The sequence below is a fragment of the Streptomyces sp. NBC_01384 genome, assembly GCF_045040035.1.
GTDB lineage: Bacteria > Actinomycetota > Actinomycetes > Streptomycetales > Streptomycetaceae > Streptomyces.
In genome coordinates this window covers 6,761,423-6,817,957 of record NZ_CP109559.1, presented here as the reverse complement: position 1 = coordinate 6,817,957, position 56,535 = coordinate 6,761,423, and the positions used below count along the sequence as shown (strand labels likewise).

At 69.6% G+C, this 56,535-nt stretch carries 50 protein-coding genes and 5 tRNA genes; 17 read left to right on the top strand and 38 right to left on the bottom strand.

The features are described 5' to 3' along the window. Positions 1-162: 162 nt before the first annotated feature. Both leuD and leuC read right to left on the bottom strand, forming a co-directional pair. The gene (leuD, locus tag OG747_RS31320) at positions 163-756 is read right to left on the bottom strand and encodes a 3-isopropylmalate dehydratase small subunit (RefSeq protein ID WP_405882724.1); all 594 of its coding nucleotides are present in this window, start codon (positions 754-756) and stop codon (positions 163-165) included. 6 nt (positions 757-762) lie between these two features. Next, a complete protein-coding gene (leuC, locus tag OG747_RS31315; RefSeq protein WP_405882723.1) occupies positions 763-2,196 on the bottom strand; it encodes a 3-isopropylmalate dehydratase large subunit in 1,434 nt (477 codons plus the stop codon). Positions 2,197-2,388: 192 nt separating this feature from the next. Between leuC and ndgR the strand changes: the two genes are divergently transcribed. Next, positions 2,389-3,105, top strand: a complete 717-nt coding sequence (ndgR, locus tag OG747_RS31310) for an IclR family transcriptional regulator NdgR (RefSeq protein ID WP_007384919.1) — start codon at positions 2,389-2,391, stop codon at positions 3,103-3,105. Positions 3,106-3,725: 620 nt separating this feature from the next. Here ndgR and OG747_RS31305 read toward each other — a convergent pair. The 9 genes from OG747_RS31305 to OG747_RS31265 all read right to left on the bottom strand — a co-directional run bounded on the left by OG747_RS31305 (position 3,726) and on the right by OG747_RS31265 (position 7,881). Beyond that, positions 3,726-3,798: transfer RNA gene (locus tag OG747_RS31305), tRNA-Glu, on the bottom strand. A gap of 20 nt (positions 3,799-3,818) precedes the next feature. Continuing rightward, positions 3,819-3,890: transfer RNA gene (locus OG747_RS31300), tRNA-Gln, on the bottom strand. Between the two features lie 21 nt (positions 3,891-3,911). Next, positions 3,912-3,984, bottom strand: a tRNA-Glu gene (locus OG747_RS31295). Positions 3,985-4,046: 62 nt separating this feature from the next. After that, positions 4,047-4,119, bottom strand: a tRNA-Glu gene (locus tag OG747_RS31290). A 42-nt stretch (positions 4,120-4,161) separates the two neighbouring features. Next, positions 4,162-4,233 (bottom strand) — tRNA-Gln (locus OG747_RS31285). Positions 4,234-4,324: 91 nt separating this feature from the next. Further along, the gene (locus tag OG747_RS31280; RefSeq protein WP_405882722.1) at positions 4,325-5,056 is read right to left on the bottom strand and encodes an HAD family hydrolase; all 732 of its coding nucleotides are present in this window, start codon (positions 5,054-5,056) and stop codon (positions 4,325-4,327) included. A gap of 254 nt (positions 5,057-5,310) precedes the next feature. Further along, entirely contained in the window at positions 5,311-6,780 is a 1,470-nt protein-coding gene (gltX, locus tag OG747_RS31275) for a glutamate--tRNA ligase (protein ID WP_405882721.1), read from the bottom strand. Then, a complete protein-coding gene (locus tag OG747_RS31270; RefSeq protein ID WP_405882720.1) occupies positions 6,773-7,561 on the bottom strand; it encodes a fumarylacetoacetate hydrolase family protein in 789 nt (262 codons plus the stop codon). Before OG747_RS31270 ends, gltX begins: the two co-directional genes overlap by 8 nt. 131 nt (positions 7,562-7,692) lie before the next feature. Further along, positions 7,693-7,881 (bottom strand): hypothetical protein, encoded by a 189-nt coding sequence (locus OG747_RS31265; protein WP_405882719.1) that lies wholly within the window; start codon positions 7,879-7,881, stop codon positions 7,693-7,695. Positions 7,882-8,478: 597 nt separating this feature from the next. Between OG747_RS31265 and OG747_RS31260 the strand changes: the two genes are divergently transcribed. The 8 genes from OG747_RS31260 (at position 8,479) to OG747_RS31225 (ending at position 19,050) form a co-directional block, all read left to right on the top strand. Continuing rightward, complete coding sequence (locus OG747_RS31260) at positions 8,479-12,303, top strand: nitrate- and nitrite sensing domain-containing protein (RefSeq protein WP_405882718.1); 3,825 nt, start codon at positions 8,479-8,481, stop codon at positions 12,301-12,303. Positions 12,304-12,312: 9 nt separating this feature from the next. Then, positions 12,313-12,726 carry a roadblock/LC7 domain-containing protein gene (locus OG747_RS31255; RefSeq protein ID WP_010984127.1) on the top strand — a complete coding sequence of 138 codons (414 nt, stop codon included), beginning with the start codon at positions 12,313-12,315 and terminating at the stop codon, positions 12,724-12,726. 111 nt (positions 12,727-12,837) lie between these two features. Then, positions 12,838-13,236 carry a DUF742 domain-containing protein gene (locus OG747_RS31250; RefSeq protein WP_010984128.1) on the top strand — a complete coding sequence of 133 codons (399 nt, stop codon included), beginning with the start codon at positions 12,838-12,840 and terminating at the stop codon, positions 13,234-13,236. Then, positions 13,217-13,792, top strand: a complete 576-nt coding sequence (locus OG747_RS31245) for an ATP/GTP-binding protein (RefSeq protein ID WP_028802395.1) — start codon at positions 13,217-13,219, stop codon at positions 13,790-13,792. Before OG747_RS31250 ends, OG747_RS31245 begins: the two co-directional genes overlap by 20 nt. 377 nt (positions 13,793-14,169) lie before the next feature. Then, the gene (locus OG747_RS31240; protein ID WP_405882716.1) at positions 14,170-17,388 is read left to right on the top strand and encodes a nitrate- and nitrite sensing domain-containing protein; all 3,219 of its coding nucleotides are present in this window, start codon (positions 14,170-14,172) and stop codon (positions 17,386-17,388) included. A 10-nt stretch (positions 17,389-17,398) separates the two neighbouring features. Next, positions 17,399-17,812 carry a roadblock/LC7 domain-containing protein gene (locus OG747_RS31235; protein WP_030948713.1) on the top strand — a complete coding sequence of 138 codons (414 nt, stop codon included), beginning with the start codon at positions 17,399-17,401 and terminating at the stop codon, positions 17,810-17,812. A 91-nt stretch (positions 17,813-17,903) separates the two neighbouring features. Further along, complete coding sequence (locus OG747_RS31230; RefSeq protein WP_405882715.1) at positions 17,904-18,488, top strand: DUF742 domain-containing protein; 585 nt, start codon at positions 17,904-17,906, stop codon at positions 18,486-18,488. Next, positions 18,469-19,050, top strand: coding sequence for an ATP/GTP-binding protein (locus tag OG747_RS31225; RefSeq protein ID WP_030793786.1), 582 nt, complete (start codon positions 18,469-18,471; stop codon positions 19,048-19,050). Before OG747_RS31230 ends, OG747_RS31225 begins: the two co-directional genes overlap by 20 nt. Positions 19,051-19,189: 139 nt before the next feature. Here OG747_RS31225 and OG747_RS31220 read toward each other — a convergent pair whose 3' ends face one another. The 3 genes from OG747_RS31220 to OG747_RS31210 all read right to left on the bottom strand — a co-directional run bounded on the left by OG747_RS31220 (position 19,190) and on the right by OG747_RS31210 (position 21,456). Beyond that, positions 19,190-19,384 (bottom strand): acyl-CoA carboxylase subunit epsilon, encoded by a 195-nt coding sequence (locus OG747_RS31220; RefSeq protein WP_405882714.1) that lies wholly within the window; start codon positions 19,382-19,384, stop codon positions 19,190-19,192. Positions 19,385-19,441: 57 nt separating this feature from the next. After that, positions 19,442-21,031, bottom strand: coding sequence for an acyl-CoA carboxylase subunit beta (locus OG747_RS31215; RefSeq protein ID WP_405882713.1), 1,590 nt, complete (start codon positions 21,029-21,031; stop codon positions 19,442-19,444). Between the two features lie 227 nt (positions 21,032-21,258). Then, a complete protein-coding gene (locus OG747_RS31210) occupies positions 21,259-21,456 on the bottom strand; it encodes a hypothetical protein (protein ID WP_405882712.1) in 198 nt (65 codons plus the stop codon). Positions 21,457-21,609: 153 nt separating this feature from the next. Here OG747_RS31210 and OG747_RS31205 point away from each other — a divergent pair, with 153 nt between their 5' ends. Next, positions 21,610-22,224: a YceI family protein gene (locus OG747_RS31205; RefSeq protein WP_405882711.1), complete on the top strand. Its 615-nt coding sequence runs from the start codon at positions 21,610-21,612 to the stop codon at positions 22,222-22,224. A 108-nt stretch (positions 22,225-22,332) separates the two neighbouring features. On the opposite strand, the gene OG747_RS31200 is transcribed toward OG747_RS31205, so the two are convergent. The 3 genes from OG747_RS31200 to OG747_RS31190 all read right to left on the bottom strand — a co-directional run bounded on the left by OG747_RS31200 (position 22,333) and on the right by OG747_RS31190 (position 23,583). After that, complete coding sequence (locus OG747_RS31200; protein ID WP_405882710.1) at positions 22,333-22,482, bottom strand: hypothetical protein; 150 nt, start codon at positions 22,480-22,482, stop codon at positions 22,333-22,335. A 110-nt stretch (positions 22,483-22,592) separates the two neighbouring features. After that, on the bottom strand, positions 22,593-23,042 hold the full coding sequence (locus OG747_RS31195) for a hypothetical protein (RefSeq protein ID WP_405882709.1): 450 nt from the start codon (positions 23,040-23,042) through the stop codon (positions 22,593-22,595). 136 nt (positions 23,043-23,178) lie between these two features. Next, entirely contained in the window at positions 23,179-23,583 is a 405-nt protein-coding gene (locus tag OG747_RS31190) for an ATP-binding protein (RefSeq protein WP_405882708.1), read from the bottom strand. 112 nt (positions 23,584-23,695) lie between these two features. Here OG747_RS31190 and OG747_RS31185 point away from each other — a divergent pair, with 112 nt between their 5' ends. Both OG747_RS31185 and OG747_RS31180 read left to right on the top strand, forming a co-directional pair. Then, entirely contained in the window at positions 23,696-24,517 is an 822-nt protein-coding gene (locus tag OG747_RS31185; protein WP_405882706.1) for a Scr1 family TA system antitoxin-like transcriptional regulator, read from the top strand. Beyond that, positions 24,514-24,780 carry a DUF397 domain-containing protein gene (locus OG747_RS31180; protein WP_405882705.1) on the top strand — a complete coding sequence of 89 codons (267 nt, stop codon included), beginning with the start codon at positions 24,514-24,516 and terminating at the stop codon, positions 24,778-24,780. The genes OG747_RS31185 and OG747_RS31180 overlap by 4 nt, the downstream gene beginning before the upstream one ends. Positions 24,781-25,124: 344 nt before the next feature. Here OG747_RS31180 and OG747_RS31175 read toward each other — a convergent pair whose 3' ends face one another. From OG747_RS31175 to OG747_RS31165, 3 genes are all read right to left on the bottom strand, one after another. Beyond that, entirely contained in the window at positions 25,125-25,268 is a 144-nt protein-coding gene (locus OG747_RS31175) for a hypothetical protein (protein WP_405882704.1), read from the bottom strand. A gap of 131 nt (positions 25,269-25,399) precedes the next feature. Continuing rightward, positions 25,400-26,752 carry a hypothetical protein gene (locus tag OG747_RS31170; protein WP_405882703.1) on the bottom strand — a complete coding sequence of 451 codons (1,353 nt, stop codon included), beginning with the start codon at positions 26,750-26,752 and terminating at the stop codon, positions 25,400-25,402. Between the two features lie 137 nt (positions 26,753-26,889). Next, complete coding sequence (locus OG747_RS31165) at positions 26,890-29,907, bottom strand: glycoside hydrolase family 3 protein (protein WP_405882702.1); 3,018 nt, start codon at positions 29,905-29,907, stop codon at positions 26,890-26,892. Positions 29,908-30,144: 237 nt separating this feature from the next. On the opposite strand from OG747_RS31165, the gene OG747_RS31160 reads away from it, so the two are divergent. Then, the gene (locus tag OG747_RS31160) at positions 30,145-32,007 is read left to right on the top strand and encodes a lectin (RefSeq protein ID WP_405882701.1); all 1,863 of its coding nucleotides are present in this window, start codon (positions 30,145-30,147) and stop codon (positions 32,005-32,007) included. 314 nt (positions 32,008-32,321) lie between these two features. On the opposite strand, the gene cimA is transcribed toward OG747_RS31160, so the two are convergent. The 11 genes from cimA to OG747_RS31105 all read right to left on the bottom strand — a co-directional run bounded on the left by cimA (position 32,322) and on the right by OG747_RS31105 (position 44,531). Then, on the bottom strand, positions 32,322-33,926 hold the full coding sequence (gene cimA / locus OG747_RS31155; RefSeq protein WP_405882700.1) for a citramalate synthase: 1,605 nt from the start codon (positions 33,924-33,926) through the stop codon (positions 32,322-32,324). Between the two features lie 190 nt (positions 33,927-34,116). Then, the gene (locus tag OG747_RS31150) at positions 34,117-34,500 is read right to left on the bottom strand and encodes a hypothetical protein (RefSeq protein ID WP_405882699.1); all 384 of its coding nucleotides are present in this window, start codon (positions 34,498-34,500) and stop codon (positions 34,117-34,119) included. Positions 34,501-34,568: 68 nt separating this feature from the next. Continuing rightward, complete coding sequence (locus OG747_RS31145) at positions 34,569-35,105, bottom strand: TetR/AcrR family transcriptional regulator (protein WP_405885774.1); 537 nt, start codon at positions 35,103-35,105, stop codon at positions 34,569-34,571. 50 nt (positions 35,106-35,155) lie between these two features. After that, positions 35,156-35,680: a hypothetical protein gene (locus OG747_RS31140; protein ID WP_405882697.1), complete on the bottom strand. Its 525-nt coding sequence runs from the start codon at positions 35,678-35,680 to the stop codon at positions 35,156-35,158. 55 nt (positions 35,681-35,735) lie between these two features. Next, complete coding sequence (locus tag OG747_RS31135) at positions 35,736-36,773, bottom strand: agmatine/peptidylarginine deiminase (RefSeq protein ID WP_405882696.1); 1,038 nt, start codon at positions 36,771-36,773, stop codon at positions 35,736-35,738. A gap of 42 nt (positions 36,774-36,815) precedes the next feature. Further along, positions 36,816-38,492 carry an urease subunit alpha gene (locus OG747_RS31130; RefSeq protein WP_405882695.1) on the bottom strand — a complete coding sequence of 559 codons (1,677 nt, stop codon included), beginning with the start codon at positions 38,490-38,492 and terminating at the stop codon, positions 36,816-36,818. After that, complete coding sequence (gene ureA / locus OG747_RS31125; RefSeq protein WP_405882694.1) at positions 38,479-39,237, bottom strand: urease subunit gamma; 759 nt, start codon at positions 39,235-39,237, stop codon at positions 38,479-38,481. Before ureA ends, OG747_RS31130 begins: the two co-directional genes overlap by 14 nt. Positions 39,238-39,515: 278 nt before the next feature. Continuing rightward, positions 39,516-40,856, bottom strand: coding sequence for a KamA family radical SAM protein (locus OG747_RS31120; RefSeq protein ID WP_405882693.1), 1,341 nt, complete (start codon positions 40,854-40,856; stop codon positions 39,516-39,518). Positions 40,857-40,870: 14 nt separating this feature from the next. Then, entirely contained in the window at positions 40,871-41,941 is a 1,071-nt protein-coding gene (locus OG747_RS31115; RefSeq protein ID WP_405882692.1) for a hypothetical protein, read from the bottom strand. A 195-nt stretch (positions 41,942-42,136) separates the two neighbouring features. Further along, complete coding sequence (locus OG747_RS31110) at positions 42,137-43,225, bottom strand: branched-chain amino acid aminotransferase (protein WP_405882690.1); 1,089 nt, start codon at positions 43,223-43,225, stop codon at positions 42,137-42,139. A 262-nt stretch (positions 43,226-43,487) separates the two neighbouring features. Then, positions 43,488-44,531: a 3-isopropylmalate dehydrogenase gene (locus OG747_RS31105; RefSeq protein WP_405882688.1), complete on the bottom strand. Its 1,044-nt coding sequence runs from the start codon at positions 44,529-44,531 to the stop codon at positions 43,488-43,490. 213 nt (positions 44,532-44,744) lie between these two features. Here OG747_RS31105 and OG747_RS31100 point away from each other — a divergent pair, with 213 nt between their 5' ends. After that, positions 44,745-46,325: a purple acid phosphatase family protein gene (locus tag OG747_RS31100; protein WP_405882687.1), complete on the top strand. Its 1,581-nt coding sequence runs from the start codon at positions 44,745-44,747 to the stop codon at positions 46,323-46,325. Positions 46,326-46,398: 73 nt separating this feature from the next. Here OG747_RS31100 and OG747_RS31095 read toward each other — a convergent pair whose 3' ends face one another. The 3 genes from OG747_RS31095 to OG747_RS31085 form a co-directional block, all read right to left on the bottom strand. Beyond that, complete coding sequence (locus tag OG747_RS31095) at positions 46,399-46,527, bottom strand: hypothetical protein (protein WP_405882686.1); 129 nt, start codon at positions 46,525-46,527, stop codon at positions 46,399-46,401. A gap of 478 nt (positions 46,528-47,005) precedes the next feature. Further along, positions 47,006-47,359 (bottom strand): VOC family protein, encoded by a 354-nt coding sequence (locus OG747_RS31090; protein ID WP_405882685.1) that lies wholly within the window; start codon positions 47,357-47,359, stop codon positions 47,006-47,008. 452 nt (positions 47,360-47,811) lie between these two features. Beyond that, a complete protein-coding gene (locus tag OG747_RS31085) occupies positions 47,812-48,054 on the bottom strand; it encodes a hypothetical protein (RefSeq protein WP_405882683.1) in 243 nt (80 codons plus the stop codon). A 56-nt stretch (positions 48,055-48,110) separates the two neighbouring features. Between OG747_RS31085 and OG747_RS31080 the strand changes: the two genes are divergently transcribed. Further along, positions 48,111-48,317, top strand: a complete 207-nt coding sequence (locus OG747_RS31080) for a DUF5988 family protein (protein ID WP_405882682.1) — start codon at positions 48,111-48,113, stop codon at positions 48,315-48,317. A gap of 36 nt (positions 48,318-48,353) precedes the next feature. On the opposite strand, the gene OG747_RS31075 is transcribed toward OG747_RS31080, so the two are convergent. The 3 genes from OG747_RS31075 to OG747_RS31065 all read right to left on the bottom strand — a co-directional run bounded on the left by OG747_RS31075 (position 48,354) and on the right by OG747_RS31065 (position 52,092). Further along, positions 48,354-49,211, bottom strand: a complete 858-nt coding sequence (locus tag OG747_RS31075) for an alpha/beta fold hydrolase (protein ID WP_405882681.1) — start codon at positions 49,209-49,211, stop codon at positions 48,354-48,356. Between the two features lie 75 nt (positions 49,212-49,286). After that, complete coding sequence (pruA, locus tag OG747_RS31070; RefSeq protein WP_405882680.1) at positions 49,287-50,927, bottom strand: L-glutamate gamma-semialdehyde dehydrogenase; 1,641 nt, start codon at positions 50,925-50,927, stop codon at positions 49,287-49,289. 238 nt (positions 50,928-51,165) lie between these two features. After that, positions 51,166-52,092, bottom strand: coding sequence for a proline dehydrogenase family protein (locus OG747_RS31065; RefSeq protein ID WP_405882679.1), 927 nt, complete (start codon positions 52,090-52,092; stop codon positions 51,166-51,168). 163 nt (positions 52,093-52,255) lie between these two features. Here OG747_RS31065 and OG747_RS31060 point away from each other — a divergent pair, with 163 nt between their 5' ends. Further along, positions 52,256-53,590 carry a PucR family transcriptional regulator gene (locus OG747_RS31060; protein WP_405882678.1) on the top strand — a complete coding sequence of 445 codons (1,335 nt, stop codon included), beginning with the start codon at positions 52,256-52,258 and terminating at the stop codon, positions 53,588-53,590. A gap of 237 nt (positions 53,591-53,827) precedes the next feature. Here OG747_RS31060 and OG747_RS31055 read toward each other — a convergent pair whose 3' ends face one another. Next, complete coding sequence (locus OG747_RS31055; RefSeq protein WP_405882677.1) at positions 53,828-54,415, bottom strand: TetR/AcrR family transcriptional regulator; 588 nt, start codon at positions 54,413-54,415, stop codon at positions 53,828-53,830. A 110-nt stretch (positions 54,416-54,525) separates the two neighbouring features. Between OG747_RS31055 and OG747_RS31050 the strand changes: the two genes are divergently transcribed. Then, on the top strand, positions 54,526-56,091 hold the full coding sequence (locus OG747_RS31050; protein ID WP_405882676.1) for an MFS transporter: 1,566 nt from the start codon (positions 54,526-54,528) through the stop codon (positions 56,089-56,091). Positions 56,092-56,535: the final 444 nt, after the last annotated feature.

The window sequence follows — 56,535 nt, the reverse complement described above, 5'->3', positions numbered from 1 at the left end:
AATCTCCTTTGTAACTAAGGGAGTTGGAGCCCTTCAAAGGGGCGCGCCGGGGCCGTCGGGGGGCAGACACAGCTGTACCCCCAACCGTCCACGATTGGGGGTACAGAGGGGTGTTGCGGTGGCTGAAATCAGCCGTACCTGAGCCGCGATGCGGCCCGGGCGTCAGACCTGGAGCGTCTTCGGCTTGTACGACGGCCGCTTGGCCTCGTACGCCGCGATGTCGCCCTCGTTCTGGAGGGTGATGGAGATGTCGTCCAGGCCGTTCAGCAGCCGCCAGCGGGCGTTCTCGTCGAGCTCGAAGGCGGCGGTGATGCCCTCGGCGCGCACCTCGCGGGCCTCCAGATCGACCGTGATCTCGGTCTGCGGGTCCTTCTCGGTCAGCTCCTGCAGCGCGTCCACGATCTTCTGCTCCAGAACCACCGTGAGCAGGCCGTTCTTGAGCGAGTTGCCGCGGAAGATGTCCGCGAACCGGGACGAGATGACGGCCTTGAAGCCGTAGTTCTGCAGCGCCCAGACGGCGTGCTCGCGCGAGGAGCCGGTGCCGAAGTCGGGGCCCGCGACCAGGACCGTGGCGCCCTTGCGCTCGGGCTGGTTGAGGATGAAGGACGAGTCCTTGCGCCAGGCCTCGAACAGCCCGTCCTCGAAGCCGTCCCTGGTCACCTTCTTGAGCCAGTGGGCGGGGATGATCTGGTCGGTGTCGACGTTGCTGCGGCGCAGCGGGACGGCCCGACCGGTGTGCGTGGTGAATGCTTCCATGGCTTCTCAGACTCCAGCGGGCGTACGGGCGGCAGACGCGTCGGACAGATCGGCCGGGGAGGCCAGGTGGCCGAGTACGGCGGTGGCGGCGGCGACCTGCGGCGACACCAGGTGCGTACGGCCGCCCTTGCCCTGCCTGCCCTCGAAGTTGCGGTTGGAGGTGGACGCGGAGCGCTCACCAGGTGCCAGCTGGTCGGGGTTCATGCCCAGACACATCGAGCAGCCCGCGTGCCGCCATTCGGCGCCGGCCTCCTTGAAGACCACGTCCAGGCCCTCGGAGACGGCCTGCAGACCGACCCGCGCAGAACCGGGGACCACCAGCATCCGCACGCCGTCGGCGACTTTGCGGCCCTCGACGATCGCGGCGGCGGCGCGCAGGTCCTCGATGCGGCCGTTGGTGCACGAACCTACGAAGACGGTGTCGACCTTGATGTCGCGCAGCGGCTGCCCGGCGGCCAACCCCATGTATTCCAGGGCCTTTTCGGCGGCCAGGCGCTCCGAAGCGTCTTCGTACGAAGCCGGGTCGGGGACAGCCGCCGAAAGCGGCGCCCCCTGGCCGGGGTTGGTGCCCCAGGTGACGAACGGCGACAGGGCGGCGGCGTCGATGACGACCTCCGCGTCGAATTCCGCGTCCTCGTCCGACTTCAGGGTCTTCCAGTACGCGACCGCGGCGTCCCAGTCCTCGCCCTCGGGGGCGTGCGCACGGCCCTTGAGGTACTCGAAGGTGGTCTCGTCGGGGGCGATCATGCCCGCGCGGGCGCCGGCCTCGATCGACATGTTGCAGATGGTCATCCGGGCCTCCATCGAGAGCTTCTCGATGGAGGAGCCGCGGTATTCCAGGATGTAGCCCTGGCCGCCACCCGTACCGATCCTGGCGATGATCGCCAGGATCAGGTCCTTGGCGGTGACGCCCTCGGGCAGTTCGCCGTCGACCGTGATGGCCATGGTCTTGGGGCGGGCCAGCGGCAGCGTCTGGGTGGCCAGCACATGCTCGACCTGCGAGGTGCCGATGCCGAACGCCAGCGCGCCGAAGGCGCCGTGCGTGGAGGTGTGGGAGTCGCCACAGACCACGGTGGTGCCCGGCTGGGTCAGGCCCAGCTGCGGTCCCACCACGTGGACGACACCCTGCTCGACGTCACCCAGCGAGTGCAGCCGTACACCGAAGTCGGCGCAGTTCTTGCGCAGCGTCTCCAGCTGGGCCCGGGAGACCGGGTCCGCGATGGGCTTGTCGATGTCGAGGGTCGGGGTGTTGTGATCCTCGGTGGCGATGGTGAGGTCGAGGCGGCGCACCGGGCGCCCCGCCTGACGAAGACCGTCGAAGGCCTGCGGGCTGGTCACCTCGTGCAGCAGGTGCAGATCGATGAAGAGGAGGTCGGGCTCGCCCTCGGCGCGCCGGACGACATGGTCGTCCCAGACCTTCTCCGCGAGTGTCCTACCCATCGCTTTCCCTCCGGCCGGCCTGTGTGGCGCCGGCCCAACTAGAGATTTCCGGGGCGGCAAACGTTCGTACCCCTCGTATCGGACGTCGTCCGCCGGGCCCGTTTGGTCCGCGGGCCGCTGTGTCTACAAGGGTGGCGCGTTCCACCGAAAATTGAACTTGCGTTTCACAGAGTGAGACGCGAGTATCGTTGCATGGACAACAGTAGCGGCGTCGGCGTACTGGACAAGGCAGCCCTTGTCCTGAGCGCTCTGGAGTCCGGTCCGGCCACCCTCGCGGGACTGGTCGCGGCGACCGGACTGGCACGACCCACGGCACATCGCCTCGCCGTGGCACTTGAACACCACCGCATGGTGGCGCGCGACATGCAGGGCCGCTTCATTCTCGGCCCCCGCCTCGCCGAGCTGGCCGCGGCCGCGGGCGAGGACCGCCTTCTCGCGACGGCGGGCCCGGTGCTCACGCATCTGCGCGACATCACGGGCGAGAGCGCGCAGCTCTACCGCCGCCAGGGCGACATGCGCATCTGCGTCGCCGCGGCCGAGCGTCTGTCCGGCCTTCGGGACACGGTCCCGGTCGGCTCCACGCTCACGATGAAGGCGGGTTCGTCCGCACAGATCCTGATGGCCTGGGAGGAGCCGGAGCGCCTGCACCGCGGTCTCCAGGGAGCCCGCTTCACGGCGACGGCCCTGTCGGGCGTACGACGCCGGGGCTGGGCCCAGTCCATCGGCGAGCGCGAGCCGGGCGTCGCGTCGGTTTCCGCGCCCGTACGTGGCCCCTCGAACCGCGTGGTGGCCGCCGTCTCGGTCTCCGGCCCGATCGAGCGACTGACCCGCCACCCGGGCCGTATGCACGCCCAGGCGGTCATCGACGCCGCCGCCCGCCTCTCCGAGGCCCTCCGCCGCACGGGCTGACCCCGCGCCGAGTGCGTCACGGAAACGGGCCGGCCTCAACGCCGCGGCAGGCTCGTCCGGGACACCGACCCCCGCAAGGGGTGCGGGGCAGCGACATCACGCGGCTCCACCGCGCGGGCCCGAGCAACCACGGGCACCCCGCACAGCCCGATCAACGCGCCACTCCCCCGGCCTCCGCATCGGGCGACCGGCAAGCGAACCGGTCCGACGCCCGCCGCCCCCGCTTCCCCACGGGCAACGCCCCCTGTGCGGCCACCGGCCCGACGACGGCCGCGCACGACGAAAATCATCTACGGCGGCTGCGCCGCGCCTCGTGCGCGCGCTGATCCAGGTGGGCGGACGATCCGGCTCGGCGCGGCGCTGTGGGCGTTGCCACAGGAGCCCGCACCCGAGGAGGAGGATCCGGCGACGGTGGCCGCGAGGTGGACCGGCCGAACTCCTGGCACCGTCCGCGGAGTTGATGCACCAGGTGGCGATGCGGGACCTGGACTACCTGGAGACCCATGCGTCCGACACGGAGCGGGCGAGACGGCGGCGGGTCGAGACGGCGGCCGTACGGGTCCCGGAGCGGGCCAAAAACGCCGATGGCCTCCACCGAAGTGGAGGCCATCGGACTCACGTACCCCCGACCGGATTCGAACCGGCGCTACCGCCTTGAGAGGGCGGCGTGCTAGGCCGCTACACAACGGGGGCAAGGATCACAACTGATCCAGCTGGGCTACCAGGACTCGAACCTAGAACAACGGAACCAGAAACCGTCGTGTTGCCAATTACACCATAGCCCAAAGGTGGTCTAGACCACCGAGTACCCCCGACCGGATTCGAACCGGCGCTACCGCCTTGAGAGGGCGGCGTGCTAGGCCGCTACACAACGGGGGCCCTAGCGATCCTGCATGAGAGGCAGCGGGTGCGACCCTGACTGCCTTCCTGGGAAGGATCTGTACCCCCGACCGGATTCGAACCGGCGCTACTGCCGTGAGAGGGCAGCGTGCTAGGCCGCTACACAACGGGGGCGTTGCGGAGTTGACCTCCGCGTTTGCAGATGAGCTCTGCGAGCTGGCCTACCAGGACTCGAACCTAGACTAACGGAACCAGAAACCGTCGTGCTGCCAATTACACCATAGGCCACTGAAACTCAATCCCCTGCGGGGATCTTGTTTTAGCTTGCGCCTCCGGTTCCGGACCTTTCGGCCCGCTCTCCGGCGGCGCAGGAAGAACATTACCTGAAGGTGGACGGCGCTCCAAAACGGGTATCGGCGCCGACGATGGCTGGGAGTTCGGCCAGCGAGGCGATCCGGTGCGGGACGCCGGGCGTGTCGACGACGGTCCGGCCGCCGTCGCGGTCGAGCCAGACCGACAGCAGACCTGCGTCGGCGGCTCCCCGTGCGTCGATCTCCGGGTGGTCGCCGACGTACGCGACCTGCCGCGGGGCGAGTTCCAGGGCCTCACAGGCCGCGTGGAAGGCCTGGGCGTCCGGCTTGGAGACGCCGAGCTCGGCGGCGCACAGGACGGCCTCGAAGCGGTCGCGCACGCCGAGGACGCGCAGCTTACGGTCCTGGACGGTGAGGCTGGAGTTCGACAGCACCCCGTGCCGATGGCTGGCGGCGAGGGCGTCCAGGACGGGCAGGACGTCCGGGAAGAGAGCCCAGGCGGCCTCGTAGTGCGTGAGGTACCGCTGGAACCAGGCGTCGGCCTCGGCATCCGTCAGCTCCTCGCCCAGGAAGACCCGGACACGGTCCCGGCGCTGCCCCTCGAAGTCGGTCTCCCCCGCCGAGAAGCGCGCCCACTGCTGGTCGGTGATCTCCCGCCAGTGCGCGAGGGCCTGCTCGGCGGACTCGTACCCGTCGAGAAGACCCTCGGCCGCCAGGTGACCGTGCATGCCGGTGCGGTCGGCGGTGGTGTAGTCGAAGAGGGTGTCGTCCACGTCCCAGATCACGGCCCTGATGGTCATGGTTCGACGGTAACCCGGAGTGTGGTTCCCGTGTCGGTCGGTTGACGCTTGTCGCGCCGGTGACGGGGGAACACGCGATCGGCGCGGGCCGGGCGCCGCCGCAGAAGCCCGGGCTGCCGATCATCGGCCGGCCGTCGGCGACGGCCTCGAACACCGCTCCCACGGGCGGGAGTCGGGCCGGGCGTGGCGCCCCGGCACACCACGAGGGGGCGGCGTCCGAACCGGACGCCGCCCCCTCGTCGTACGACGTGTGGCTACAGCTTCGCCAGTGCCGCGTCGATGCGGGCCAGCGTCTTCTCCTGGCCCAGGATCTGCAGGGACTCGAAGAGCGGCAGGCCGACCGTGCGGCCGGTGACGGCGACGCGGACGGGGGCCTGGGCCTTGCCGAGCTTGAGGCCGTGCGCCTCACCGGCGGCCAGGACGGCCTCCTTGAGGGACTCGGCCGAGGACCAGTCGGCGGCGTCCAGCTTCTCGCGGGCCGTGCGCAGCAGGGCGTCCGAGCCCTCCTTCATGGCCTTGGCCCAGGACGCCTCGTCGAAGGCCGGCTCCGGCAGGAACAGGAAGTCGACGTTGTCCGTGATCTCGGAGAGGACCTTCAGGCGGGACTGCGCGTGCGGGGCGATCGCCTGCCACTTCGCCTCGTCGAAGTCCTCCGGCACCCAGGGGGCGAAGGGGGCCCGCAGCCAGGGGGCGCAGCGCTCGGTGAAGTCCTTCACGTCGATCAGGCGGATGTGGTCGCCGTTGATCGACTCGGCCTTCTTGAGGTCGAAGCGGGCCGGGTTCGGGTTCACGTCCGCGATGTCGAAGGCGGCGACCATCTCCTCGATGGTGAAGATGTCGCGGTCCGCCGCGAGCGACCAGCCGAGCAGGGAGAGGTAGTTCAGCAGGCCCTCGGGGAGGAAACCCCGCTCCCTGTAGAGGTTGAGCGAGGACTCGGGGTCGCGCTTGGAGAGCTTCTTGTTGCCCTCGCCCATGACGTACGGGAGGTGGCCGAAAGCGGGGGTCTCCTTGGCGATGCCCAGCTCGATCAGCGCCTTGTAGAGGGCGATCTGGCGCGGGGTCGAGGAGAGCAGGTCCTCGCCGCGCAGGACGTGGGTGATCTCCATCAGAGCGTCGTCGACCGGGTTGACCAGGGTGTAGAGCGGCGCGCCGTTCGCCCGGACGATGCCGTAGTCCGGGACGTTCTCCGGGAGGTAGGTGATGTCGCCGCGGACCAGGTCCGTGAAGGTGATCGTCTCGTCGGGCATCCGGAAGCGGACGATGGGCGTGCGGCCCTCGGCCACGTAGGCGGCCTTCTGCTCGTCGGTGAGGTCGCGGCAGTGGCCGTCGTAGCCGGAGGGCTTGCCGGCGGCGCGGGCGGCGTCGCGGCGGGCGTCCAGCTCCTCCGTCGAGCAGTAGCAGTAGTACGCGTGACCGGCGTCCAGGAGCTTCTGCGCGACGTCCTTGTAGATGTCCATCCGCTGCGACTGGCGGTACGGCGCGTGCGGACCGCCGACCTCTGGGCCCTCGTCCCAGTCGAAGCCCAGCCAGCGCATCGAGTCGAGCAGCTGGTTGTACGACTCCTCGGAGTCGCGGGCCGCGTCGGTGTCCTCGATGCGGAAGACCAGAGTGCCTTCGTGGTGCCGGGCGAACGCCCAGTTGAACAGGGCGGTGCGGACCAGGCCCACGTGGGGGTTGCCGGTCGGGGACGGACAGAAACGTACGCGGACGTTCGCGTTAGCCACGCTTGATCACCTTGTTGGTGAGAGTGCCGATGCCTTCGATGGTGACGGCGACCTCGTCGCCGACGTTCAGGGGGCCGACCCCAGCCGGGGTGCCGGTGAGGATCACGTCGCCGGGGAGCAGCGTCATGGCCTCGGTGATGTTGACGATCAGGTCCTCGATGGAGTGGATCATCTCGCTGGTGCGGCCGAGCTGGCGCTGTTGGCCGTTGACCGTGCACTGGATGGTGATGCCCTCGGCGATCGTGGCGAGGTCGAGGTCCGTCTCCACCCAGGGGCCGAGCGGGCAGGAGCTGTCGAAGCCCTTGGCCCGGGCCCACTGCTTCTCGCGCTTCTGGACGTCGCGGGCGGTGACGTCGTTGGCGCAGGTGTAGCCGAGGATGACGTCCTTGACGCGCTCGCGCGGGACCTCACGGCACATGCGGCCGATGACCACCGCCAGCTCGGCCTCGTGGTGCAGCTCGCTGGAGAAGGAGGGGTACTGGATCTCGTCGCCGGGGCCGATCACCGAGGTCGACGGCTTGAAGAAGGCGAACGGGGCGTCGGGCACCTCGTTGCCGAGTTCCTTCGCGTGCTCCGCGTAGTTACGGCCGAAGGCCACGACCTTGTTCGGGAGCACCGGCGGCAGCAGCCGCACCTTGCTCAGCGGGACCTTCGTACCGGAGAGCTCGAAGTCCGCGAACGGGATGCCCTTGATGATGTCGAGGACGAGCTCGTCCGGCTTGTCGCCCTCGACCGCGCCGAAAGCGACGTTGCCGTCGATGGAGAACCTGGCGATGCGCACGGGATCCTTGCGCCCCTCACTGAGCTGGCTGAAGTCTGACGCTCCAGGCTAACGCGGGGAGGGGTGCGAGCTTCGCGTATATGCGCCGGCCGGGCGTCGGCGCGGTGAGCGCGGGGCGGTCCGCGTCCGTACTACTCGGCGGCGGAGGTCGTGGCCGGGGCTTCCATCAGGATGGTCCGGCGGGGGTTGGCGGTCTGGGTGGGGAGGTCGACCGAGTGTTCCGGCTGCTGCGGCGTCTGCAGGGCGTCGGCGTCCTTGAGGTGCGCCAGCGTGGTGCGTCGCGGGTTGGCTATGTTGCGGAACATCATCGTCGTCTTCACTGTTGTACTCGACCTCGTCATGGTGGGCGCCGGGCGGGCTCAAAGGCCTCCGTATCGGCGCAGGTTGTCGGATTTGCCATCCCTGTAAAGCGTCAGGCTAAACATGCAATTCCCGGTCGAAGCCGTGAAGACCCCGTGATCGCCATGTGAGTTTGCTCACTTACTAGCAGGCAAACCGGTCAATTCAGGCCGCCAACTCACCCCGGCGAAACGGACATTGCTTCACTGAACCCGACATTCCGCTCCTGATCATCGCGACTGGGACACCCCTCGTGCACCGACAGCTCGTAGGCATACGCCCGTTATGTACGAGATCACTTTCTACGTCTCGTAACGCGGCCCTCACAAGCTGTCACGGAGGTCACAGCCTGGTACTCGGGCCTTGTTGGAGATCCTGCACTGTGCTGGAATTCCACGGACCGCCGCGGGATCGAACCGGCGCACAGGGGCGCGACTCAGCGCCGAGTGGCGGTGGGAAGGTGAAGCAGCGCCGGTCACTCACGACCACACCGGGGGGCGCATCTGCGCCCCTGAACGACGCCGACACCGTCCCGCCGCTTTCGCGGAGGGGCGCCTGGTCCAGAGGTTGCGACGCTAGTGCAGGGACGTTTCAAGAGGGATGGCAGCGCTTCGGCGGAGCCGGAGCCGCGCGGCGGGACCGACCGCGGTTCCTCGCCCCAGCACGCCCAGAACCCGGGACAATCAGAGCTCGGCGGCGGCGGTGAGCGCTCCGCGCGCTCCGGCGCGACGGCTCCCGACACACCACCCGCGAAGCCGAAGAGCCCCCCGGGCCCCGGCTCCCGAGTAGCGCTGCGCAACTGGCGCATCTCCACGCGTCTGGTGTCGCTGCTCGCGCTCCCCGTGGTCGCCGCGACCACGCTGGGCGGCCTGCGTATCAACCAGTCCCTGGACAGCATCCAGCAGCTCGACAACATGAAGCTGCTGACCGACATGACCAAGCAGGCGACCGAGCTCGCCGCCGCGCTCCAGAAGGAGCGCGACGAGTCGGCCGGGCCGCTCTCGCACAACGCGAAGCCCACCGACATCACGGTCAAGGGAGTCCGCGACGCGACGGACGTCGCCAAGAAGCAGTTCCTCACGGGCACCCAGGAAGTCGACGACGCCAGCGCGAACGGACAGCTCACCGGCGTCCGCGACAGCCTCGTGGCCATCGCGGCCGAGCTGAACAAGCTCGGCACCATCCGCAGCACGGCCTACACCGACTCCCAGAACGCCTCGCAGACGGTCGACGGGTACCACCGCCTCATCACCGAACTGATCAACCTCTCGCAGGACATGGCGGAGGCGACCAGCAACCCGGAGATGATCCAGCGCACCCGCGCCCTGTCGGCCTTCTCGTCCGCCAAGGAGTACGCCTCCGTCCAGCGCGCGGTCATCGCCGCCTCGCTGCCCGCGAACAACACCACCTTCGGCAAGCTGGACGACAACGACCGGCTGTACGCGAGCTCGGCGGAGGACAGCGAGACCTCCGAGCGCACCAGCTTCGCCAGCATCTACGGGTCCGGGGCCGAAGACCTCACCAAGCCGATCGACCAGGGCAACCCGACCATTCAGGCGGCCGACCAGTACGCCAAGCGCGTGCTCGACTCGGCGACCGGTCTGCAGACCCAGGACAAGCGCTCGTACAGGGACTGGGTCGACGACGACACCGCCAAGATCGAGCAGATGTCGAAGATCGAGCTGACACTGCTCAACCAGATGGAGCAGAAGGCCCGTGAGCTGAAGAACGCCTCCCAGCAGGAGGCGATCATCTCCGGTGCGCTGATCGTCCTCGTCCTCGGCGTCTCGCTCGTCGGCGCCTTCGTCGTGGCCCGTTCCATGATCCGCTCGCTGCGCCGGCTGCAGGACACCGCGACCAAGGTCGCCCAGGACCGTCTGCCCGAGCTCGTCAAGCAGCTCTCCGAGTCCGACCCGCAGGACGTCGACACCTCCGTCGAGTCCGTCGGTGTGCACTCCCGGGACGAGATCGGCCAGGTGGCCGCGGCCTTCGACGACGTGCACCGCGAGGCCGTCCGACTCGCCGCCGAGCAGGCCCTTCTGCGAGGCAACGTCAACGCGATGTTCACCAACCTCTCGCGCCGCTCCCAGGGCCTCATCCAGCGTCAGCTCTCGCTCATCTCCGAACTGGAGTCCCGCGAGGCCGACCCGGACCAGCTGTCCTCCCTGTTCAAGCTCGACCACCTCGCGACCCGCATGCGCCGTAACGGTGAGAACCTCCTCGTCCTCGCCGGTGAAGAGCCCGGCCGCCGCTGGACCCGTCCGGTCCCGCTGGTCGACGTGCTCCGCGCCGCCGCCTCCGAGGTGGAGCAGTACGAGCGCATCGAGCTGGCCTCGGTCCCGACGACCCAGGTCGCGGGCCGGGTCGTCAACGACCTCGTGCACCTGCTCGCCGAGCTCCTCGAGAACGCCACCTCGTTCTCCTCCCCGCAGACCAAGGTCAAGGTCACCGGTCACGCGCTGCCCGACGGCCGTGTGCTGATCGAGATCCACGACACCGGTATCGGCCTCTCCCCCGAGGACCTGGCCGCGATCAACGAGCGGCTCGCCTCGCCGCCCACCGTGGACGTCTCCGTCTCCCGCCGCATGGGTCTGTTCGTGGTCGGCCGGCTGTCGCAGCGCCACGGCATCCGCATCCAGCTGCGCCCGTCCGATTCCGGTGGCACCACCGCGCTCGTCATGCTGCCCGTCGATGTCGCCCAGGGCAACAAGAAGCCCGCTCCGGGCAAGCCGGGCCAGGGTGCGCCCATGTCTGGTGGTCCGGCCGCCGCACAGGCCTCGGCCGGTGTCGCCGCGGCCCGCCGCGGTGGCGGCCAGGGTGGCGGTCCGTCCCTCGGGGCGGGTGCGCCCGCCGGCGGTGGCGGTCTCCTCGGTGCCCCGCCGCAGCGCGGACAGGTCGGCGCCGGTCAGGGCCCGCGGGCCGCACTGCCCGGCAGCAACCAGGGCGGTCGCCCGGGTGGAGCGCGTGGACCCCAGGGTCCGGGCAACCCGCAGCAGGGCAGGCCGGCCCCGGCCGGTGCCGGCGCGGGTGCCTTCGGGCAGAGCGCGCCGGGTACCCCGCAGGGCCTGCAGGCCGCCGGAACCGGTGCGCCCCAGGGCTTCGCCGACGGACCCGGTACCCGACAGGGCTTCGACTTCGGTGACAACAGCGGCCCCGCGGCCGCGCCCCCGCAGCAGCAGCCCTCGGGCAACAAGGGCGGCGGCCGCCGCAGGCCGCAGCTCCCGGGGCGCCGCGGTGGTCCGCGTGCCGAGCTGCCGGGCGGCAGCCCGCAGCAGTCCAGGCCCAGCTGGAGCGACGACAACGCGCAGCCGCCGGTGTCACGCGCGTCCCTCGACACCCCGCGCGGTCACGAGGAGCCCGACGCCACCTCGCGCATGCCGCGGATCGACGACCGGCAGGGCCCGGCCGCGACCTCGGAGATGCCGCGGATCGACGACCGCCAGGGTCCCGCCGTCACCTCGGAGTTCGCCCGCCCCGACTTCGACGCCCCGCGCCCCGGCGCGAACGCGCCGCAGCACAACGGGCAGTACAACGGGCAGAACACCGGTCAGTTCGTCCGGCCGGACGTGTACGGTCCTTCGGGCACGGCTCCGGCCGCTCAGGACCCGTCGTCCACCGGTCAGTTCGCCGCCCCGGGTTACGGCAACGCCCAGGACCCCTCGTCCACGGGCCAGTTCGCGACGCCCGTCTACGGCAACACCTCCCAGGACCCGTCGTCCACCGGCCAGTTCGCCCGGCCGGGGTACGCCAACGGCCAGGACCCGTCGTCCACCGGCCAGTTCGCGACGCCCGGCTACGGCAACCGCCAGGACCCCTCGTCCACCGGTCAGTTCGAGCGGCCGCAGCACCCGCAGCAGCGGCCCGCGCGTCCGCAGGAGCCCGAGGCGCTGCCGCCGGCGACGAGCCCCGGTGACGGACGTACGCCGTTGTACGACACGCTGGAGACCAACTGGTTCCACGGTCAGGCGAACGGCACCCAGAACGGCTCCCAGAACGGAGCTCACAACGGCGTCCACAACGGCGCCCGCACCAACGGCTCGCAGCCTTCGCAGCAGCAGCCGGGGACCCCCACGGCCCCACCGCAACGGCCGGCCGCCGCACCGGCCACCGGCAACTGGCGCACCTCGCCGAACGACGACCTCGTCCGGCAGGCAGAACGCGTCCGTCAACCGTCGGCGGGCGGGGTCACCACCTCAGGCCTGCCGCGCCGCGTCCCGCGAGCCAACCTCGTCGCGGGCACGGCACAGCAGCAACAGCACCAAACCGGTCCGCAGGTCTCCCGTGCGCCTGATGACGTACGCGGCCGACTGACCAATCTCCGTAGGGGCATTCAGCAGGGTCGACAGGCCGGTACCGGCCAGACCGGCAGCTTCCCCAGCCCCACTCACCAGCAGGAGCGTTAGTTGAGCCCGATGAGCCAGGCGGCACAGAACCTCAACTGGTTGATCACCAACTTCGTGGACAACACCCCCGGGGTGTCCCACACCGTCGTCGTGTCCGCCGACGGGCTCCTTCTGGCAATGTCCGAAGGATTCCCACGCGACCGCGCCGACCAGCTCGCGGCCGTCGCCTCCGGGCTGACCTCGCTGACCGCCGGGGCCTCCCGGATCTTCGAGGGCGGCACGGTGGCCCAGACGGTCGTCGAGATGGAGCGCGGCTTCCTCTTCCTCATGTCCGTCTCGGACGGCTCGTCCCTGGCGGTCCTGTCCCACCCGGAGTGCGACATCGGCCTTGTCGGCTACGAGATGGCGCTGCTGGTCGACCGGGCGGGCGCCGTACTCACGCCGGACCTGCGCGCCGAACTCCAGGGAAGTCTGCTCCACTAAAGGGCCCTGGTTCTAGAGACTGCACGAAATCACCGTCCGGCCGCCACAATCCCCCCACCGGCCCCAACAGACGGCACGACTGACCGACCTGCTGTCCCGCCCGGAGGATTCATGACCCCGCCCACCGCCTCTCATGATCCGTACGCACAGTCGTACGGGGACGAGGGCGACCAGCCGCTGGTACGTCCGTACGCGATGACCGGCGGCCGGACCCGGCCGCGGTACCAACTCGCCATCGAAGCGCTGATCAGCACTACGGCCGACCCCGCGCAGCTGATGGGGCTGCTCCCCGAGCACCAGCGGATCTGCCATCTCTGCCGTGAGGTCAAGTCGGTGGCCGAGGTGTCGGCCCTCCTGTCCATGCCGCTGGGTGTGGCCAGGATCCTTGTCGCGGACCTCGCCGAGGCCGGACTCGTCGCCATTCACCAGCCTGGCGGCGATGAGAACAACGGCGGCGCGCCGGACGTGACTTTGCTCGAAAGGGTGCTCAGTGGACTTCGCAAGCTCTGACGGAGGCCGGGCGACCACCTCCGCGAAGATCGTGGTGGCAGGTGGCTTCGGCGTGGGCAAGACCACGTTCGTCGGCGCCGTCTCGGAGATCAACCCGCTGCGCACCGAGGCCGTCATGACGTCCGCGTCCGCGGGCATCGACGACCTCACGCACACCGGAGACAAGACGACGACCACCGTCGCCATGGACTTCGGCCGCATCACCCTGGACCAGGACCTGATCCTGTACCTCTTCGGTACGCCGGGTCAGGACCGCTTCTGGTTCATGTGGGACGACCTGGTCCGCGGCGCCATCGGCGCGGTGGTCCTGGTGGACACCCGCAGGCTCGCCGACTGCTTCCCCGCGGTCGACTACTTCGAGAACTCCGGGCTGCCGTTCGTCATCGCCCTCAACGGCTTCGACGGACACCAGCCCTACAATCCCGAAGAGGTGCGCGAGGCACTTCAGATCGGTCCGGACGCCCCGATCATCACGACGGACGCCCGGCACCGTGCGGACGCGAAGAGCGCGCTGATCACGCTGGTCGAGCACGCGCTCATGGCACGTCTGCGGTAGCACGGCCGCGGTGGCGCGTCTGGGCCACATTCAAGTCGACCGTTCCATAAGACAGTTGCCGTAGGAACATTGGAGCCGGCTGTGTCATTTGACACGGTCGGCCACAGTGTTCATAACGTTTCGACATGGAATTCCATGGGCACCGCCACGCATCGCGTTCACCCGGTGCCGCTGCGCTCACAAAAGCCCCGCCTTTTGGCGGGGCTCGCTCTTTATGACCGTTTTATCTAGGGGATGTGTCACTCGGAACCGTCGGTTCCGAGTGTTTGGAAGGGCGCTGCCTGACGTGCTGGAATGCGCTGAACTGCCCAGTAGTCAAGGGCGCTGGAGACACCGCGGCACAACGTAGGTGCCGACGCCGAGAGGTTGTTGGTCGAGTGAGGCGAAGCAAGAACGGTCCCGAGCCGTCGGCACGGGGCAACTTCACCCCGCCGCCGCGCGGAGCGGCGCCCGCACAGGTGCCCGCGCCGGAGCCCACGCCGGCGCCCGCGCCGAGCGGCGGTCGTCTGTCCCCCCGCAACTGGCGCGTGCCCACCAGGCTGAACGCGATCCTGCTCATACCCGTGGTGGTCGGCCTCATCATGGGCGGCTTCCAGGTGAAGAACTCGATCGACACCTGGCAGGAGGCCCGGGACGCGGAGAAGGTGGCGAAGATCGTGGCCGCCGCCAGCGACTACGCCGAGGCTCTGCTGAACGAGCGCGACGTGACCGCCGAGCCGCTGCTCAAGGGCGACCGGAACAACGCCACGGTCAAGAAGGCCCGGGCGACCACCGACCAGATGGCCGACGCCTTCCACAAGCAAGTCATCGGGATGCCTGCCAAGCAGGGGCTCCAACGCCGGCTGAGCCTGGTCGTGAAGGCCGAGCCCCAGCTGGAACAGATCCGCAAGGCGGCGTTCACCCGGTCCATGGAACCGGTGAAGACCGAAGAGGGCTACGTCACCGTCGAGCACCTCCTGATGGAGTTCTCGAACGAACTCGGCCTCGGCACCGGCAACATCACGAGCTACGGCCGCTCGGTGTACGCCGTCGCGCTCGCCAAGGGCGCCGAGTCGCTGCAGCGCTCGATCGGCACCCACCTGCTCGTCAAGCCCAGCACCAGCACGACGAACCGCTCTCTGCAGCTCACCTCCTTCGCCTCGTACGCGTACCTGGAGAACATCGCTCTTCAGGAGTACGTCTCCGGTGGGACCGAGGCGGACGCCGCCCGGCTCAGCACGGTCATGGAGCAGAAGACCGCCGAGGGCAAGAGCCAGCTGGCCGCGGCCAGGAGCAAGACGGAGGCCGCGGGCGGGACCTTCGTGGCGCCGCCCGCGATGGACAAGATGATCCAGGCGATCGCCAGCGGTGCCACGCCCGCTCAGCTCGCCACGCAGGGCATCACCCCCGAGTCGTGGATGGCCGCCGCCACCCTCAAGTTCCAGGGCTACAGCCAGGTCGAGAAGGAACTCATCGACCGAGCCGTCAACGACGCCGGAAGCATCGCCTCCAACGCCCAGCGCCGGGCCTACATCAACGGCGCCATCGTCGTCATCTCCCTGCTCGCCGCCTTCATCCTGGCCGGGCTCATGGCCCGCCAGATGAGCCGCTCGATGCGCCAGCTGCGCAACGCGGCCTTCAGTGTCGCCGAGCAGCGTCTGCCGATGCTGGTCGACCAGCTCTCACGCACCGACCCGGGCCGCGTCGACACCCGCATCCAGCCCATCCCCATCACCACCACGGACGAGATCGGCGAAGTCGCCCGCGCCTTCGACCAGGTCCACCGCGAGGCCGTCCGACTCGCCGCCGAGCAGGCCCTGCTCCGTGGCAACATCAACGCGATCTTCACCAACCTCTCGCGCCGCAACCAGTCCCTGATCGAGGGCCAGCTGACCCTGATCACCGACCTGGAGAACAACGAGGCCGACCCGGACCAGCTGGAGAACCTCTTCCGCCTGGACCACCTCGCGACCCGTATGCGCCGCAACGGCGAGAACCTCCTCGTCCTCGCCGGCGAGGAGCCCGGCCGCCGCTGGGACCAGCCGGTGCCCCTCGTGGACGTGCTGCGCGCCGCCTCCTCCGAGGTGGAGCAGTACGAGCGCATCGAGCTCTCCGGCGTCCCGGAGGCCGAGATCCACGGCCGCGCCGTGACCGACCTCGTGCACCTGCTCGCCGAGCTCCTGGAGAACGCCACCACGTTCTCCTCCCCGCAGACCAAGGTCCGCGTCACCGCGACCCGTCTTCCGGACGGCCGCGTCATGGTCGAGATCCACGACAAGGGCATCGGCCTCACCGCCGAGGACTTCGCGGACATCAACCACAAGCTGGCCAACCCGCCGACCGTGGACGCCGCGATCTCGCAGCGCATGGGCCTGTTCGTGGTCGGCCGGCTGTCCGACCGGCACGGCATCCGCGTCCAGCTGCGCCCCTCGGGCGAGCAGGCCGGCACGACCTCGCTCGTCATGCTCCCCGACGCGATCACCCACGGTGGTGGCGGCGGCGAACAGCAGCTCCAGCGCGACGAGTTCACCGTCTCGCAGATCATCCCGGAGCAGCAGGGCTTCCAGCCGGAGCCGGCCTTCCAGGCCGAGCCGATGCGCACCGCCGCCGAACTCGGCTTCGACGACAGCCGCTACACGGAGGTCCCCGACGACATCCGTGAACTGGACCCCGTCGGCCGCTCGCTGATGCGCGAGGGGCGCCGTGCGGCCCTGGAGGCCCAGACACACGGCCAGCCGGATGCCATCGAGCCCCCGCAGTACCAGGAGGACTTCGAGGCCCCCCAGCCCGCGTACGACAACGGTCAGCCGGCCTTCGACAACGGTCAGCCCGCGTACGACAACGGTCAGGGTGCGTACGAGGAGCAGCAGGCGTCGTACGACCAGCAGACGGCGTACGAGGAACCGCAGCAGGCCGCGTACGACGAGACGTACTTCCCGTCCAACGGCGGCTACCCGGAACCCGCGTATGCGGAGCCGGCCCAGGAGGAGCACACGGGAGCCCGGAGCGTCGCTTCGGACACCTTCTCGACCTTCGAAAAGCCGTCCCGCCAGGACGACTGGCCGCAGCAGGACTCGTACCAGAACGGCTACGGTTCCGAGTACGCTCCCGAAGCGGAATCTACGCAGGCCGCTGACGTGAGTGAGCAGGACCGCGTAGGCTTCAGCCGTCCCGGACCGGCCCCCGCGGCCGCCCACGAGCTGACCGACGCCGGGCTGCCGCGCCGCGGATCCACCACGAGCGGTTCAGGCGGCCCACGGCCCGTGGACCATGGCACCCAGGGGGTCCAGGCACCGCCCGCGGCCACCGCGAGCAACGGCAGCGACGACTGGCGTTCGAACAACGACGACCGCTGGCAGCGCGCCGAGCAGCTCAAGAAGCCCAAGGCGGGCGGGGTCACCTCGTCCGGTCTGCCGCGACGGGTGCCCAAGGCCAACCTGGTCGAGGGAACCGCGGAATCGACCCCACAGGGCGGCCCCCAGGTCTCCCGCGCTCCCGAGGACATCCGGGGCAGGCTGAGCAACCTGCGCCGCGGCGTACAGCAGGGACGCAATGCAGGTAGTGACACGAACGGTCAGGGCTTCGGTTCTGACAGCACCTACAACCAGGAGCGTTAGTGTGAGCCCGATGAGCCAGGCGGCGCAGAACCTCAACTGGTTGATCACCAACTTCGTGGACAACACCCCCGGGGTGTCGCACACGGTGGTGGTCTCCGCCGACGGACTCCTTCTGGCGATGTCCGAAGGCTTTCCCCGTGACCGCGCCGACCAGCTCGCGGCCGTCGCCTCCGGGCTGACCTCGTTGACCGCGGGCGCGTCCCGCATCTTCGAGGGCGGCAGTGTGAACCAGACGGTTGTGGAGATGGAGCGAGGATTCCTCTTCCTCATGTCCATTTCCGATGGTTCTTCGCTCGCGGTCCTTGCACATCCCGAAGCGGACATCGGTCTCATCGGGTACGAGATGGCCCTTCTGGTCGACCGGGCGGGTACGGTCTTGACACCGGATCTTCGCGCGGAGCTCCAAGGGAGTCTTCTCAACTAGCAGACAGCCGTGCGTTTTGGCGTCCCGGGGCCGTAAGGTTTCGGGACGCGGTCCCACCTGATGGGTCCCGGCACAGTCGGAGGAGGAGAAAGTGGCAACACCCCCAGGCGGTTCGTCTTCGGGCAACTGGTCGTACGGTCCCAACCAGGGGCAGGGCCAGGGCGACGGTTCGCAGAACCCGAACCGGTACAACTTCCCCTCCGCGCCAAGCCACCGCCAGCCGTACGCGCCCCAGGGCCCCGGCCCCTCGCCGTACGACCAGCCCCAGGCGCCACGCATCCAGCCTGTGCAGCCGCAGCGACGCACCCCCGAAGCGGCCCCCGCCGGGTCGTCGAGCAATCCCCTGGTGCGCCCGTACGCCATGACGGGCGGCCGCACCAGGCCCCGCTACCAGCTCGCCATCGAGGCGCTGGTGCACACCACCGCACAACCGCACCAGATGCAGGGCCAGTTGCCCGAACATCAGCGGATCTGCAACCTCTGCCGGGAGATCAAGTCGGTGGCCGAAATCTCGGCGCTGCTGACGATCCCTCTCGGCGTGGCCAGGATTCTCGTCGCCGACTTGGCGGAGGCGGGCCTGGTCGCCATCCATCAGCCCGGCGGCGACGAGAACGCCGGCGGCCAGCCAGACGTGACTTTGCTCGAAAGGGTGCTCAGTGGACTTCGCAAGCTCTAGCGGAGGGCCTTCCCGCTCCACCACGTCCGCGAAGATCGTGGTGGCGGGCGGCTTCGGCGTGGGCAAGACCACGTTCGTCGGCGCCGTCTCGGAGATCAACCCGCTGCGCACCGAGGCCGTGATGACGTCTGCTTCCGCGGGCATCGACGACCTCACGCACACCGGAGACAAGACGACGACCACCGTCGCCATGGACTTCGGTCGTATCACCCTGGACCAGGATCTGATCCTGTACCTGTTCGGCACCCCCGGCCAGGACCGCTTCTGGTTCATGTGGGACGACCTGGTCCGCGGCGCCATCGGCGCGATCGTGCTGGTCGACACCCGTCGGCTGGCCGATTGCTTCCCCGCGGTCGACTACTTCGAGAACAGCGGCCTCCCCTTCGTCATCGCGCTCAACGGCTTCGACGGCAACCAGCCGTACAACCCGGACGAGGTCCGCGAGGCGCTCCAGATCGGCCCCGACGCACCGATCATCACGACGGACGCCCGCCACCGCGCGGACGCGAAGTCGGCGCTGATCACGCTCGTGGAACACGCCTTGATGGCGCGCTTGCGGTAGCGCGTCCGCGCGGCGAAGAAGCAAGAAGGGGGCGCCCTTTCCACTCGGTGGAGAGGGCGCCCCCTTCTTTTGCCCTACGACATGGGGAAGGGCCCGCTCTTCACAGAGCGGGCCCTTCCCCGTGTTCAAGCGCCGCAGGCTATCCGTGCCAGCTGTGCGGGGCGCGGAAGCCGGGCTCGCGCTCCAGACGGCGCCAGCCGGCCTTCAGGCGGCCTCGGTGAGTCGGGGTGGTGTCCGGCTGGGCGGCGGCGCGGGCCAGGAGGATGGCCGTGATGGCGGCGACTTCCTCGGGCTCGGCGTGGCCCTTCTCGACGCGGATGTCAGGGTCGTTCATAGGATTCAGTCTCCGTGAGAGAGGTTTCCGCGGGGGTGCCGCGAAGGATCCGCTGGGTTACTGCGGGGGGTTGCCGTGCTTGCGGGAGGGCAGATCCGCGTGCTTGGCGTGCAGCATCGCCAGGGAGCGGATGAGCACCTCACGGGTGTCCGCCGGGTCGATGACGTCGTCGACCAGGCCCCGCTCGGCCGCGTAGTACGGGTGCATGAGCTCGGCCTTGTACTCCTTGACCATGCGCACACGCATCGCCTCGGGGTCGGCCGCGTCGGCGATCTGCCGACGGAAGATGACGTTGGCCGCACCCTCGGCGCCCATCACGGCGATCTCGTTCGTGGGCCAGGCGTAGGTGAGGTCGGCCCCGATGGACTGACTGTCCATGACGATGTAGGCACCTCCGTACGCCTTGCGCAGGATGAGCGAGATCCTCGGCACCGTCGCGTTGCAGTACGCGTACAGCAGCTTCGCGCCGTGCCGAATGATCCCGCCGTGCTCCTGGTCCACACCGGGGAGGAACCCGGGGACGTCCAGGAGGGTGACGATCGGGATATTGAAAGCGTCACACATCTGGACAAAGCGCGCAGCTTTTTCGGAGGCCTCGATGTCCAGCACGCCGGCCAGGGTCTGCGGCTGGTTGGCAACGATGCCAACGACCTGGCCGTCCAGACGGGCCAGCGCGCAGATGATGTTGCGGGCCCAGCGCTCGTGGACCTCGAGGTAGTCGCCGTCGTCGACGAGCTCCTCGATCACCTTCGTCATGTCGTACGGCCGGTTGCCGTCCGCGGGGACCAGGTCGAAGAGGATCTCGCTGCGGCGGTCGGCGGGGTCCTGGGAGCCGACGTGCGGCGGGTTCTCGCGGTTGTTCTGCGGGAGCATCGACAGGAGGTAGCGCACCTCCGCGATGCAGGTCTCCTCGTCGTCGTACGCGAAGTGGCAGACACCGGAGGTCTCCGCGTGGACGTCGGCGCCGCCGAGCCCGTTCTGGGTGATCTCCTCACCGGTGACGGCCTTGACGACGTCCGGGCCGGTGATGAACATCTGCGAGGTCTCGCGGACCATGAACACGAAGTCCGTCAGTGCGGGCGAGTACGCGGCGCCGCCCGCACACGGGCCGAGCATCACGCTGATCTGCGGGATGACGCCGGAGGCCCTGGTGTTGCGCTGGAAGATGCCGCCGTACCCGGCGAGCGCGGAGACGCCCTCCTGGATACGGGCGCCGGCGCCGTCGTTCAGCGACACCAGCGGAGCACCGGCCGCGATGGCCATGTCCATGATCTTGTGGATCTTCGTGGCGTGCGCCTCGCCCAGCGCGCCGCCGAAGATGCGGAAGTCGTGCGCGTAGACGAAGACCGTACGGCCCTCCACCGTGCCCCAGCCGGTGATGACACCGTCCGTGTACGGCTTCTTGGCCTCCAGGCCGAACCCGGTCGCCCGGTGCCGGCGCAGCTGCTCGACCTCCTGGAAGGACCCGGGGTCGAGAAGCAGCTCGATGCGCTCCCGGGCGGTCAGCTTGCCCTTGGCGTGCTGCGCCTCGGTCGCCTTCTCGCTGGGTCCGCGCAGCGCCTCCGCACGAATCGCGTGCAGTTCGGCCACGCGCCCGCGTGCGTCCGTGGGTTCGCCTGAGGGTGCGGCCTCATCCAAAACGGTCATGTAGCGACCATACGAAGTCGAACAAGAAAACCGGGCCGTCGACTCCGTACAGTCTCCGGCCCGTTTTACTGGTACCCCTGAACAGAACCGGGACCGCGTGCAGGCGATCTGACTGCTCAGAGGGCATGTGGCTTGTGGAGGTCACACAAAGCCGTGAGCTGAGAGCCAGCTCACATTCGTGAGTGGCACATGCCATCCCTAGAGTGACACGGCCTCACCCAGGTGTATCAGCCGGAGCCCGCGGCCCCGGACGCGGACCGGGCGGTGCCGGCGGCCCAGGAGGCGGGGATGCGCAGCCCGTCGTGCGAGGGGGTGCCCGGTTCGGCGGTCCGGACGACGAACTGCTGGTCGGGGTCGCTGACTCCGAGAAGGTCCGGGTCGACAATCCAGGCCGATGGTCCGAGAAGCGGGGCGGCAAAGCACAACGTAACGTCGTAAACACATGACGGATGATGTTGAAACTTGAACGGAATAGGTCTACTCTCTCCGGTGTTGACCTCGTTGAAAGTTAAACGAACTCTGTGCCGCGGCTTCAGACTCCACGACGAGACCGCGACCCGTCCCCCTAGGAGCACGTCATGGGCATCTTCAGCCGTAAGACCACCGACACCCCCGCCGCCGCCACGACGGCCCCCGCTGCCGTCAGCCCCGAGCTCGCGGCGCTCACCGGTGACTACACGATCGACCCGTCGCACTCGACGATCGGTTTCGTGGCCCGTCACGCCATGGTGACGAACGTCAAGGGCTCCTTCCAGGAGTTCGACGGCGCCCTGCACCTGGACGGCACGAACCCGTCCAAGTCCACCGCCTCGATCGACGTCAAGATGGTCAGCGTCGAGACGGGCTCCGCGGACCGCGACGGCCACCTGAAGAGCTCCGACTTCTTCAAGACGGACGAGTTCCCGACGATGACCTTCCGCTCCACCAAGGCGGAGGCCCTGGGCGGCGACGACTACCGGATCACCGGTGACCTGTCGATCCTGGGTGTCACCAAGCCCCTCGCCATCAACCTGGAGTTCAACGGCGCCGCGACGGACCCGTTCGGCAACCAGCGCGTCGGCTTCGAGGGCAAGGCGGAGATCCTGCGCTCCGAGTGGGGCCTCACCTGGAACGCGGCCCTGGAGACCGGCGGCGTCCTCGTCTCGGACAAGATCAAGCTGACCTTCGACATCTCGGCGATCAAGAACGCCTGACCCGTCGGCTCGACTGGCCGACGTTGACCTGTCGGCTCGACCCGTCGGCTTGCGCCGACGCCCTGAGCGCGCTCGCCCTCCGACTCCCCGTATCAGGAGGGCGGGCGCTCAGGCGTGTCCGCGTACGTCGAATGTCCGTACCCGCCCCTGGGCTCCGCCCAGTGTCCGACCGGGCTCTGCCCAGCCCTTCAGCCGCGCCCGCAGTTCCTCGACGTCGGCGAGGAACCATTTCTGCTGCCCCTGGTTGCACTCACGCACGAAGTCCCGCGGCGCGAAAGCCCCCGAGGACCGCGCTTCCGGCCGCCCTCGTGATCACGTTCCGCGGCCGCGCCGCCCGGCGATCGGCGCTCCTCGTGTTGATGGACGGCTCACTCCCCCGTGTACAGCCGCCCCAGATCCACCAGAATCACCTCTCCCCGATCCTCCGCGGCCCGCAGTTCGTCCGTGAACCCCGCCCCGCTGTAGCAGGCAAGCCGCACGGCCGAGGTGTCGACGCCGCGCCCGGCGAGCAGGGACTCGGCGTGCCGCAGCCGGTCGAGATGCCCCATGCCCATGACCTGGTCCCACTTGGCCTCGCCCAGCGACAGCAGCACCCCGTTGTCCTGGCCCACCGCACCTCGTACGACCACGTCGATCTCATGGCTGGTCCGCTCCCCCTGATCCGGGACGGTCCCGTACGAGACATCGATCGGCATGCCGCCGAACGTGTCCGGCGCCGCGAAGTGGGCCACCCACTCGCGGCAGACATGTTCGAAGTGCGGTCCCACGACAGCGGAGAGAAAGCGGGCTCGGGAGGTTTCCCAGACCTGTTCCGCCATGCCTCGGTCAGCCGCGGTCGAACATGTCGGGGGGTTTGGGCAGGTCACGGGTGGGACGGGGCATGTCTGCCTCCAGTGCGATGCATAGGGAAGTACGTTTCCCGGAAGTACTCTTTACGACCCGCGCCCCGATCGATCACCGCACTCCGAACTCGCACCACACCGACTTCCCGGGGTCCCGCTCCCCCACTCCCCACTTGTCCGCGAGCGCCGTGACCAGCAGGAGGCCGCGGCCGCCCTCGGCGTCCGGCCCGGTGTCCAGGGTTCGGATCGCTCCCGGCCCGCTGTCGTGGACCTCGATGCGCAGCAACCCGTCTGCGTCCAACGCCAGTTGCAGCAGAAAGCCCCGGCCGGGCGGTACGCCGTGCAGCAGGGCGTTGGTCGCGAGTTCGCTCACGCAGAGCAGTACGTCGTCGCCGCGTTCGATCGCGGACCAGTCGTTCAGCGCCTCGCGGGTGAACTCACGGGCGAGCCGTACTGACCTGCGGTCCCGGCGGTAGAAGGCCTCGCGGGTGTGGGGGAGTTGGGGTTGTGCATTCATGGGGCCACTGTCACAGGGAGTCACTACCCTGGAGCAGTACGTGAGGTCGTAGTGGTGATTGCTACGAGTCCACTACGAGGACTTCGGCCACCGACGGGGGAAAGGGACACGCATGCACGCGACGAGGAAGCCCAAGAAGGGCAGCTCATGGCAGGCCATCGGCGCGGGGGTCGCCCACTTCCGGAAGCGGGCCCGCCTTACTCAGGAGCAGTTCGCGGAACGCGTGAACCTGCACGTCGACACGGTGGGCTCCATTGAGCAGGGGCGGCTTGCGCTCCAGCCGGACCGCGCCGAGCAGTTCGATGAACTGCTGAGTACGGGTGGGGTGTTGGCCGTGTTGGTGGAGAAGATGCCGGTGCGGGAGCGGATGCCGCAGTTCGCGCAGGGGCTGGTGGATATTGAGCAGGAGGCCATCAGCGTTCTTTCGTACCAGACACAGGCGGTGCCAGGGCTCCTCCAGACCGAGAAGTACTGCCGTGCTCTCTTCGACTGTCGCTTCCCTCGGTACGAGGACGAGACCGCGGAGCAGTGGGTGACCTCGCGCATGGAGCGGCAGCAAATCTGGCAGCGCAAGCAGCCGCCGTTCGGCCACTTCATCCTGGAGGAGGGCATCCTGCGCAAGGCCCTTGGCGGGCAGGACGTCATGCGGCAGCAGCTCCTCAAGCTGCGCGACTACTGCGAACTCTCCTACATGGGGCTGCAGATCATGCCTATCGACCGCTCGCCGCACGCCGGTCTCAACGGCCCCATGGTGCTGCTGGAGACTCCCGACCATGACCACGTGGTCTACCTGGAGGCGCAGCGCGCCAGCTTCCTGGTCGACGATCCCGATGAGGTGAGTATCTATCAGCTGAAGTATGGAATGCTGCGGTCACAGGCCCTCCCGCTCGGCGAGAGTGCACGCTTCCTGGACGGACTGCTAGGAGAGTCATGAACACCGCAGCACGACGGCACATCTCCTCGGACGACCTTGCGTGGTTCAAGTCCAGCTACAGCGGCGACGAAGGCGGCGATTGCCTCGAAGTCGCCTACGCCTGGCGCAAGTCCAGCTACAGCGGGAGTGAGGGCGGCAACTGTGTTGAAGTCGCCGCCCACACCTCCGCCATCCACATCCGCGACTCCAAGGCCCCCGATGGCCCCGTCCTCACCCTCTCCCCCGCGACCTGGAGCATGTTCCTTGAGCGCGTCACAGACTGAGTCGGCTCAGCGGATCGACTGGATCACCATCGCCTCGTACGCGAACGTGCCGGGGCGCCCGCTTCCCCTGGTGGCCGTTCACGCTTGACTGCGTGAGCGGGGGATCGACTGGATGCCGTTCGTGTTGGACGAGTTCCGGTGGGATCTTGCCTGTGGGCGTGGGGCCGACGGACACTGGTGGGGGTGGATCACCGTCTCCGTGGCGGCGGACGCGCTGTGGCGGCTCGGGCTGCATCCGGAACAGCCGACCGCCCGGGTCAACGGGGCCTCGCCGCCTGGCTGGTGGCATGCCGCGGGTGAGCGTTACACCTGTGGGAAGTGGCCCTCCTCCGGCCCTGAGGCGGCTACGCGTCGCGCCGTCTGAACAGCGCGCCGCCCAGCAGCAGCACGCCCAGCGCGTACGCCGCCAGTACCCCCAGACCCGGCCAGGGGCCGATCGGCAGGCGGGCGAGGTCTTTCGTCGCGCGGATGGCGAGGCCTGCCGGCATGGGGCCCAGCGTTCGAGGCGGTCCTTCCAGGTGGGTGAGCCCAGAAGGTCGGACATGAGCGGGACTACGTAGAGGAGTCCCGCACCCGTGGTGATCGCCGCCGCGCTGTCGCGGAGCAGTACGGCCGGGCTTCAGAAGCCTCCGCCGAAGTCTCCTCCGCCGCCGAAGTCGCCGCCCCCGCCGTCCCCGAAACCGCCGCCGAAGTCGCCGGGGTCGAAGTCGGCGCCCGAGACGTCGCCGCCGTCGTAGCCGGCGCCGAAGTCTCCGTATCCGGAGCCGTAGTCGGCCGCGTAGGAGGGGGTGGCCATCATGCCGCCGAGCAGTGTGCCGACGAGGAGGCCGGGGAGAAGGCCGCCGCCGAAGTAGCCGCCCGCCCAGGGGCCGTAGGCCGGGCCCGCGTCCCAGTACGGGCGGCGGCCGTAGTCGGTGTCGACCTCACGGATCGCGGGGTCGTGGCCGTCCGCCAGCCGGGCCTGGTCCGCCGCGCAGACCGGGACCTCGCGAGGGGCGCCGCCGGCCGGGGTCCAGATCGCGTCGGCGACCGATGGGCCGTGCCGTGGATCGAAGAAGCAGGGGGCACGGCGTTCGGGCAGGGGCCTGCCCTCGCGGCGGGCGGCGAGGAGCGCGAGGGAGAAGCGGCCCTCCTCCAGGGACTGGGTGACGGCGCGTACGTCCTCCGGGCGCCGGGCCGTGGCCATGTACGACTTCGCCTGTTCGTAGGCGTCCAGGGCGCGCTCGTAGTCCGCACGCATCGCGTCGTCCGCGCCGGCCTCCGCCGGGTGGAAGTCGAGGCGGTCGAGCTCTTCGCCGAACGCCGTGATGTCCTCGTCGACGACCACGCGGAGTTTGTCCAGTGCTTCCTGTTGCTCCTGCGCCTTGCGGCGGCGGTTGCGGCGTACGAGCGTGTACGCGCCCGCGCCGCCGGCCACGACCACCGCGCCCAGCACGATCAGGGCGCCGGTGGAGACGCCGTTCCCGTTGCCTGATCCCCAGCTCTTCGGGGCCGAGCCGTTGATGTGGGTGAGGGCGCGGTCCGTGAAGTCGTTCAGCTGGGTCTTGGCGGGTTCGCCCTGGACGCTGGCGACGAGGTTCTGTACGGCGGTGCGGGGCAGGACGGTGGCGTCGGCGCGGGCGTCGAAGCGGGTGCCGAGCCTGATGGCGTAGAGGCCTGTGATCCCGGTGTCGGTGCGGAGGTTCTGGAAGAGGTTCTGGGTGGGGAAGTCCGCGGGGAGGACGGCGACGAAGACGGGCTTGTTCGCGTTCTTGATCTTCTTGGCGAGGGTGTCGGCGTCTGCCTGGGAGAGCTGGGCGGAGGCTGCCGGGTCGACGTAGACCGGGCTCTTGCGGAGGGCTGCCGCGACCGTTCCCACGTCGGTGGCCGCGTGGGCGGGGGGTGCGGTGAGCGTGAGGGAGAGGGCCGCGAGGGCGGCGAGTATCAGCGCGATCAGCAGTCCGGGAAGTCCTCGGATCGGTGCGGCCTTCATGTCTTCGAAGCTACCCGAACGTGCGCAACGCTGAGCATTGGGGCTGGTGGGGGTGGGGAGGCGGATGGGGTGGCTGGGGTTGGTGGGGTGGGGTGGGGTGGGGTGGGTTTTCGCCCCGCCCCACCCCACGGTCACCGTCACGTCGCCCGGTAGGCCTCCAGGAGCTTGGCCACCGACTGGCCGTATCGGCCGGTCAGGAGCAGGTGGTCGGCGTCCGCGAAGGGTTTCGCGAGCGCGGGGGTGATGGCCGAGCCCGCCTTCTGCTGGACGAGCAGACGGGCCCTGGTCACAGCGGCGCGGCCGATTTCGTCGGCGCCTGTGCGGTCCGCCGCCTCCGCCACAAGGGCGAGGGCCCTCAGGGTTGCCTCGCCGCCCGTCGGGGCCTTCGTGAGCGTCGTCAGGCCCCAGCCGTACGGGAACTGCGGATCGTACGACGTGTCGCCGACGTTGATCGGGAGCTGGGCCTCCGACTTGGGCCAGGTGACGGGGAGCTGACCGGTGAAGGCTCGCTTGCCGTACAGCACGTCCGCGACGCCGTCGCCCTCCGTGCCCGGCAGCCAGGAGGCGACGAGGGCATCGATGTGGGCGAGCCGGTCGCCGATCAGTTGTGGGCGGCCGGAGACGATCAGGACCGCGCACTTCATGGCGGCGCACACCTTGTCCACCGCGGCCTGGTCGGCGGCGGTCAGTTCCAGGTCGTTGCCGTTGCCCACATCGCCTTTGCCCTCCGCGTACGGGGTCTCGCCCACCACGACCACACCCACGTCGTAGCCGGACATCGGCGCCGAGGCGTCCTTCGAGTAGGTGACGTCACCGCCGGCGCGTCGCATTCCCTCCAGGATCGTCGTGCCGTCCGTGTGCTTCCCGGACGCGCCCTGCCAGGTGATCGTCCAGCCGCCGGTCTGGTTGCCGAGGTCGTCGGCGTTCGAACCGGCCACGTACACCTTCTGGGATGTCGCCAAGGGGAGTACGCCCGCTGAATTCTTGAGCAGGACCTGGGACTTGGCCGCGGCCTCGCGGGCGACCCCCCTGTGCGCGGCGGAGCCGATCTGTGACGCGCCGCTCGTGTCCGCATACGGCTTTTCGAAGAGGCCCAGTTTGAATTTCTGGGTGAGGATGCGTGATACGGCGTCGTTCACCCTCGCCTCGCTGACGCGGCCCGCCCGTACCTCGTCGACCAGCGTCGCGCGGAAGTCCTTGTAGGCGTACGGGACCATGATCATGTCCAGGCCCGCGTTGATCGACGTACGGACGTCGGACGCGTAGTCGCCGGGGATCTGGTCGATGGCCTGCCAGTCGCTGATGACGAAGCCGTCGAAGCCCATACGGTCCTTGAGCACGCCGTTGATCATGTCCGCGCGGGCGTGCATCTTCACCGGGCCCCGGCCGTCGCCGAGGATGTCGAGGGAGGAGTAGGACGGCATGACCGCGCCGATGCCGCGGTCGACCGCCGTTTGGTAGGGGGCCAGGTGGACGGCTTCCAGCTGCTGCCGGGTGACCTTCGTGATGCCCTGGTCGATGGTGTACGAGCCCGTCGTGGACGAGCCGTACTCCGTGCCGCCGTCGCCCACGAAGTGCTTCGCCGTGGCCAGGACCTTGTCGTTGTTCTTCAGGTCCTTGCCGTTGGGGGCGCCTTGCAGGCCCTGGATCATCGTCTCCATGGACTCGACGAGCGCCGGGTCCTCGCCGAAGGACTCGTACGAGCGGCCCCAGCGCTCGTCGCGGGTGACGCAGAGGCAGGGGGCGAAGTCCCACGGAACGCCGGTGGCACGGACCTCCGCCGCCGTCACCGCGCCGGTCCGCTCGGCGAGCCGGGGGTCACGGGTCGCGCCGATGCCGATGTTGTGCGGCATGATCGTCGCGCCGGCGAGGTTGTTGTGACCGTGCACCGCGTCCACCCCGTAGATCAACGGGATCTGGAACCGTGTCGCCTGCGCCCGGAGCTGGAAGGCGTCGATCATCTTCGCCCATGCCTCGGGGGTGTTGGGCGTCGGAGTCGAGCCGCCGCCGGAGAGCAGCGAGCCGAGATCGTACGTCGCGATGTCGCCCTGCGTGGTGAGCGCGCCGCGCTCGGCCTGGGTCATCTGCCCGGCCTTCTCCTCCAGGGACATACGGGACACCAGGTCGGCGACCCGCTTCCGCACGGGGAGCCTCGGGTCCAGGTACGGCAGTCCGTGGGCGTCGATGACGACCTGCGGGGTCTCGGCGGGGGCCTTCGCGCCGGTGACCGTGAGCTTGAGCGGGATCGTCTCGGCGGGTTCCGCGGACCTGTCGCGCAGCGTCGGGACCTGGATCGTGCGGGAGGTGCCGGACGTCGTGCCCGCCGGGAAGGTGATCTCGCCCTTGACCGGTGTGTAGTCCTTGCCGGGTTCGGCGGTGCCGCCCGCGCTCTCGTACGCGACGGTCACGGGTTCGTCGATCGGGACGGCCCCGGTGGTGGCGAGGGAGAGCTTCACCGCCGCCGTCGTGCCCTCCTTCACCGGGTAGACAGCGGCGTCGGTGGTGACGGAGGCGCGCAGGGACTGGTCGGCCTTGCCGTACAGCTCCACGTCGTCCATGGCGAACTGCCCCTTGACGCCGACCGGGAGCGTGATCGCGTACCCCCACATCTGGGTGAGGCCGAGGATCTGGTCGATGCCGCCGACGGGCTGGTAGTCCGTGCGGTAGGTGAAGTCGGTGAAGGGGATCTCGATCTGTTTCCAGCCGGTCCAGTCGTCGGTGAAGGACGTCGTCCAGAGTTCGGAGGCCTCGCCGTTGGCGCCGCCGTCCTTGATCTCGAAGCTCACCTTCTTGGCGTTGTTCTGGCCGTCCCACCAGAAGCGGATGCCCTTGTGCGCCGACCAGTCGTGGGCCGGCCGGTCGAAGGCGAAGTCGTGGGTGAAGCCGCCGTAGCCGCTGATGTCGTAGCTGCCGGTGAGGACCTTGGTGCCCTCGGGCGCGTCGGTGCGGGTGGTCAGGGCGAGGGCGGGCGGGTCGTCGGCGTCGCTGCCCCAGGTGAAGAGGCCGTCGGCGGGCGGGTTCGCGAAGGGCACCTCGCCCTCGAAGCGGTCGACCGGGACGGGGGCCGGCTCGTCCGCGCCGGCCGCTCGTGCGGACGCCAGCGGGAGCAGTGCGGTGAGCAGGGTGGCGGAGGCGAGCAGGGCGGTTCTTCGCATGGACCTTCCCTCTACTCTCAGAGTCCTCTCATGACTTAGATTACGCCGTGAGTTAACTGGCGGCCCGGGAAACCGTCAAGACTTCACGTCAGGACTGGTGCGGACCCGACTCACGTCCGGATCAGGGGCGTTGATCCTTCAAATTCTGAACGCGCACCCCCTTGACGCGTATACGAAGCCGTCATTTACTCACGCCTCGCACGCCTCCCATCCCCCACCTCCAGAAGGCGGCGTTCCATGAAGAGATACAGAAGATCGGCAGGACTGTTCCTCGCCGGGCTGCTCACCGCGGCCGGTTTCACGGCGGCGGCTCCCGCGCGAGCCGCCGGTGAACAGGTCACCGCCTGGCTGACCACGACGGACGACGACGGCGGGCGCCATGTCGTCCGCGGGCTGCAAGCCCAGACGCCGTTCGCCTTCCAGGCCGGCACCGGCGGCAGCGGCGAGAACATCACCGTCGACGAGAACACCCGCTACCAGACCTTCACCGGCGGCGGCGCGTCCTTCACGGACACCGCGGCCTGGCTGATGAACAGCAGCGGGGCGCTGTCGGGGGCCACCCGGGACGCGACGATGCGCAAGCTGTTCTCGCCGACGGAAGGGATCGGGCTGTCCTTCCTGCGGAATCCGATGGGTGCGTCCGATCTCGCCCGGTACGGGTACACGTACGACGACGTGCCCTCCGGGCAGACGGACCCGTCCCTCTCCTCGTTCTCGATCGCGCACGATCTGGCCGATGTGGTCCCGCTGACCAAGCAGGCGCTGCAGCTCAACCCCTCGCTGACCGTGATGGCCTCGCCGTGGACGGCGCCGGCCTGGATGAAGGACAGCGGGCAGCTCAACGGCGGCTGGCTGAAGTCGGAGGACTACGCGGCGTACGCCTCGTACTTCGTGAAGTACCTCCAGGCGTACCGGGACCAAGGGGTGCCGGTCTCGTACGTCACCGCGCAGAACGAGCCGACGTGCTGCTCGGGGTATCCGTCGATGAGCTGGAACGCGTCGGGGCTCGCGTACTTCACCAAGAGTGAACTGCTGCCGAAGCTGCAGGCGGCGGGGCTGTCCACGAAGGTGCTGGCGCACGACTGGAACTGGGACGTGTACGACTCGTACGCCGCCCAGACCGTCGACGACGCGGCGGTGCGGGCGCATCCGAACTTCGGGGGGATCGCCTGGCACGGGTACGGCGGGGACGTGGGCAAGCAGAGCGCCGTGCACGACCAGTACCCCGGGGTGGACGCCTTCGGCACCGAGCACTCCGGTGGCACCTGGATCGCCAACCAGCAGCGCGAGGACATGCTCAACATCGTCGACTACACGCGGAACTGGGCGAAGTCGGTGACGAAGTGGTCGCTGGCCGTGGATCAGAACCGGGGGCCGCACAACGGGGGGTGCGGGACCTGTTCCGGGCTGATCACCGTCCACAACGGGGATGGTGCGAGTGGGCAGGTCGACTACACGATCGAGTACTACACGATGGGTCATCTGACGAAGTTCGTGCGGCCGGGTGCTCAGCGGGTGGCCTCTACTGCGAGTGCGGCGGTGCCGAATGTGGCGTGGCGGAATCCTGACGGTTCGAAGGCGCTGATCGCTTACAACGACGCGTCGGCGGCGAAGACGGTGACCATCAACTGGGGCTCGCAGCACGCGACGTACTCGCTGCCCGGCAAGACGTCGGCGACCTTCACGTGGTCCGGGGCACAGGCGGGTGGGGGTGCGCAGTCGGGTGCCTTCGTCGGGCTCGCGGGCAAATGCCTCGATGTGGCGGGGGGTTCGTCGGCCAACGGTACGGCGGTTCAGCTGTACGACTGCAATGGCTCGACCGCTCAGCGATGGACGGTGATGGGGGACGGCTCGATCCAGGCGTTGGGCAAGTGCCTCGACGTCGCCTCGGCGTCCACCGCCGACGGTGCGAAGGTGCAGCTCTACGACTGCAATGGGACCGGGGCGCAGCAGTGGTCGTACAACGCTTCGACGGGTGACGTGGTCAATTCGGCGGCCGACAAGTGTCTTGATGTGACGGACAACTCGACTGCGAATGGGGCGCGGGCGCAGCTGTGGTCCTGCACGGGGGCGGCCAACCAGAAGTGGGCGCTGCGGTAGGCGCCGGGCGGGCTGGACGGTGCGACCCGGCGTTGAAAGGAGTCCCGGGCAAAAGCGCCCCGTAAGGGGCGCGGGGAATCGCGCGGGGAATCGCGCGGTCAGCCCGCACCGGCCCGCGGGCAAGCGAATCCGGGTGGGTGGGGATGTGGGGCGCAGCCCCGCCTCAGGGCTGCAGCCCTGCCTCAGGGGCGCGGGGAACCGCGCGACCAACCCCCACCCACCCGCAGCCGGACAAGGACCCCAGGGACGGGCATGGGCAGGGGCGGCGAGGGCGGGAACGCCCGACGCCGGCCCCTCCCCCGGCCCCAGGTCGACTACTCCGCCGGTTCCACCCCGGCCCGCAGCAAGCCGTACGTGTACGCGTCCTCCAGTGCCTGCCAGGACGCGGCGATCACGTTTTCCGCGACGCCCACCGTGGACCATTCGCCCGCACCGTCCGAGGTGGAGATGAGGACGCGGGTGGTGGACTGGGTGCCGTGCTTGCCTTCGAGGATGCGGACCTTGTAGTCCACGAGCTCCAGTTTGGCGAGCTGGGGGTAGATCATTTCCAGGGCGACGCGCAGGGCTCGGTCCAGGGCGTTGACCGGGCCGTTGCCCTCCGCCGTGGCGACGATGCGCTCGCCCTTGGCGAAGAGTTTGACGGTGGCTTCGTTGGCGTGGGTGCCGTCGGGGCGGTCCTCGACGATCGCGCGCCAGGACTCGACCTGGAAGTACTTGCGGGCCCGCCCCTCGGCCTCCTCGCGCAGCAACAGCTCGAAAGACGCGTCGGCCGCTTCGTACGTGTAGCCCTTGAGCTCGCGTTCCTTGACGCGTTCCACCACCCGGCCCACCAGCTCGCGGTCCCCGCCGAGGTCGATGCCGAGTTCCTTGCCCTTGAGCTCGATCGACGCACGGCCCGCCATGTCGGAGACCAGCATCCGCATGGTGTTGCCGACCCGCTCGGGGTCGATGTGCTGGTAGAGGTCCGGGTCGACCTTGATGGCAGAGGCGTGCAGGCCCGCCTTGTGGGCGAAGGCCGAGACGCCGACGTACGGCTGGTGTGTGGAAGGGGTGAGGTTCACCACCTCCGCGATCGCGTGCGAGATGCGCGTCATCTCGCGCAGGGCGCCCTCGGGCAGGACCTTCTTGCCGTACTTCAGTTCCAGGGCCGCCACGACCGGGAAGAGGTTCGAGTTGCCGACCCGCTCGCCGTAGCCGTTCGCCGTGCACTGCACGTGCGTCGCGCCCGCGTCGACCGCGGCGAGGGTGTTGGCGACCGCGCAGCCCGTGTCGTCCTGGGCGTGCATACCGAGCCGGGCGCCGGTGTCCGCGAGGACCGTGGCGACGACCGCCTGGACCTGGGCCGGGAGCATGCCGCCGTTGGTGTCGCAGAGGACGACCACGTCGGCGCCCGCCTCGGAGGCCGCGCGGACGACCGCCTTCGCGTACTCGGGGTTCGCGCGGTAGCCGTCGAAGAAGTGTTCGCAGTCGACGAAGACCCGGCGGCCCTGCTCTCGCAGATACGAGACCGTGTCCTGGACCATCTCCAGGTTCTCATCGAGGGTCGTGCGCAGCGCGAGCTCGACATGGCGGTCGTGGGACTTGGCGACCAGGGTGATCACCTGGGCGCCGGAGTCGAGAAGGGCCTTGACCTGCGGGTCCTCGCTCGCCTTGCCGCCCGCGCGGCGCGTCGCGCCGAACGCCACCAGTTGGGCGTGCTTGAAGTCGATCTCCTGCTGGGCGCGGGCGAAGAACTCGGTGTCGCGCGGGTTGGCGCCGGGCCAGCCGCCCTCGATGAAGCCCACCCCGAAGTCGTCCAGGTGCCGTGCGATGGCCAGCTTGTCCGCCACGGTGAGGTTGATGCCCTCACGCTGCGCGCCGTCGCGCAGGGTCGTGTCGAAGACGTGGAACGAATCGTCGAGCTCGCTGGTTTCGGTCATGGTGTTCGGCTCCTGATGTCAGATCTCGGTCTGTACCGGAATGACCGGCTCCACCGTCCTCCAATGATCCCTCGCGCTCCCTTCCCGGCTTGGGGTGGGCCAGGAAAACGAAAAACCTCTCGCGGGTGCGAGAGGTCTGCGCGCGGGTCGAGGACGACGATGCCCGCCCGTACGTGGTGGTACGTAGCGGTCACTGCGGACCGGCGCGCCTGCTGCCAATAATCATGGCGAACGAGAGCACGGGGGCAGTCTGGCACATAACGCCCCTGTGCTCACGGGGTGTCTCAGGATGTGAGCAGCGGGCTACTCCGTGCGAGGCTCGGCGCAGGCGGCGGACGAAGACGTCGGCGACGCCGTTGGTGTCCCCGGACACCAGTCCGGAGGCGGCGGAGGAGAAGACGACCCCCGTGTCGCTCAGCCACCCTCCGGTCGCTCCCGCGTCCACCCCGACGATCGTCCGGTCCGCCCCGCTGCGCAGGTCGCGCAGGTGGAGGGCCGACTGCACGTCGGCGTAGAGGAGTTGGCACCCGTCGGGGCTGACGGCTCGACCCGCGGTGCGCTCGATTTCATACAAACCGGGCGATTGATCGGCGGTCCGCGAAGGAAGAGAGCGGCGGTCCGCCAAGGAACGGCGAGCGGGAGTCAGCCGAGCGATTCGTCCAGAAATTCCCTTACATGGCGCAGGGTCTGCTCTCTGTCGGTACCGCGCAGTCCGATCGCCACATGGATGGAGAACCCGTCGAGCAGGGCCCGCAGCCGGGCGGCGAAACGGTCCGGGTCGACGGTCCGGAACTCGGCGCGCGACACACCCTCCGCGATCAGCGCCACCAGGTCCCGGTGCCAGGCGCCCTCGATGGCGACCTGCCGCTCGCGGGCTTCGCCGTCGGCGTTCTGCGAGCGGTTCCAGACCTCCAGCCAGAGCGTCCAGTGCGGGTCGCGGTGGCCGTCGGGGACGTACAGGTCGACGTACGCGTCGAGCCGTTCGCGAGCCGTCGCCGGTCGCGCCAGCAACCGGCCGCGCTCGGCGCCGAGCCGTCCCTCGCTCCACTCCAGCGTCTGCAGCAGCAGCTCGTCCTTGGAGTGGAAGTAGTACAGGAGATGGCCGCTGCTCATGCCGACCGCGCGGCCCAGGGCCGCCATCGTGAGCTTCTCCAGCCCGCGCTCGGCGATCATGTCCATGGCCGCGGCGAGGACGTCCTCGCGGGGAGGCGCGGCGTTGCGGCGCCGGGTCACGGGGCGGGCTCCCCGCGCACGACGGCGTCCGCGGGCGCCACACGGACCGCGTCCGGGACGAGCCGGGTCTCATAGCCCCCCGAGCAGTCGGCCGCGACGATGGCGACCTCCGCTCCACAGGTGCATACGCGGTTGACGCCTTGGTCCCCGCTCGGGCCGCAGCACCCGCCGAGGCGGGACGAGTCCGGGTGGAAGGCCAGGTCGACGACGTCCCGCGGATGCAGGACGTACGTGCCACGCGGCCCGGCGGAGAGCAGGAGGCCCCGTTCGTCGGACATCCACATCCCGCCGGGAACCGCCCCGTCGTAGGTGTCCCGATCCTCTTCCGGGCACGGCACGAACGGCGCCCCGTACGGCAGCGGGTCGACGACGTATGCCCCGCGCGGCAGGCGCGCCGGGCCGTGCCGCCGACCGTCCGGGCCGCGCCGTCCGTCCCATTCGGGGTATGCGGGCAGGGCGTCGAGCTGTCGGACGGGCTCGGTCAGCCGGCGCCCGCATGCGACGCAGAGCAGCACATTCACCCGTACGTTCTCCCCAGTCCCCGTAGCGATGCCTCCAGCGGTCCCGAAGCCCGTCTCAGATCCTCGGCTGCTGCTGGGTGATGCAGTGAATGCCACCGCCTCCGGCAAAGATCGTACGTGCGTCCACCAAGGTCACCGTCCGCTCGGGGAAGAGCCGGCGGAAGATCCCGGCCGCGAGCTCGTCGCGCGGGTCGTCGAAGCCGCAGAGCACCACGCCGCCGTTGCAGAGGTAGTGATTGATGTAGGAGTAGTCGGCCCAGTGGCCGTCGGCCTCCAGGACGGTCGGGGCCGGGACCTCGACGACTTCCAGCCGGCGCCCGCGCACGTCGGTCTGGGCCTTGAGCAGGCCGATGACCTCCTTCGTCACCTCGTGGTCGGGGTGCGCCGGGTCCGGCTGGGAGTGCGCGACGACGACTCCGGGGCGGGCGAAGGCGGCCACGATGTCGACATGGCCGAGTGTGCCGAAGCCGTGGGGAGGGTAGTCGCCGGTCAGTCCGCGCGGCAGCCAGATCGCCTTGCGGGTGCCGAGGTGGGCGTGGATCTCCGCCTCGACCTGCTCGCGCGTCCAGTCCGGGTTGCGCTCGGCGCCCAGCTGCACGGTCTCGGTGAGCAGCACGGTCCCCTCGCCGTCCACATGGATCGCACCGCCCTCATTGACCAGTTTCGAGGCGTACGTCTTCGCCCCGGCGAGGTCCGAGACATACGCGCCGATCTTGGCGTCGTGCTCCCAGCGGGCCCAGTCCTGGGCACCCCAGCCGTTGAACGTCCAGTCCACGGCGGCCAGTCCGCCCTTCCCGTCGGTGAGGAAGGTGGGGCCGATGTCGCGCATCCAGGCGTCGTCGAGTGCGCGTTCGACGGTGGCGATGTCCGGGCCGAGCAGCGCCCGGGCCCCGTCCGACTGGCCCGGCCCGCACACGACCGTCACCGGCTCGAACCGGCGGATCGTACGCGCCACCGCCGCCCAGGCCGCTCGGGCCTCCGCGAGGTCGTCCGGGTTGTCGAAGGTGGGGTTGGGGCCCGGCCACGCCATCCAGGTGCGCTCGTGCGGGGTCCACTCGGCGGGCATGCGGAAACCGTCGGCGGCAGGGGTCATGGGTGTTCCTTCGCTGGGAATGTGACACCTGAGGGGGATGTGTCACAAAAAGTAGAGGCGGTTGAGGGGGACCGAGTCGGCGGGCTCGGAGCGCAGGGGCTCGCCGTCGAGGGTGACCAGGCCGGTGCGCTGGTCGACGTCGACCGATCCCGTACGGGAGTTGAGGCGCAGGTCGGCGGGGCCGATCCCGCGGGTGCCGCGCACGGCGACCCTCCGTCGGCGCGTCGGCATGCGGTCGTTGCCCTGGTCGAGTGCGGCCTGCGCGACGAAGGCCACGGAGATCTCGGCGGGCGTCGCGCCGTGCGCCCCGAACTGCGGTCCCAGGACGAGGGGTTCGCAGGTGTCGGTGGCGGCGTTCGGGTCGCCGACGACGCCGTACGCCGGGAAGCCGGACTTCAGCACCAGTTGCGGCTTGGCACCGAAGAACTCGGGGCGCCACAGCACGATGTCGGCGAGCTTGCCGACCTCGATCGAGCCGACCTCGTGGGCGAGTCCGTGCGCGATGGCGGGGTTGATGGTGAGCTTGGCCAGGTAGCGCAGGACGCGCTCGTTGTCGTGGTCCGCGTCTGCCGGGGCGCCGCGCTCGGCCTTCATCTTTCCGGCCATCGCGAAGGTACGGCGTACGGTCTCGCCCGCGCGCCCCATGCCCTGCGCGTCCGACGAGGTGATCCCGATCGCGCCCAGGTCGTGCAGCACGTCCTCGGCGCCCATGGTCCCGGCGCGGATCCGGTCGCGGGCCATGGCCGCGTCGCCGGGCAGGTCGGTCTTCAGGTCGTGGACGGAGACGATCATGCCGTAGTGCTCGGCGACCGCGTCCCGGCCGAAGGGCAGGGTGGGGTTGGTGGAGGAGCCGATGACGTTCGCGACTCCCGCCATTTTCAGGACGTTCGGTACGTGGCCGCCGCCGCAGCCCTCGATGTGGAAGGCGTGGATGGTCCGGCCTTCGAGCACGCGCAGGGTGTCCTCGACCGACAGGCATTCGTTCAGCCCGTCGCTGTGCAGGGCGACCTGGACGTCGTGCTCCTCGGCGACACGCAGCGCGGTGTCGAGCGCGCGGGTGTGGGCACCCATGTCCTCGTGCACCTTGAAGCCACTCGCGCCGCCCTCCGCCAGGGCTTCGACGAGGGGGGCGGCGTCGGAGGACGAACCCCGGCCCAGGAAGCCGATGTTGACCGGCCAGGCGTCGAAGGCGTTGAAGGCGTGGCGCAGCGCCCAGGGCGAGTTGACGCCGACGCCCCACACCGGCCCGAACTCCTGGCCGATGATCGTGGTGACGCCGGAGGCGAGCGAGGCCTCCATGATGCGCGGCGACAGCAGATGGACGTGGGTGTCGACGGCTCCGGCGGTGGCGATGAGCCCCTCGCCCGAGACGATCGACGTCCCTGTACCCACCACCACATCCACCCCGTCGAGGGTGTCGGGGTTCCCGGCCCGCCCGATCGAGCAGATCCGTCCCTCGCGGATACCGATGGAAACCTTGCGGATCCCCTGGACCGCGTCGATCACGACCACATTGCTGATGACGACGTCGCAGGTCTCGCGGACGGCGGCGGCCTTGAGGTGCAGCCCGTCGCGGGCGGTCTTGCCGAACCCGGCGAGGAACTCGTCGCCGTATCGCTGGGCGTCGGACTCGACGCGGATGGTCAGCCCGGAGTCGCCGAGGCGGACGCGGTCGCCGGCGCGGGGGCCGTGGGTGGCGGCGTACTCATACGGATTCATCGTTCGGCCCCTTCGACCCCTTCGATCCCTTCACTCCTTCGGCCCCTTCGGCCCCTTCGACTTCCTGGGTGTCAGCTCCGAGATAACCGCAGGCCGATGCCCTCCGCAGGGCCTCCTCCTTCGCCCCCGGCGCGTCCAGCGGCCCGTCCACCAGCCCCGCGAACCCGATCGCGATCCGCTCGCCCCCGATGGGCAGCAGCCCCACCTCGGCGCTCTCCCCCGGTCCGAAACGCACGGAGGACCCGGCGGGGACCGCGAGCCGCATCCCGTACGCCACGGCCCGCTCGAAGTCGAGCCGCGGGTTGGCCTCGAAGAAGTGGAAATGCGAGGTGACGGAGACGGGCACGGCGGCGGTGTTGGTGACCGTCAGCCGCACGACCGCCGCGGGCTCGGCGTGCTCCGGCCCCGGCAGCAGTGCCCCCGGCGCCCGCTCCCCCAGCCCTCCGCCGATGGGGTCGGTCACCACCGCGAGCCGGGATCCGTCGTCGAAGACGGCCTCGACGTGCACCTCGGTGACGACGTCGGCGACGCCCGGCAGGACGTCGTCCGGGCCGAGCACGGCCCGGGCCGCCGCGATCGCCTCGGCGAGCCGGTGTCCGTCCCGGGCCGCCTCGCAGACGGTGTCGGCGATGAGGGCGGTCGCCTCGGGGACGTTCAGCCTGAGGCCCCTGGCCCTGCGGGCGCGGGCCAGCTCGGCGGCCCCGAAGAGCAGCAGCCGGTCACGTTCCGTGGGGGTCAGTCTCACGTCGCGACACCTCCTTGCCATCACTTGCCATCACTTGCATCGCGCGATTAGAGCGCCACTCTAACCATGAGATGCGGGAGCTGGAAGGATTGGGGTCGGAGCATTGCAGGCATCACATTGAACGTCGTTCTAAATATCAGGCGGCGATCAGGGGGAAACCAGCTTGACCTCCAGCAGGACCGCGACAAGGGCTACGGCCAGGGAGAAGAGGCGTTGGCACATCGGGCAGGACGACGGAGTCCCTGTCGCCGTGCACGAAGACCGAAGCGGTCCTCGGCTCAGCCCGCCTCCAGGCCGGGCAGGAACCGGCTCGCGCCGAAAGCGGGCTTCAGGTCGCTGAACCAGGTCGCGTCCTCGTCGTACGCGGCGAAGAACGGCCGGCCCACGAGCTCCGGGTCGCGGGCCTGGATGAGGTGGAGCACGAAGACCTTCTCGCCGGCCACCTCCGCCGTCCCGTCCACGCAGACCTTGCCGGGCATCGCCGACATGACCGGGCCGCGCACGGTCCGCGCGAGGCCGGACACCCGGGCGTAGGCGTCCCGGAAGATCTGGTGGCCGCGGGCCAGCGGCACCCCGAAGTAGCCCTGCGGGCCGGTGTCCCGCTCCACGAACTGGTAGTACGGCACGGCACCCAGCGCGCTCGTCTCGTTCCACAGCTCGGCCCACGCCTCGGCGCTGTCGTTGATGCCCCTGACCAGCGGGCCCTGGCAGCGGATCACCGCTCCGGTGTCCCGCACCCGGCGCATCGCCTCGCGCACGACCGGCGGCCGCAGCTCCTGCGGATGGGTGAAGTGGGCCATCAGCGCGAGATGGCGGCCGCTCGCGACCACCTTCTCGAACAGGCGCAGCAGATCGTCGGCGTCGCGGTCGGTGAGGAAGCGGTACGGCCAGAAGGCGAGCGCCTTGGTGCCGATGCGGATCGAGCGGATCGTGTCGATCTCCAGCAGCGGTTCGACGTAGCGGCGCAGCACCTCGGTGCTCATCACCATCGGGTCGCCGCCCGTGATGAGCGCGCTGGTGACCTCCGGGTGCGCGCGCAGATAGGCCGACGTGGCGGCGATGTCGTCGGTGGCGATGCGCAGGTCGGACTCGCCGACGAACTGGGGCCAGCGGAAGCAGTACGTGCAGTAGGCATGGCAGGTCTGGCCCTGACGCGGGAAGATCAGCACGGTTTCCGGATACTTGTGCTGGAGGCCGGTGAGGCGCTGCCCCTCGTACACGGGGACGTTGGCGTCGAGCTGGCCGGAGGGGTGCGGGTTGAGCTTCATCCGGATCTCGTGGGCCGCGCGCAGGACGTCGGCCTTGGGCGCCTCCTGGGCGAGCAGGTCCGCCATCTGCTTGAGGTCGGGCTCGGGCAACATCTCGGCCTGGGGAAAGGTCAGCCGGAAGATCGGGTCGTCGGGCACGGCCGACCAATCGATCAACTCGTCGACCACATAGGTGTTCGTACGGAACGGCAGGACCGCCGCCACGGCCCGCAGGGCGAGCCGCTCAGTGGCCGACAGGGACACGCGCCGCAGCAGGCCATCCAGGTCACGGGGCGTGAAGGCGCGAAATCGGGGACTCGCGTGCGGGGAGCTGGGGCTCGCGTGCGGAGCGGGGTGGAGCGCTGAACTCATATGTGCCGGGGCCTCTATTCCCTGACCAGGACCGGCGGCCGCAACTCGACGAAGGCGGCCGCCGACGCATCGTACTTCTCCGCGAAGTGCTGCATGAGCAGCCGGTGCAGCTCACTTTCGTCGTCCACGACGATCAGCTCGTGCGCGCCCGACCCGCTCAAGACATCGCTGAACGCGGAGAGTTGGTCGAGGCGGTGGCGGGCCATGTACGACACCAGGTCGTGCCCGGCGATGTACAGACAGTCGTCCACATGGACGAAGCGGCAGCTGAACTCCCGGCGGCCGTCGGTCGCGTCGACCAGGGTCACCGACAGATGGGTGAACCGCTCCATCGGTTTGCTCTGCTGCCACAGCTCGTCGAAGCGCTGCTCGACGAATGCGCCGAGCGGGGAGCGGACGGCGACCTCCAGCTGAACTCCCTCGCCGGAGAGGCGGCCGACGGTGAGGAAGGAGACCAGGGAGCGCTCGTCCCAGCGGTAGAGGGTCACGCCGGGCGAGGTCGAGCACAGGCGTACTTCGAGGAGCTGGCGGGAGTTCTCGTCGAGCCGGCGCGCGAACCGGTCCAGGGTCCGCAGGTTGCGCATGATGTCGCGGCGGATGTCGGCACTCTGCTCGCCCAGCTCACGGCCGCGCAGGATGACCGCGAGGGAGTCCGGGTCGAGGAGCAGTATCTGCACCCGGGCGCCGTGCCCGGTGGCCGCCTTGATACCGCGGAAGAGGCGCTCGGAGAACTGCGGGCCGAAGACGTTGGAGAAGGTGTCGAGGACTTTCACGTTCGAGGTCGAGCCGTAGACCTGGGCGCTGAACCACTCGTAGTCCAGCCGGGTGTGCTCGCGGACCCGGCCCTCCTGGGCTCGGCTGATCAGCGGGCCGATCACGAAGACGGTGACGACGACGCCGACGATGTCGGTGCCGAGGTTGAGGGTGAGGTTCTCCTCGTAGTTGTCCATCCCCTCGCTGCGCCAGAGCAGGAGCGCGGCGGCGACGGCGAGAAGGACGAGGACCGTGAGGCTCTGTGGGCGGCGCGGGGTGCGCAAGGTGCGCAGCAGCCGGCGCAGTCGGGGTATCGGCGACCGTGCGCTCACCTGCGCTCCCTCTCTCCGTGGCCGTACGGGCGCACGGGAGGGCACGCTCCCCCCGTGGAATCTGTGGATACCCGCGCCGAGGAGGCGTTACGCGTCGAACGAACTGCCGGTCCCCACGCTCCGGTTGGGGAGGCGGGGACCGGCGGGACGGGTGGGGTGCCGGTGGTCGAAGGCCGACGGGTGCGAGCGGCTGCTCTAGCCCAGCGGATGCATCCAGCCGTGCTTGTCCTCGCTGACGCCACGCTGGATGTCGAGGAGCGCCTCGCGCAGCTTCAGGGTGACCTCGCCGGGCTCGCCGCCGGACTGCTGCCACTCGGCGCCGGCGCGCTTGACGGTGCCGACGGGGGTGATGACCGCCGCCGTGCCGCAGGCGAAGACCTCGGTGAGGGTGCCGTTCTCCGCGTCGCGCTGCCACTGGTCGATGGAGACGCGGCCCTCCTCGGAGGTGTAGCCGAGGTCGCGGGCGACGGTGAGCAGGGAGTCGCGGGTGACACCCTCCAGGATGGAGCCCGTGAGGGACGGGGTGATGATCTTGTCCCCGTACACGAAGTACAGGTTCATGCCGCCGAGCTCCTCGATCCACTTGTGCTCGACCGCGTCGAGGTAACAGACCTGGTCGCAGCCCTTGGCGGCGGCCTCGGCCTGGGCGAGAAGGGAGGCCGCGTAGTTGCCGCCGGTCTTGGCGTCGCCCATGCCGCCGGGGACGGCGCGCACCCGGTCCTCGGAGAGCCAGATGGAGACGGGCTTCACACCGCCCGCGAAGTAGGCGCCGGCCGGGGAGGCGATGACGAGGAAGAGGTACTCGTTGGCGGGCTTCACGCCCAGGCCGACCTCGGTCGCGATCATGAACGGGCGCAGGTAGAGGGACTCCTCGCCGCCGTGGGCCGGGACCCAGCCGCGGTCCTGCTGGACGAGCACGTCACAGGCCTCGATGAACGTCTCCACCGGCAGCTCGGGCATGCCGAGCCGGCGCGCGGAGGCCTGGAAACGCCGGGCGTTCTTGTCCGGGCGGAAGGTGGCGACGGAGCCGTCGGGCTGGCGGTAGGCCTTGAGGCCCTCGAAGATCTCCTGCGCGTAGTGCAGGGTCATGTTCGCGGGGTCGAGGGAGAGCGGGCCGTACGGAACGAGCTGGCCGTCGTGCCAGCCGCGGCCCTCGGTCCACTTGATCGTCACCATGTGGTCGGTGAAGTGGCGGCCGAACCCGGGGTTGGCGAGGATCGCCTCGCGCTCCGCGGCGGAGCGGGGCTGCGAAGAGGGCTTGAGCTCGATCGTGGGCGTCGTCATGTGGTTGTCCTTCACCGGTTGTGTGTGACGGGCCGCGCTCACGCCTGTACTGCCAGTGGCCAGTGCTAGGACGTCCGAGCATTCCCTCATTCCCGCGGCTCCGCGTTCGATTATCGCGTGCGCGGAGCTATGGACGAAACGGTGTGAATGCGGCCCAGGGGATGTGCCCAGTGGTTGATGGTGACACCCGGCGAGGGCATAAGAAAAGCCGCCGGGTGCGGATGCGACCCGGCGGCTCCTACGAGAGGTGAGTGGCGCGGGGTCAGCCGGCTACTCGTACGGCGAGGGCGTCGCCGATTTCCTCGGTGCTGCGGGCGGGCCCGCCGACGCGCTCCGCGAGGTCGGCGGAGACGGCGTCCTCGATGCGAACGGCCTCGGCCTCGTAGCCGAGGTGGCGCAGCAGGAGCGCGACGGACAGGACGGTGGCGCTGGGGTCGGCCTTGCCCTGGCCCGCGATGTCGGGCGCCGAGCCGTGCACGGGCTCGAACATCGAGGGGAACTCACCGCTCGGGTTGATGTTGCCGGAGGCGGCGACGCCGATGCCACCGGAGACGGCCGCGGCGAGGTCGGTGATGATGTCGCCGAACAGGTTGTCGGTGACGATCACGTCGAAGCGGGCGGGGTCCGTGACGAGGTAGATCGTCGCGGCGTCCACGTGGATGTAGTCGGTGGTGACCTCGGGGAACTCCTCGGCCACCTTGTTGAAGACGTTCGTCCAGAGGTGGCCCGCGAAGGTCAGCACGTTGTTCTTGTGGACCAGCGTCAGCTTCTTGCGGGGGCGGGCCTGGGCGCGGGCGAAGGCGTCGCGGACGACACGCTCGACGCCGAAGGCCGTGTTGACGGAGACCTCGGTGGCGACCTCGTGCTCGGTGCCCTTGCGGATCGTGCCGCCGTTGCCCGTGTACGGGCCCTCGGTGCCCTCACGGACCACGACGAAGTCGATCTCCGGCTGGCCCGCGAGCGGGGTGGCGACACCCGGGAGGAGCTTCGACGGCCGCAGGTTGACGTGGTGGTCGAAGGCGAAGCGGAGCTTGAGCAGGAAGCCGCGCTCCAGGACGCCGGACGGGACCGAGGGGTCGCCGATCGCGCCGAGCAGGATCGCGTCGTGCTGCTTGAGGGCGTCGAGGTCGGCCTCGGTGAGGGTCTCACCGGTGGCGTGGTAGCGCTTGGCGCCGAAGTCGAACTCCTTGGTCTCCAGCTTCACATCCTGCGGAAGGACGGCGGAGAGCACCTTCAGCCCCTGGGCCACGACCTCCTGGCCGATGCCGTCACCGGGAATCACTGCGAGATTGATGCTGCGAGACATGAAGGCACCGTACTCCGTGTCCCATGGAATGACACGCGGTGTCCGCCATCCGGACGGTGTCGGGGGTCGTCATCCGGACGCGGTCGGGTGCCACGGTGCGGACGCGGTCGGGCGCCTCGGTGCGGACGGAGTCGGGTGTCGTGGGACGTTTCGTCGGCTTGCGTTCACCCCTACGTATGGCGGGCGTTGGGACTTGCTGGGAAATTCACCTTCATGGACACCCCTGACGTCGGCATCCCGGAGCAGCTCGTCCGCCGGATGAGCATGGCGGAGCAGTACGAGTACCTGCGCACGAAGCTCACCCGGCGCCGCGCGCTGGTGACGGCGGGCGCGTTCGCGGGCGGCGGGCTGCTGGCCGGCTGCTCGACCGCGTCCTCGACCGCGTCCTCGACTTCGGCGTCGACCGCCTCGAAGGCGAGCCTCGCCACCGGGCAGGTGCACGGTTCCGTCATCACCCCCTTCGGCCGCCACCTCGCCTTCGGCGGCGACCCGAAGACCCAGATGCGGATCTCCTGGCAGGTGCCGCTCGCGGTCAGGAAGCCGTATGTGCGGGTGGGCCTGCATCCCGGGGAGCTGAGCCGGAAGATCGAGGCCGAGGTCCGCGCCCTGCACACGCCGGGGGTGCAGGGCGTGCGCCTGGCGCTCGATCAGTACTACCTGCACGCGGCCCTGGACGGCCTGCGGCCCGGCACGACGTACTACTACGGCGTCGGCCACGACGGTTTCGACCCGGCCTCCCCGCAGCGCGGGTCGACGATCGGCTCCTTCCGTACTGCGCCGGCCGGCCCGCAGCGGTTCACGTTCACCGCCTTCGGCGACCAGGGCGTCAGCTCGGCCGCGCTCGCCAACGACCGGGTGCTGCTGCGCCAGAAGCCCGCCTTCCACCTCCACGCGGGTGACATCTGCTACGCGGACGGGACCGGTCGCGGCAAGAAGACGGACGGCTTCGACCCCGGGTACTGGGATCTGTTCCTCAAGCAGACCGAGCCGGTGGCGAAGTCCGTGCCGTGGATGGTGACGACCGGCAATCACGACATGGAGGCCTGGTACTCACCGGACGGCTACGGCGGCCAGGCGGCCCGCTTCTCGCTCCCGGACAGCGGCTTCGACCCGCGGACGGCGCCGGGCGTCTACTCCTTCACGTATGGCAACGTCGGCGTCGTGGCGCTGGACGCGAACGACGTGTCGTACGAGATTCCCGCGAACCTGGGCCACACGGGCGGGAAGCAGACGAAGTGGCTGGACAAGAAGCTGCGCGAGCTGCGCTCCTCGGCGTCGGTGGACTTCATCGTGGTCTTCTTCCACCACTGCGCGTACTCGACGTCCGCGCACGCGTCCGACGGCGGGGTGCGCGCGGAGTGGCTGCCGCTGTTCGCGAAACACCAGGTGGACCTGGTGATCAACGGGCACAACCATGTGTACGAGCGGACCGACGCCATCAAGAACGGCGCGGTGGGCCGGCCGGTGCCGGTCGGCGGCTCGACGGATCCGACCCGGGACGGGATCGTGTACGTCACCGCGGGCGGGGGCGGCAAGGACCTGTACGGCTTTCCGTCGGGCGTGAAGGACAGCTACGAGGGGCACGTCGGCCGCCACGAGTCCGTGAGCAGCTTCCACTGGACCAAGTCGCAGGACCAGCAGCGGGAGACCGTGGAGTGGTCCCGGGTGCGGTACGCCGGCTTCTCCTTCCTCTCGGTGGAGGCGGAGGCGGGCACGGCGCCCCGGCTCAAGGTGTCGGCGCTCGCGGAGAGCGGCAAGCGCATCGATCACTTCGAGGTGCGGCGCGGGGCCTGAGCACCGGGGCTCTGGCCCGCGCCGCACCCCGTGCGGGCGCGGCTCCCGGCATATGAGGTGGTGCGGACGGGTGTCAGTGACCCGTCGCGCCGCCGTTGTCCCTGCGGTCGAGGGCGCGCTGGAGGGCGGCGGCAGCGTTCTTGCGGTCGGACTCGCTCGTACGGGACACGTGGCGGACTCGGCGGACGATCGTCTCGGCCATGATGAATCGACTCCTTGCCTCCGGAATGACCCAAAGCGGACCACCGGAAGTGCGGTGAGGGAGGGATACGAGACTCCCCCACTGTCTTAAGGGCGTGGGAGGGGTCCCCAGAGGCCGGGGAGCGGTGCCGCAGGGGTTGCCTGCCAAGGGCTCCGGCTCACGACCGCCATTCGCTGGGTCCAGCGAGACGTTCGGCTCCTACAAAGCTAAGTGAGGATGGAGCATCTGTCTCCACGATTACTCGGACTTCCTACTATCTGAGACGGTGGACTGGGTCACCGATTGAGTCACCCGACCCTGACCTGGGGGAACGGCCGAGCCGGCGTCGTGTCCCGCCTCTCGCGAGCAGGGCGACCGCTCGGCTCGACCACGAGGTCCGCTTGGACGAGTTCGGCCTGCAGGTGGTCAAAGACTGGCTGGTCGAGCGCCACCGCCGCCGGCCACTGAGTACCAACCCGCATCCACCCAGGCGTGGGCCTTACTGACGCCGCTGGCCAAGGACACAGAACTCGTTACCTTCGGGGTCTGCCAATACAACCCACGATTGATCACCCTGGCCGATATCAACACGCTGGGCGCCATGAGCCACCAGACGAGCCACCTCGGCGTCCTGGTCATCAGGCCTGAAGTCGAGATGCAGTCGGCTCTTAGCCTTCTTGCTCTCATCAAGCCGGACGAAGTCCAACCCCGGCAGGCGATCCGGCTCCGGGCGGATCTCGAACTCCTCATCAGAGGAATGGACCACAACCCAACCAAGAGCCGTAGCCCACCACTGCCCCAAGGCCACCGGATCTACCGAGTGAACAACTACCTGCTCCCATTCCAAGGTCATCCGCCGAGCTTAGACCTGCCAGGGCTTCGAAGAACAGGCACTCAGGCCTCCCTCACCGGGCTGAACCCGAGCACCTTTCCCCCCCTCGCGAAGCCACCGCCACCCGCAGGTTCGGCACACACCAGCGTTCAGATTCCGCGAACCCGCTGGTTTCGGTGTACGGCTGCGGCTGCTGCCCGAGGGCGAGGAGGACCCGGCGGATCCGCGCACCCATGTCGACCTGGACGTGGGCGAGTTGCCGGACCGCTGCCGCACGATGTGCGCAGCTCTCCGCTGCACGAGCACCGGATGGTGGCGCTGGAGATTCCGCTGGACCTGCCGAGGTTCGCGTCGGGCCAGGCGTGGACGTACGGCTGGACACGGATCCGGCGCATCGGTGGCTACGGGCGGCGCTGGCGCGGGTGGCGGAGGAGGTCAGGCGTGTCGTCGCCGCGCCGGAGCGAGGGCGACGGTCACAGCACGTCTCCGTCCCGCCAGTCGAAGACCAGCTCGTCGGCGGTACGTTCGCGGGCGCGGACCGCACGGTCGACGTACCGATGCGGCTGGGCGCGGGCCGCTGACTGGCGCAGACGCCGACGGACGGCCCGTCGGGCCTGGCGCGCGAGACGCACGCCGACCAGATCGCACGGCTCATGCGCGACTTCCTCGACCGGCACCTGACGACGGCCCACGGCCGAGCGGCGGATCGCCCACACGACTGATCATCCGCGCGGCATGCGGCATCGGCCCCGGCATGGGGAACGGTGACGTCATGAGCGACACGACCAAAGCACTGCTCGAGGGCGGCCCGGACGATCTGCCCGAACGGATCGTCCCGATCCCGCCCCCCGGAACGGATGTGAAGATCGAGTTGCGCAATGGATACGAACACTTCAGGGCGACCCCACGCCACGCGGACACGCCGGAGGGCAGGCTGCCCGTGTACGAGTGGTGGGAGCGGACGGAGTTCCCCGGGTAGCGCCACGTCCGGCGCGGCCAGGGGGCTTCTGGCGGATCACCGCACCGCCGCCGTCACCGCCTCCCAAAAGCCCTTCGGGTCCTCCACCCACGGCAGGTGCCCGGCCTCCGGCAGGACCACCCGCCGTACGTCCGGCAGGGCCCGCTCCAGCGAGTCCACCGCCGAGCGCGGCCGGATGTCCCGGGCCCCGTCGACGATCAGCACGGGCAGGTCGAGCTCCCGGCAGGCGGCGTACAGCTCCGGCGTGCCCCAGGCCCGACTCCGCTCCTCATTGAAGGCCTTGCCGCACGCGGTGTTGATCCCGAACCAGGGGTCGGCCATGTGTCCGGCATGCTCCAGGGCCCGTTCGCGGTCCTCGAACTCGGCCGACCACCGCAGCACGGCGCTCTCCCGTTCCTCCGCCTCGGACCGCCCCGGACGGTCCGTCAACTCACGCCAGCGGGCGAGGCGTTCGGGGCGCTCGCCCAGCCGGGCGAGGAGGTTCGCCCGATAGCCACCGAACCAGTCGGCGTCGGGCCCGATCCCCGTACCGCTCACATAGACCAGCGCGTTCACCCGCTCCGGATGGGCCAGCGCATAGCTCAGGGCCAGCTGCGCGCCCCAGGAGTGGCCGAGCAGCGTCATCCGCTCCAGCCCGAAGTGCCGCCGTACGGCGTCCAGGTCGGCCACGAAGCACTCGCTCGTCCACGGCCCGTCGCTCCGCTCCGACCGTCCACCGCCGCGCTGGTCCCAGCGGTGCACGGTGGACCGGTCCGCCAGTACCCCGGCCACGTCCTCGAACATGTCCCACAGACCGGGCCCGCCGTGGCACAGCACCAGCGGCGCGCCCCTGCCCGATCGCTCCGCCCACAGCCGTACCCCGTCATCGGCGGTCACCGTCTCCACACTGGTCATGGGGTCAGTCTGCCCGCGCGGGCACGCGAACGGGCCAGGTCCGAAGAGACCTGGCCCGTGGTGCGCGCGGGGATGTCAGCCCATGTGCGGGTACGTGTAGTCGGTCGGCGGGACCAGGGTTTCCTTGATGGCGCGGGTCAGCGTCCAGCGCATCAGGTTCTGCGGGGCGCCCGCCTTGTCGTTGGTGCCCGAGGCGCGGCCGCCGCCGAAGGGCTGCTGGCCGACGACGGCGCCGGTCGACTTGTCGTTGATGTAGAAGTTGCCCGCCGCGTAGCGGAGCTTCTCCATCGTGTACGCCGCCGCCGCGCGGTCGCCCGAGATGACCGAGCCGGTCAGCGCGTAGTCGGACGCCGACTCCATCTGGGTCAGCATCGCGTCGTAGCTCTCGGCCGAGCTGTCGTCGTACACGTGCACGGCCAGGAACGGGCCGAAGTACTCCGTCTTGAAGACCTCGTTCTCCGGGTCCGAGCACTCGACGACGGTCGGGCGCACGAAGTAGCCGACCGAGTCGTCGTACGAGCCGCCCGCGACGATCGTGCAGGTCGGGTCGGCCTTGGCACGGTCGATGGCCGCCTTGTTCTTGGCGAACGCGCGCTCGTCGATGACCGCGCCGACGAAGTTCGCCAGGTCGGTGACGTCACCCATGGTCAGGTAGTCGACCTCGGCCGCGAACTCCTCCTTGAAGCCGGAGTTCCAGATGGAGGCCGGGATGTACGCGCGGGAGGTGGCGGAGCACTTCTGGCCCTGGTACTCGAAGGCACCACGGGTCAGGGCGGTCTTCAGGACCGCGCGGTCGGCGCTCGGGTGCGCGACCAGGAAGTCCTTGCCGCCGGTCTCGCCGACCAGACGCGGGTACGAGCGGTACTTCTCGATGTTGTTGCCGACCGTCTTCCACAGGTACTGGAAGGTCTTGGTCGACCCGGTGAAGTGGATGCCCGCGAGCTCGCGGTGCTCCAGCGCCACCTTGGAGACCTCGATGCCGTCACCCGTGACGAGGTTGATGACGCCCTTGGGGAGACCGGCCTCCTCCAGCAGCCGCATGAGGAGAACGGCCGCGTGGGTCTGTGTGGGGGACGGCTTCCAGACGACGACGTTGCCCATCAGCGCGGGCGCGGTGGGCAGGTTGCCCGCGATCGCCGAGAAGTTGAACGGCGTGATCGCGTAGACGAAGCCCTCCAGCGGGCGGTGGTCGAGACGGTTCCAGACGCCCGGCGAGTTGGCCGGGGGCTGCTCGGCGAGGATCTGGCGGGCGTAGGCGACATTGAAGCGCCAGAAGTCGACCAGCTCGCAGGGACAGTCGATCTCGGCCTGCTGGGCGGTCTTCGACTGGCCGAGCATGGTGGAGGCGGCCAGCGTCTCGCGCCAGGGGCCGGCCAGCAGCTCGGCGGCGCGCAGGATGATCGCGGCGCGGTCGTCGAAGGGCATCGCGCGCCAGGCGGGCGCGGCGGCGAGGGCCGCGTCGATGGCGTCCTGGGCGTCCTGCTGGGTGGCGTGCGCGCCGGTGCCGATGACGGCCTTGTGGTTGTGCGGCTGCACGACCTCGAAGCGCTCACCGCCACCGAGCCGCTTCTCGCCGCCGATCGTCATCGACAGCTCGATCGGGTTCTCGGCCAGCTCCTTGAGCTTGGCCTCCAGGCGAGCGCGCTCGGGCGAGCCGGGCGCGTAGCCGTGCACCGGCTCGTTGACGGGGGTGGGGACCTGGGTCACAGCGTCCATGAGCTACCTCTTCCGAGTGAATCCCTGACTTCAGCCGGGAGAACCGAAGCCGTGTGCGTATGTTGGTCGGCGGTCAGGGCTTGACCGTCACGAGCTCGCTGCGGCGGGCGAGGGAGAAGCCCCCACGGGGGCGGAGTCACAAGTTCCGTAACTCCTTTCCGGAGCCGGGTCGGCTCAGCCGACCGACGGGCGGTAGCTGCCGTTACCCAGGATGTACCCGGATGCCGACAGCTACCGCTCAGCCCTTGGTGAGGATCGAGCGGGCGAAGAAGAGGAGGTTCGCCGGCTTCTCCGCCAGGCGCCGCATGAAGTAGCCGTACCAGTCGGTGCCGTAGGCGGTGTAGACGCGCATGCGGTGGCCCTCGGCGGCGAGCCGCAGGTGCTCCTCGCTGCGGATGCCGTACAGCATCTGGAACTCGTACTCGTCGAGCTTGCGCCCGGCCCTGCGCGCCAGCTCCTGCGCGATGGAGATGAGCCGCGGGTCGTGGGAACCGATCATCGGGTACCCCTCGCCCTCCATCAGGACGCGCAGGACACGGACGTACGCCTTGTCGGTCTCGGACTTGTCCTGGTACGCGACCTCGGCGGGCTCCTTGTAGGCGCCCTTCACGAGGCGTACGCGGCTGCCGCTCGCGGCGAGGCGGCGGGCGTCGGCCTCGGTGCGGTACAGGTAGGCCTGGATGACGCAGCCGGTCTGTGGGAAGTCCTTCCGCAGCTCCTCGTGGATGGCGAACATCGAGTCGAGGGTGGTGTGGTCCTCGGCGTCCAGGGTCACGGTGGTCCCGATGGCGGCGGCGGCCTCGACGACGGGGCGCACGTTGGCGAGGGCCAGCTCGTGACCGCCCTCAAGCGCCTGCCCGAACATCGACAGCTTGATCGACATCTCGGCCTTGGTGCCGAGGTCCAGCTCCTTCAGGTGCTCGATGAGCTCCAGGTACGCGTCCCGGGCGGCGAAGGCCTGCTCGCGGGTGGTGATGTCCTCGCCGACGACGTCGAGGGTGACTTCCAGACCCTTGGCGACGGCGTCCTGGACGACCGGGACGACCTGGTCGACGCTCTCACCGGCGATGAAGCGGGCGACCACCTGCTTGGTACCGGGGGCCGCCGACACGAAGCGACGCATCCGGTCACTGCGCGACGCGGCGAGTATCACGGGACCCAGCACGGGGCACCTCCACAACAAGGCGAGCAGAAGGCCGCATCCCGACCATTCGGGTACGGCACGGGGAACCACCGTGAAACCTAAGGATCTCTCCGATCCTGGGCCATCGACACCTGTCACGCATCCGTGCCCTGGATCTCAGACAGATGTATGAAGGCCTGCGGAATTGCGCGAGAATGCCCGGGTGAGCGGCGAATACAGGGATCACAGAGATCACCGGGATCACCGAGGCGACCACGGCGGCTATCAGGAGCTGGTCGACGAGATCTCGGCGCTCCTCGGCGTGCCCGCGACGCTGGAGAACCGGGACTTCGAACTGATCGCCTTCGGCGCGTACGACAGCGAGGGCGAGCTCGACGAGTCGGCCCTCGACCCCGTGCGCACCCGTTCGATCCTCACGCGCCGCTCCACGGCCGCGGTCCGCACCTGGTTCGAGGGCTTCGGCATCACCCGCGCGACGGCACCCGTGCACATCCCGCCCACCCCCGAGGCGGGCGTCTACCGGGGCCGGATCTGCCTTCCCGTACGCCATCGGGGTGTCGTCCTCGGCTATGTGTGGCTGCTGGAGGACGACCCCGGCCCGTCCGAGGCGCAGCTCTCCGCGGCGATGGACGTCGCCGCCCGCATCGGCGACCTGCTCGCGGACGAGGCGCAGGCGGGCGCGGACCTCACCCGCGAGCTGCGAGCAGTCCTCACCGCCGAGCGCGGCTGGCAACGGGACATGGCGGTGGCCGAGCTGCGCACCGCCCTCGGCCCGCGCGGCGACGGCCTGCACACGGTGGTGTGCGTCGCCCCCTGGCTCTCCGCCGACCCGGACGACGCCCCCTCGGTCCGTACGGTGCCGGGCGCGACCGCGCTGTGCACGGTCCCGTGGGGGGCAACCGGCCAGAGCCTGGCCCTCGTCATACGGCTGCGCTCGGCGGATGTACTGACTCCGGCACTCGCGGCGGCTACACGCTTCGTACGAGAGGCGGAGGGGGAGCGCGGGGGCGGGCAGGGAGCGGGGGCGTCCCGGTCTTCTCGGTCTTCCGGGGCGTCCGGAACAGCAAAGGCTGCCCTAACCCCAAAGGCTCCCGGGACCGCCGGGACGACGGTGGCCGCCGGAGTCGCCGGGGCCCGGGTGGGCCTTGCCGAGCTGGGGGCCGCCTGGCAGGAGGCGTCCGCCGCCGCCCGCGCGGTCCACGCGGAGCCGCGCCTCGGCCCGGTCGCCGAGTGGGCCTCCATCGGTCCGTTCCGCCTCCTCACGGCCCTCCCCCCGGAGGCGGCCCACGACCCCGCCGTCCGCACCCTCCTCTCCCCCGCCCACCGCGAACTCGCCCGCACCGCCGAGGTGTTCCTCGACTGCGCGGGCCAGGCGGGCCGCACGGCGGCGGAGTTGGGCATCCACCGGCAGACGCTCTACTACCGCCTCTCCCGCGTCGAGCAGCTCACCGGCCTCGACCTGGACGACGGCGAGGACCGCCTGCTGCTGCACATGGCGTTGAAGGGGGCACGGCTGTAAGGCCTGTGCGCGGTGACCAGCCGTAGGGTATGCCGTCGAAACGCTCACCACGGGCTCAGGTAACGGACCCCGTCAGCTGTACGGCGAGACGGTGCCGGACCCCTGGCGAGCGGCCCTGCGCCGGTCCCTGCGTACCGCGATGCACGAGCCGACGCCCAGCCCAGCACGGACAATCATTGATGATGACGGACCGCGTGCTCAAGATGCGCGACGGCGGACTCGTGGGCGGTTGACGCCTCACCCCCGCGAACCGGTCGCCGCCTCGATCACCCGTCGCAGCCCCTCCGTGAGGTCGTCCGCCGTGGACGCGCTCGCCGGGTCGAAGAGCCACTGCACCATCAGGCCGTTGAGCAGCGCCTGGTAGAAGCCGCCGAGGGACTGGACGGTGCGCTCGTCGAGCGTCTCCTCGTCCAGGCCCGTGAGCATCGCGACGAGCCCGGACCGTCCCTCGATCTGCGCCTTCGCCATGAGGTCCCGCAGCTCCGGAACCCGCTCCCCCTGCGTCACGATCTCCATGCTGGCCGCCCAGACGGGCCGGAACTCCTCGAAGGACTCCAGCATCCGCGCCCACACGCTGTGGAACCGCTCCACGGAACCCCCGGGCGTGTCCTCGTGCTCCGGATGATGGACGGACTTCTCGCCCCACTCCTGCACCAGCTCCACGAAGGCCTGCGTCAGCAGCGCGTCCTTCGACCCGTAGTGGTAGCCGATGGACGCCAGGTTCGTCCCGGACTCCTTCACGATGTCGCGCGCCGTCGTGCGCACGAACCCCTTCTCCAGCAGGCAGCGCTTGGCGCCTTCGAGCAGATCCTCACGGTGTCCCATGCGGGTCAGCGTACCTCCGATACAGACAACCGTCCCAGACGCTCGTTCTAAACGATCGTTCTAAACAACCGTACTAGACAAGCGTTTAAGACGTCCGTACAGTCCCTGTCATGACGAACTCGACGCACTCGACGAGCACCACCCCCGCACCCGGCGGCGGCCTCGCCGGCCGCCGCGAATGGACCGCCCTCGGCGTCCTGATGCTTCCGCTGCTCCTCGTCTCGATGGACGTCTCGGTCCTCTACTTCGCGATCCCCGCGATCAGCGCCGACCTGGAGCCGAGCGGCACCCAGCAGCTGTGGATCTTCGACATCTACGCGTTCGTGCTCGCCGGCCTGCTGATGACGATGGGCTCGCTCGGCGACCGCATAGGCCGCCGCAAGCTCCTCCTCTTCGGCGCCGCCGCCTTCGGCGCGGCCTCGGTCATGGCCGCCTACGCGAACAGCGCCGAGACGCTGATCGCGGCCCGCGCGGTCCTCGGGATCGGCGGTGCGACCCTGATGCCGTCGACGATGGCGATCATCCGCACGATGTTCTCGGACCCCGGACAGCGCGCGAAGGCGATCGGCCTGTGGTCCGGCATCATGACCGGCGGTATCGCGCTCGGTTCGGTGATGAGCGGAGTCCTCGTCGAGTACTTCTGGTGGGGCTCGGTCTTCCTCGTCAACCTGCCCGCGATGGCGCTGCTGCTGGTCCTCGGCCCGATCCTGCTCCCCGAGTCCAAGAACCCGGAACCGGGCCGTTTCGACCTGCTCAGCGTGCCGCTGTCGATGGCCGCCGTACTGCCCGTCATCTACGGCGTGAAGGAAATCCCGTCCGAGGGCTGGAAGTTCGAGTACGGCGCCTCGATCATCGTCGGTCTCGTCTTCGCCGCGCTCTTCGTCCAGCGGCAGCGCACCGCCAAGTCCCCGCTGATCTCCCCCGAGTTGTTCCGGGGCCGGGGATTCGCGCCCGCCGTCGTGCTCAACCTGGTCTCCGCGTTCGGGATGATGGGGTCGGCGTACTTCACCACGCAGTACCTGCAGTCGGTCCTCGGCAAGAGCTCCATGGAGGCCGCGCTGTGGTCACTGCTGCCGACGGTCCTGGTCGGGGTCGCCGCGCCGGTCGCCGCGCAGCTGGTGCAGAAAGGCGTCCACCGCGCCCACGTCGTCTCCGGCGGCTTCGTCCTCGCCGCGTGCGGCTACGGTCTGCTGGCCCTCACCGGAACCGACTCGATGTGGCTGGTCCTCGCCGGTGCCGGTGTCCTCGCCTCGGGGATCGTCACCGTGATGTCCCAGATGATGGACCTGGCGCTGGGCACCGTGCCCGTCGGCAACGCGGGCGCCGCCTCCTCCCTGCTGGAGACGGGCGCCGAATTCGGCGGCGCGCTCGGGATGGCGGTCCTCGGCTCCATCGGTACGGCGGTCTACCGCCACGAGATGCCCTCCGGCGCCCCGGCCCCGGCCCAGGAGACCCTCGGCGGCGCGCTGGCGGTCGCCCACCAACTGCCGGGCGACGCGGGCACGGCCCTCGTACGGGCCGCCCGCGAGGCCTTCACCAGCGGGATGCAGGCGGCGGCGATCGCGGGGGTGGTGCTGTTGCTGGGGGCGGCGGTGCTGGCGTCGGTGACGCTGCGGAGGGTTCGGGTGCGGGAGGTTGGGGCCGAGTGCCCGCAAACCGACCGGGCCGTCGCCTGACACCTGCCCCCGCCGCCGCCGTCCGGCCTCCAGCCCCTGGCTCCCCGCCAGGGGCTGCGCCCTTGGTACCCCGGGCGGTTCTTCGAGCGCGGAACAGTGGGGGCTGGTCGCGCAGTTCCCCCGCGCCCCTGAAAGCCCCGGCTCGTCCGGCGTTCGAGGACGAGACCGTTCGGGCCGAAGCGCGGGGCGGCGGGCTGTCGGTGGCACGTGCCCGGATGGTTGGTGGCCGTGGCACAGACATTCGGTACGCCGTTGTCCGGCGCGGCCGCCTGGCCGGCTCGCCGTCCGACGGGGAGCTGTTCATCAGCGGGGAGACGGCGAGCGTGCACGTCTCCAACGTCCTCGCCAAGCTGGGCGCCGCGGGCGCACGGAGGCGGTGGCCATCGCGTATCGGGAGGGGCTGGTCGAGCCGGAGACGTCGGCATGATGCCGTCGTCCCCGGAC

What these genes read in the sequence shown, in the direction of transcription:
- leuD (WP_405882724.1), bottom strand. Translation starts at nt 756, where the DNA reads ATGGAAGCATTCACCACGCACACCGGTCGGGCCGTCCCGCTGCGCCGC.
- leuC (WP_405882723.1), bottom strand. Translation starts at nt 2,196, where the DNA reads ATGGGTAGGACACTCGCGGAGAAGGTCTGGGACGACCATGTCGTCCGG.
- ndgR (WP_007384919.1), top strand. Translation starts at nt 2,389, where the DNA reads ATGGACAACAGTAGCGGCGTCGGCGTACTGGACAAGGCAGCCCTTGTC.
- OG747_RS31280 (WP_405882722.1), bottom strand. Translation starts at nt 5,056, where the DNA reads ATGACCATCAGGGCCGTGATCTGGGACGTGGACGACACCCTCTTCGAC.
- OG747_RS31255 (WP_010984127.1), top strand. Translation starts at nt 12,313, where the DNA reads ATGAGCCAGGCGGCACAGAACCTCAACTGGTTGATCACCAACTTCGTG.
- OG747_RS31250 (WP_010984128.1), top strand. Translation starts at nt 12,838, where the DNA reads ATGACCCCGCCCACCGCCTCTCATGATCCGTACGCACAGTCGTACGGG.
- OG747_RS31235 (WP_030948713.1), top strand. Translation starts at nt 17,399, where the DNA reads ATGAGCCAGGCGGCGCAGAACCTCAACTGGTTGATCACCAACTTCGTG.
- OG747_RS31220 (WP_405882714.1), bottom strand. Translation starts at nt 19,384, where the DNA reads ATGAACGACCCTGACATCCGCGTCGAGAAGGGCCACGCCGAGCCCGAG.
- OG747_RS31215 (WP_405882713.1), bottom strand. Translation starts at nt 21,031, where the DNA reads ATGACCGTTTTGGATGAGGCCGCACCCTCAGGCGAACCCACGGACGCA.
- OG747_RS31205 (WP_405882711.1), top strand. Translation starts at nt 21,610, where the DNA reads ATGGGCATCTTCAGCCGTAAGACCACCGACACCCCCGCCGCCGCCACG.
- OG747_RS31195 (WP_405882709.1), bottom strand. Translation starts at nt 23,042, where the DNA reads ATGGCGGAACAGGTCTGGGAAACCTCCCGAGCCCGCTTTCTCTCCGCT.
- OG747_RS31190 (WP_405882708.1), bottom strand. Translation starts at nt 23,583, where the DNA reads ATGAATGCACAACCCCAACTCCCCCACACCCGCGAGGCCTTCTACCGC.
- OG747_RS31185 (WP_405882706.1), top strand. Translation starts at nt 23,696, where the DNA reads ATGCACGCGACGAGGAAGCCCAAGAAGGGCAGCTCATGGCAGGCCATC.
- OG747_RS31180 (WP_405882705.1), top strand. Translation starts at nt 24,514, where the DNA reads ATGAACACCGCAGCACGACGGCACATCTCCTCGGACGACCTTGCGTGG.
- OG747_RS31175 (WP_405882704.1), bottom strand. Translation starts at nt 25,268, where the DNA reads ATGCCGGCAGGCCTCGCCATCCGCGCGACGAAAGACCTCGCCCGCCTG.
- OG747_RS31170 (WP_405882703.1), bottom strand. Translation starts at nt 26,752, where the DNA reads ATGAAGGCCGCACCGATCCGAGGACTTCCCGGACTGCTGATCGCGCTG.
- OG747_RS31165 (WP_405882702.1), bottom strand. Translation starts at nt 29,907, where the DNA reads ATGCGAAGAACCGCCCTGCTCGCCTCCGCCACCCTGCTCACCGCACTG.
- OG747_RS31160 (WP_405882701.1), top strand. Translation starts at nt 30,145, where the DNA reads ATGAAGAGATACAGAAGATCGGCAGGACTGTTCCTCGCCGGGCTGCTC.
- cimA (WP_405882700.1), bottom strand. Translation starts at nt 33,926, where the DNA reads ATGACCGAAACCAGCGAGCTCGACGATTCGTTCCACGTCTTCGACACG.
- OG747_RS31145 (WP_405885774.1), bottom strand. Translation starts at nt 35,105, where the DNA reads ATGGACATGATCGCCGAGCGCGGGCTGGAGAAGCTCACGATGGCGGCC.
- OG747_RS31135 (WP_405882696.1), bottom strand. Translation starts at nt 36,773, where the DNA reads ATGACCCCTGCCGCCGACGGTTTCCGCATGCCCGCCGAGTGGACCCCG.
- OG747_RS31130 (WP_405882695.1), bottom strand. Translation starts at nt 38,492, where the DNA reads ATGAATCCGTATGAGTACGCCGCCACCCACGGCCCCCGCGCCGGCGAC.
- OG747_RS31120 (WP_405882693.1), bottom strand. Translation starts at nt 40,856, where the DNA reads ATGAGTTCAGCGCTCCACCCCGCTCCGCACGCGAGCCCCAGCTCCCCG.
- OG747_RS31110 (WP_405882690.1), bottom strand. Translation starts at nt 43,225, where the DNA reads ATGACGACGCCCACGATCGAGCTCAAGCCCTCTTCGCAGCCCCGCTCC.
- OG747_RS31105 (WP_405882688.1), bottom strand. Translation starts at nt 44,531, where the DNA reads ATGTCTCGCAGCATCAATCTCGCAGTGATTCCCGGTGACGGCATCGGC.
- OG747_RS31100 (WP_405882687.1), top strand. Translation starts at nt 44,745, where the DNA reads ATGGACACCCCTGACGTCGGCATCCCGGAGCAGCTCGTCCGCCGGATG.
- OG747_RS31095 (WP_405882686.1), bottom strand. Translation starts at nt 46,527, where the DNA reads ATGGCCGAGACGATCGTCCGCCGAGTCCGCCACGTGTCCCGTACGAGC.
- OG747_RS31090 (WP_405882685.1), bottom strand. Translation starts at nt 47,359, where the DNA reads ATGACCTTGGAATGGGAGCAGGTAGTTGTTCACTCGGTAGATCCGGTG.
- OG747_RS31080 (WP_405882682.1), top strand. Translation starts at nt 48,111, where the DNA reads ATGAGCGACACGACCAAAGCACTGCTCGAGGGCGGCCCGGACGATCTG.
- OG747_RS31075 (WP_405882681.1), bottom strand. Translation starts at nt 49,211, where the DNA reads ATGACCAGTGTGGAGACGGTGACCGCCGATGACGGGGTACGGCTGTGG.
- pruA (WP_405882680.1), bottom strand. Translation starts at nt 50,927, where the DNA reads ATGGACGCTGTGACCCAGGTCCCCACCCCCGTCAACGAGCCGGTGCAC.
- OG747_RS31055 (WP_405882677.1), bottom strand. Translation starts at nt 54,415, where the DNA reads ATGGGACACCGTGAGGATCTGCTCGAAGGCGCCAAGCGCTGCCTGCTG.
- OG747_RS31050 (WP_405882676.1), top strand. Translation starts at nt 54,526, where the DNA reads ATGACGAACTCGACGCACTCGACGAGCACCACCCCCGCACCCGGCGGC.